Annotated in this window: 49 protein-coding genes, 2 tRNA genes and 1 pseudogene (1 of these 52 only partly in view); 42 read left to right on the forward strand and 10 right to left on the reverse strand. The window is 49.1% G+C overall.

What is annotated here, in order from left to right; all coding sequences use genetic code 11:
* From GILYN3_RS04270 to GILYN3_RS04310, 9 genes are all read left to right on the forward strand, one after another.
* Positions 1-15: the final stretch of a metallophosphoesterase gene (locus tag GILYN3_RS04270; RefSeq protein WP_198147278.1), read on the forward strand. 942 nt of this gene lie to the left of the window's left edge; only the last 15 of its 957 coding nucleotides appear in the window; the start codon falls outside the window, past its left edge; its stop codon occupies positions 13-15.
* Positions 16-123: 108 nt separating this feature from the next.
* Positions 124-999: a rhomboid family intramembrane serine protease gene (locus GILYN3_RS04275; protein WP_198147279.1), complete on the forward strand. Its 876-nt coding sequence runs from the start codon at positions 124-126 to the stop codon at positions 997-999.
* 64 nt (positions 1000-1063) lie between these two features.
* A complete protein-coding gene (locus tag GILYN3_RS04280; RefSeq protein WP_049721701.1) occupies positions 1064-1342 on the forward strand; it encodes a YeaC family protein in 279 nt (92 codons plus the stop codon).
* Between the two features lie 11 nt (positions 1343-1353).
* Positions 1354-2208, forward strand: coding sequence for a DUF2797 domain-containing protein (locus GILYN3_RS04285; protein WP_049721702.1), 855 nt, complete (start codon positions 1354-1356; stop codon positions 2206-2208).
* A 49-nt stretch (positions 2209-2257) separates the two neighbouring features.
* A complete protein-coding gene (gene pepN, locus GILYN3_RS04290) occupies positions 2258-4975 on the forward strand; it encodes an aminopeptidase N (RefSeq protein WP_084005092.1) in 2718 nt (905 codons plus the stop codon).
* Between the two features lie 89 nt (positions 4976-5064).
* Complete coding sequence (locus GILYN3_RS04295) at positions 5065-5994, forward strand: 5'-nucleotidase (RefSeq protein WP_049721703.1); 930 nt, start codon at positions 5065-5067, stop codon at positions 5992-5994.
* A gap of 133 nt (positions 5995-6127) precedes the next feature.
* On the forward strand, positions 6128-7102 hold the full coding sequence (gene cysB, locus GILYN3_RS04300; RefSeq protein ID WP_049721704.1) for an HTH-type transcriptional regulator CysB: 975 nt from the start codon (positions 6128-6130) through the stop codon (positions 7100-7102).
* A gap of 59 nt (positions 7103-7161) precedes the next feature.
* The gene (locus tag GILYN3_RS04305) at positions 7162-8118 is read left to right on the forward strand and encodes a YbgA family protein (RefSeq protein WP_049721705.1); all 957 of its coding nucleotides are present in this window, start codon (positions 7162-7164) and stop codon (positions 8116-8118) included.
* 66 nt (positions 8119-8184) lie between these two features.
* Positions 8185-9609 (forward strand): cryptochrome/photolyase family protein, encoded by a 1425-nt coding sequence (locus GILYN3_RS04310; protein WP_232305504.1) that lies wholly within the window; start codon positions 8185-8187, stop codon positions 9607-9609.
* Positions 9610-9676: 67 nt separating this feature from the next.
* Here the strand turns inward: GILYN3_RS04310 and GILYN3_RS04315 are convergent, their stop codons facing one another.
* The 3 genes from GILYN3_RS04315 to fliK all read right to left on the reverse strand — a co-directional run bounded on the left by GILYN3_RS04315 (position 9677) and on the right by fliK (position 11944).
* Positions 9677-10036 carry a hypothetical protein gene (locus tag GILYN3_RS04315; RefSeq protein ID WP_049721707.1) on the reverse strand — a complete coding sequence of 120 codons (360 nt, stop codon included), beginning with the start codon at positions 10034-10036 and terminating at the stop codon, positions 9677-9679.
* Between the two features lie 99 nt (positions 10037-10135).
* On the reverse strand, positions 10136-10438 hold the full coding sequence (locus GILYN3_RS04320) for an EscU/YscU/HrcU family type III secretion system export apparatus switch protein (protein ID WP_049721708.1): 303 nt from the start codon (positions 10436-10438) through the stop codon (positions 10136-10138).
* 24 nt (positions 10439-10462) lie between these two features.
* Positions 10463-11944: a flagellar hook-length control protein FliK gene (gene fliK, locus GILYN3_RS04325; RefSeq protein ID WP_049721709.1), complete on the reverse strand. Its 1482-nt coding sequence runs from the start codon at positions 11942-11944 to the stop codon at positions 10463-10465.
* Positions 11945-12120: 176 nt separating this feature from the next.
* Between fliK and ccmA the strand changes: the two genes are divergently transcribed.
* Genes ccmA through GILYN3_RS04360 form a run of 7 tightly spaced genes read left to right on the forward strand, consistent with a single transcriptional unit; the run spans position 12121 to position 17465 of the window.
* Positions 12121-12777 (forward strand): cytochrome c biogenesis heme-transporting ATPase CcmA, encoded by a 657-nt coding sequence (gene ccmA, locus GILYN3_RS04330; RefSeq protein WP_049721710.1) that lies wholly within the window; start codon positions 12121-12123, stop codon positions 12775-12777.
* Positions 12777-13475 (forward strand): heme exporter protein CcmB, encoded by a 699-nt coding sequence (gene ccmB / locus GILYN3_RS04335; RefSeq protein WP_049721711.1) that lies wholly within the window; start codon positions 12777-12779, stop codon positions 13473-13475. The genes ccmA and ccmB overlap by 1 nt, the downstream gene beginning before the upstream one ends.
* 22 nt (positions 13476-13497) lie before the next feature.
* Positions 13498-14268, forward strand: coding sequence for a heme ABC transporter permease CcmC (gene ccmC, locus GILYN3_RS04340; protein WP_049721712.1), 771 nt, complete (start codon positions 13498-13500; stop codon positions 14266-14268).
* Positions 14265-14486, forward strand: coding sequence for a heme exporter protein CcmD (gene ccmD, locus GILYN3_RS04345; protein ID WP_049721713.1), 222 nt, complete (start codon positions 14265-14267; stop codon positions 14484-14486). Before ccmC ends, ccmD begins: the two co-directional genes overlap by 4 nt.
* Positions 14487-14498: 12 nt before the next feature.
* Complete coding sequence (locus GILYN3_RS04350; protein WP_049721714.1) at positions 14499-14963, forward strand: cytochrome c maturation protein CcmE; 465 nt, start codon at positions 14499-14501, stop codon at positions 14961-14963.
* Complete coding sequence (locus GILYN3_RS04355) at positions 14953-16932, forward strand: heme lyase CcmF/NrfE family subunit (protein WP_049721715.1); 1980 nt, start codon at positions 14953-14955, stop codon at positions 16930-16932. The genes GILYN3_RS04350 and GILYN3_RS04355 overlap by 11 nt, the downstream gene beginning before the upstream one ends.
* Positions 16932-17465, forward strand: a complete 534-nt coding sequence (locus GILYN3_RS04360; RefSeq protein WP_049721716.1) for a DsbE family thiol:disulfide interchange protein — start codon at positions 16932-16934, stop codon at positions 17463-17465. Before GILYN3_RS04355 ends, GILYN3_RS04360 begins: the two co-directional genes overlap by 1 nt.
* Before the next feature lie 314 nt (positions 17466-17779).
* Here GILYN3_RS04360 and GILYN3_RS04365 read toward each other — a convergent pair.
* Both GILYN3_RS04365 and GILYN3_RS04370 read right to left on the reverse strand, forming a co-directional pair.
* A tRNA-Asp gene (locus tag GILYN3_RS04365) sits at positions 17780-17856 on the reverse strand.
* A gap of 30 nt (positions 17857-17886) precedes the next feature.
* Positions 17887-17962 (reverse strand) — tRNA-Val (locus tag GILYN3_RS04370).
* Positions 17963-18134: 172 nt separating this feature from the next.
* On the opposite strand from GILYN3_RS04370, the gene GILYN3_RS04375 reads away from it, so the two are divergent.
* The 18 genes from GILYN3_RS04375 (at position 18135) to GILYN3_RS04470 (ending at position 40765) form a co-directional block, all read left to right on the forward strand.
* Positions 18135-18626: a cytochrome c-type biogenesis protein gene (locus tag GILYN3_RS04375; protein WP_049721717.1), complete on the forward strand. Its 492-nt coding sequence runs from the start codon at positions 18135-18137 to the stop codon at positions 18624-18626.
* Positions 18619-19905: a c-type cytochrome biogenesis protein CcmI gene (gene ccmI, locus GILYN3_RS04380; protein WP_049721718.1), complete on the forward strand. Its 1287-nt coding sequence runs from the start codon at positions 18619-18621 to the stop codon at positions 19903-19905. The genes GILYN3_RS04375 and ccmI overlap by 8 nt, the downstream gene beginning before the upstream one ends.
* A gap of 267 nt (positions 19906-20172) precedes the next feature.
* Positions 20173-23682, forward strand: coding sequence for a chromosome segregation protein SMC (gene smc, locus GILYN3_RS04385; RefSeq protein WP_049721719.1), 3510 nt, complete (start codon positions 20173-20175; stop codon positions 23680-23682).
* A gap of 44 nt (positions 23683-23726) precedes the next feature.
* A complete protein-coding gene (zipA, locus tag GILYN3_RS04390) occupies positions 23727-24674 on the forward strand; it encodes a cell division protein ZipA (RefSeq protein ID WP_049721720.1) in 948 nt (315 codons plus the stop codon).
* A 70-nt stretch (positions 24675-24744) separates the two neighbouring features.
* Entirely contained in the window at positions 24745-26799 is a 2055-nt protein-coding gene (ligA, locus tag GILYN3_RS04395) for an NAD-dependent DNA ligase LigA (RefSeq protein ID WP_049721721.1), read from the forward strand.
* Positions 26800-26873: 74 nt separating this feature from the next.
* Entirely contained in the window at positions 26874-27299 is a 426-nt protein-coding gene (locus tag GILYN3_RS04400) for a hypothetical protein (RefSeq protein ID WP_049721722.1), read from the forward strand.
* A 77-nt stretch (positions 27300-27376) separates the two neighbouring features.
* Entirely contained in the window at positions 27377-28360 is a 984-nt protein-coding gene (gene hemB / locus GILYN3_RS04405) for a porphobilinogen synthase (protein WP_198147280.1), read from the forward strand.
* Positions 28353-28655: a DUF3012 domain-containing protein gene (locus GILYN3_RS04410; protein ID WP_049721723.1), complete on the forward strand. Its 303-nt coding sequence runs from the start codon at positions 28353-28355 to the stop codon at positions 28653-28655. Before hemB ends, GILYN3_RS04410 begins: the two co-directional genes overlap by 8 nt.
* Positions 28630-30114 (forward strand): Wadjet anti-phage system protein JetA family protein, encoded by a 1485-nt coding sequence (locus GILYN3_RS04415; RefSeq protein ID WP_157484853.1) that lies wholly within the window; start codon positions 28630-28632, stop codon positions 30112-30114. Before GILYN3_RS04410 ends, GILYN3_RS04415 begins: the two co-directional genes overlap by 26 nt.
* Positions 30111-30830 (forward strand): DUF4194 domain-containing protein, encoded by a 720-nt coding sequence (locus GILYN3_RS04420; RefSeq protein WP_049721725.1) that lies wholly within the window; start codon positions 30111-30113, stop codon positions 30828-30830. Before GILYN3_RS04415 ends, GILYN3_RS04420 begins: the two co-directional genes overlap by 4 nt.
* A 2-nt stretch (positions 30831-30832) precedes the next feature.
* Positions 30833-34447, forward strand: a complete 3615-nt coding sequence (locus GILYN3_RS04425; RefSeq protein ID WP_049721726.1) for an ATP-binding protein — start codon at positions 30833-30835, stop codon at positions 34445-34447.
* A 29-nt stretch (positions 34448-34476) separates the two neighbouring features.
* Positions 34477-35343 carry an ion transporter gene (locus GILYN3_RS04430; RefSeq protein ID WP_049721727.1) on the forward strand — a complete coding sequence of 289 codons (867 nt, stop codon included), beginning with the start codon at positions 34477-34479 and terminating at the stop codon, positions 35341-35343.
* A gap of 24 nt (positions 35344-35367) precedes the next feature.
* A complete protein-coding gene (locus tag GILYN3_RS04435) occupies positions 35368-36219 on the forward strand; it encodes an ATP-binding protein (protein ID WP_049721728.1) in 852 nt (283 codons plus the stop codon).
* 657 nt (positions 36220-36876) lie between these two features.
* Positions 36877-37119 carry a hypothetical protein gene (locus GILYN3_RS04445; RefSeq protein ID WP_049721729.1) on the forward strand — a complete coding sequence of 81 codons (243 nt, stop codon included), beginning with the start codon at positions 36877-36879 and terminating at the stop codon, positions 37117-37119.
* 109 nt (positions 37120-37228) lie between these two features.
* Positions 37229-37876 (forward strand): hypothetical protein, encoded by a 648-nt coding sequence (locus GILYN3_RS04450; protein ID WP_049722560.1) that lies wholly within the window; start codon positions 37229-37231, stop codon positions 37874-37876.
* Positions 37877-38774: 898 nt separating this feature from the next.
* Complete coding sequence (locus GILYN3_RS04460; protein ID WP_049721731.1) at positions 38775-39290, forward strand: hypothetical protein; 516 nt, start codon at positions 38775-38777, stop codon at positions 39288-39290.
* The gene (locus GILYN3_RS04465; RefSeq protein ID WP_049721732.1) at positions 39291-40043 is read left to right on the forward strand and encodes a hypothetical protein; all 753 of its coding nucleotides are present in this window, start codon (positions 39291-39293) and stop codon (positions 40041-40043) included.
* Positions 40044-40087: 44 nt separating this feature from the next.
* Complete coding sequence (locus tag GILYN3_RS04470) at positions 40088-40765, forward strand: hypothetical protein (RefSeq protein WP_049721733.1); 678 nt, start codon at positions 40088-40090, stop codon at positions 40763-40765.
* A gap of 418 nt (positions 40766-41183) precedes the next feature.
* On the opposite strand, the gene tnpC is transcribed toward GILYN3_RS04470, so the two are convergent.
* The 3 genes from tnpC to tnpA are packed head-to-tail and all read right to left on the reverse strand — an operon-like array spanning position 41184 to position 43400.
* Complete coding sequence (gene tnpC, locus GILYN3_RS04480; RefSeq protein ID WP_049721473.1) at positions 41184-42734, reverse strand: IS66 family transposase; 1551 nt, start codon at positions 42732-42734, stop codon at positions 41184-41186.
* A 22-nt stretch (positions 42735-42756) separates the two neighbouring features.
* On the reverse strand, positions 42757-43113 hold the full coding sequence (tnpB, locus tag GILYN3_RS04485; protein WP_049721474.1) for an IS66 family insertion sequence element accessory protein TnpB: 357 nt from the start codon (positions 43111-43113) through the stop codon (positions 42757-42759).
* Positions 43110-43400 (reverse strand): IS66 family insertion sequence element accessory protein TnpA, encoded by a 291-nt coding sequence (tnpA, locus tag GILYN3_RS04490; RefSeq protein ID WP_049721475.1) that lies wholly within the window; start codon positions 43398-43400, stop codon positions 43110-43112. Before tnpA ends, tnpB begins: the two co-directional genes overlap by 4 nt.
* Before the next feature lie 356 nt (positions 43401-43756).
* On the opposite strand from tnpA, the gene GILYN3_RS04495 reads away from it, so the two are divergent.
* The 4 genes from GILYN3_RS04495 (at position 43757) to GILYN3_RS04510 (ending at position 47818) form a co-directional block, all read left to right on the forward strand.
* Positions 43757-44245, forward strand: a complete 489-nt coding sequence (locus tag GILYN3_RS04495) for a YcxB family protein (protein WP_198147282.1) — start codon at positions 43757-43759, stop codon at positions 44243-44245.
* A gap of 111 nt (positions 44246-44356) precedes the next feature.
* Positions 44357-45025 carry a penicillin-insensitive murein endopeptidase gene (locus tag GILYN3_RS04500; RefSeq protein ID WP_049721736.1) on the forward strand — a complete coding sequence of 223 codons (669 nt, stop codon included), beginning with the start codon at positions 44357-44359 and terminating at the stop codon, positions 45023-45025.
* A gap of 99 nt (positions 45026-45124) precedes the next feature.
* Complete coding sequence (locus GILYN3_RS04505) at positions 45125-45487, forward strand: hypothetical protein (protein WP_049721737.1); 363 nt, start codon at positions 45125-45127, stop codon at positions 45485-45487.
* A gap of 537 nt (positions 45488-46024) precedes the next feature.
* Positions 46025-47818, forward strand: coding sequence for a S8 family serine peptidase (locus tag GILYN3_RS04510; RefSeq protein ID WP_049721738.1), 1794 nt, complete (start codon positions 46025-46027; stop codon positions 47816-47818).
* A gap of 188 nt (positions 47819-48006) precedes the next feature.
* Here the strand turns inward: GILYN3_RS04510 and GILYN3_RS17030 are convergent, their stop codons facing one another.
* Complete coding sequence (locus GILYN3_RS17030; RefSeq protein ID WP_157484854.1) at positions 48007-48126, reverse strand: ExbD/TolR family protein; 120 nt, start codon at positions 48124-48126, stop codon at positions 48007-48009.
* Between the two features lie 670 nt (positions 48127-48796).
* Here GILYN3_RS17030 and GILYN3_RS17045 point away from each other — a divergent pair.
* The 4 genes and pseudogenes from GILYN3_RS17045 to GILYN3_RS04525 all read left to right on the forward strand — a co-directional run.
* Positions 48797-49148 (forward strand): annotated as a pseudogene (locus tag GILYN3_RS17045) (ATP-binding cassette domain-containing protein); the annotation flags it as partial.
* Between the two features lie 101 nt (positions 49149-49249).
* Complete coding sequence (gene uvrA, locus GILYN3_RS04515) at positions 49250-54451, forward strand: excinuclease ABC subunit UvrA (RefSeq protein WP_408606306.1); 5202 nt, start codon at positions 49250-49252, stop codon at positions 54449-54451.
* 260 nt (positions 54452-54711) lie between these two features.
* Complete coding sequence (locus GILYN3_RS04520) at positions 54712-55179, forward strand: hypothetical protein (protein WP_157484855.1); 468 nt, start codon at positions 54712-54714, stop codon at positions 55177-55179.
* Positions 55180-55283: 104 nt separating this feature from the next.
* Positions 55284-55670, forward strand: coding sequence for a hypothetical protein (locus GILYN3_RS04525; RefSeq protein ID WP_049721741.1), 387 nt, complete (start codon positions 55284-55286; stop codon positions 55668-55670).
* 260 nt (positions 55671-55930) lie between these two features.
* Here GILYN3_RS04525 and GILYN3_RS04530 read toward each other — a convergent pair whose 3' ends face one another.
* Entirely contained in the window at positions 55931-57541 is a 1611-nt protein-coding gene (locus tag GILYN3_RS04530) for a glycoside hydrolase family 43 protein (RefSeq protein ID WP_198147283.1), read from the reverse strand.
* Positions 57542-57671: the final 130 nt, after the last annotated feature.

Raw genomic sequence — 57671 nt, forward strand, 5'->3', positions numbered from 1 at the left:
TATGTTGATCCGTAGCGTCCCCACAAGGTTTATAACGTATGATTTTTAGACGATGAACAATCATCGTAAAAGTTAAAATTACCACCATATGCCAGTGTTAAGCTGGCCCAACGGATGTCGTTTGTGTCTTGGAATAATGTCAGTGTGTTTCCCCTTAGTGATGACTTAACCTTGCTGGTGCGTGAATTACGCGCCAGAGGTGTGCCGCATCGGGTTGTTGAAATTAACGGCCAGCAAAACTTGCAGGTGCCAGACGGCCAATTAGTTGAGCCAGTATCGCAGTTAGTGCAGCAATGGCGAGATGACGAGCTGGCTCCAGTCACAGATGAGGCATTTGTAAGCACGCCAGTGCAATCGCCCAAGATGCTCTCGCCATGGCGTACGCCCATTACTTTATTGCTGGTGGCTTTAAGTGCACTAGGCTTTGCTGTGGTCGAGACCAAGTTACTACAACCGTGGCTCGGTTATTTAACATTTTTCCCTCTCGAACCAGTTGCTGGGGGGTATCGCTGGCAACCATTCTCCGAGGCCTTAGCTCGTGCCGAGTACTGGCGTTTAATTACCCCTGCATTTTTACACTTTGGTGTTTTTCATATTGTATTTAACAGTTTGTGGATGTGGGATTTAGGCCGACGACTCGAGTTTGTGGTCGGTAAGTTCAGCTACCTTTTGTTTTTTCTGCTGACGGCTACTGCTAGCAATGTCGCGCAATATTTCTGGGCCGACCAAGTCAGTCTTTTTGGCGGCATGTCGGGCGTTGTCTATGCACTCGTCGGTTACATTTGGATTCGCCAATGGCTTGATCCACACCCCGTTTTGGCGGTGCCGCGGGGCATTATTGTTTTTATGTTAGCTTGGCAGGTGTTGTGTCTAAGCGGAGCTGTTGATTACTTCTTGGCCGGTGGCATCGCCAACGGCGCACATGTAGGCGGTTTACTGGCGGGAATGTTTATCGCCGGAGCTTTTGCGCTGGCAAAGCGCGCCGGTTTTGTGCGTTAGTGGCCACCATTAGCATTTGTTAGCACCATTGAATTTATTGATTGTAGAGTCGTTAGGCCTTTTTATGGATAATTTACAACAATTGTTACAGAGTATTACCCCTGATATTTACCAGCGTTTAAAGCTGGCTATCGAACTTGGCAAATGGCCCGACGGCCAACGCTTAACGCAAGAACAGCGCGAGCTGTGTATGCAAGCGGCCATCTCCTACGAGCACCAGCACTTACCACCAGAGTCGCGCTCTGGCTATATCCCGCCTAAACCCCACCAGCATTGTGGTAGTAAGGGCGACGATTTAGAAACGCTCGACATCAACGCGGAAACGCCGTTAAAGTGGAACTAGGGTAAAAGTGCATGAGTTTATTGTCCGTCAGTGGCCCGTTAAAAAAAATGCATACTAAGCTCGATGATGCTGGGCGAGCCCATTACGAGCTAGAGTTAGGCGATACCCGAGTAGCGTTAAGTGAATTACTGAATCACCAGGTGACGCTAGTGGCCAGTGGTGAAATATTTTGCGTGCTATGCAGCCGTAAAACCAACAAAAGTTTTTCTCAGGGACACTGTTATCCCTGTTTTACACGCTCCGCCTCGTGCGATATTTGTATGGTTAGCCCAGAAAAATGCCACTTTGAGCAGGGCACCTGCCGCGATCCTGAGTGGGCGTTATCGTTTTGTTTTAACGAGCACGTCGTGTATCTTGCCAACTCCTCTGATCCTAAGGTTGGCATTACCCGGGCCACCCAAATACCCACCCGCTGGATAGATCAAGGCGCGAGTTGGGCGCTACCAATATTCCGAGTGGCCACACGGCAATTGGCAGGGTTGGTCGAGACCGAGCTTAAGCCTCATATTAGCGATAAAACCCGCTGGCAGGCGATGCTAAAAGGGGCTCCAGAAGAGGTTGACTTAACCGCGCTGGCCGCCGAATTAACCCCGACGGTTATGCCGTATATCAATACGCTTAACGATAAGTATGGCGAAAATTCGGTACGCTTGGTGGCGGATGCCACCCCCCCAGAGCCGGTTAAAATTATTAGTTATCCGGTGGCGCAATACCCCAGTAAAATCAAATCCCTTAATTTAGATAAACAGCCTATTTTATCGGGCCGGTTAACCGGTATAAAAGGGCAATACCTGATGTTTGGCGATCAAGTGTTTAATGTAAGAAAATTTTCCGGCTATCAGGTTCAGCTTGATATCAGCGAATAGCCTAACCTGAGCAAGCCCACAAGAGCGTACAGAAGGTACTGAGGTTTTTATGAATGATTCAGTAAGCACACAAAAAGACGCAGGTGCTGCCGAGCAGGCAAGTGCCGCGCCCCACACTATTTATTTAAAAGATTACCAGCCGCCGGCGTATCGTATTGATGCCACCGAGTTGCGAGTTGATATTGGTGAGCAATCGGCCCGTGTAAGTGCCAGTTTAACGTTTGAGCGCCAAGCCAAAAACTGTGATAGCTTGTTTTTACACGGCGAATCACTTGAGTTGATCAGCGTTGCGATTAACGATCGAACTCTAGCCGCCGATCAATATAAAGTAGACACTAAAGGTTTAACGCTTTTTAATCCGCCCGAGTCTTTTACGTTACAAACTGAGGTGGTGATTTACCCTAAACAAAATACATCGCTCGATGGGCTATATAAATCACGCAGTATTTACTGCACTCAGTGCGAGGCCGAAGGCTTTCGGAAAATCACCTATTTTCTCGATCGCCCCGACGTGATGAGTGATTTCACCACCACGATTATTGCCGATCGTGCTAGCTGTCCGATTTTATTATCTAACGGTAATCGGATTGATAGCGGTATGCTAGAAGATGGTCGTCATTTTGCGACCTGGCACGATCCGTTTAAAAAACCCGCCTATTTGTTTGCACTAGTAGCGGGTGATCTAGCGTCTATAAAAGATGAGTTTATTACCCAGTCTGGGCGTAAAGTGGCGCTTGAGATATTTGTCGAATCAAAAGATCTCGATAAGTGTGATCACGCAATGAGCTCGCTTAAAAATTCTATGAGCTGGGACGAAAAAATCTATGGTCGTGAATACGACTTGGATATTTTTATGATCGTCGCGGTAGACGACTTTAATATGGGGGCGATGGAAAACAAAGGGCTGAATATTTTTAATACATCGTGCGTACTGGCCAAGCCCGAAACCACAACGGATATTGGTTTTCAGCGGGTCGAAGCAGTGGTGGCGCACGAGTACTTTCACAACTGGTCGGGCAACCGCGTAACCTGTCGCGATTGGTTTCAGTTGAGCTTAAAAGAAGGCTTTACGGTTTATCGCGACTCGTGTTTCTCGGCCGATATGGGCTCGAGTACGGTTAAACGGGTAGAAGATGTTAGCCTGTTGCGCGCTCATCAGTTTCCCGAAGATGCAGGCCCCATGGCGCATCCGATTCGGCCCGCCAGCTTTATCGAAATCTCTAATTTCTACACCGTCACCATTTACGAAAAAGGCGCCGAAGTTGTGCGGATGTTGGCCAACTTACTGGGGCCGATAGAGTTTCGCAAAGCAACCGATTTATATTTTGATCGCCACGACGGCCAAGCTGTCACCACCGAAGAGTTTGTCCAAGCGATGGCCGACGTGTCGGGCCGCGACTTAACGCAATTTAAGCGTTGGTATGATCAAGCCGGTACGCCGCAACTTAAAGTGACCGACCATTATCACGAGCCGTCACGCCAATACAGCTTAACGTTTAGCCAATCAACTCCCGCAACCCCTGAGTGTAGCGATAAAAAACCGTTTCATATTCCGGTTGCTATAGGTTTGCTTGGCAGTGCAGGGGAGCTGGCTCTTAAGCTTGATGGAGAAGAGTTGACTGACTTGCCTGAAGACAACACTCACCGCGTACTGGAGCTTACCCAGGCAGAGCAAACGTTTGTCTTTAACGACATACCCGAGCACCCAGTGCCGTCGTTGCTGCGTGGTTTTTCTGCTCCGGTTAAGCTCAGCTTTGCTTATAGCCGTCAAGATTTGGCCGAACTGATGCAGCGCGACAGCGATGGTTTTAACCGCTGGGAGGCATCGCAAAATTTAGCTCTGGGTGTTTTGGACGATGCCATACTTGCGTACCGTCAGGGTGATTTGACAGAGTTCAAGGTTGATCCGCTGTTGCTTGATAGTTACCGAAAATTGCTGAACGATGATCAGCTAGATCGCGCCATGGTAGCGCTTATGCTAACGCTGCCCTCACAAGATTATATTGCCGAGCAATATCAAGTGGTCGAGGTCGAGGCGATTTACAATGCACGCCGCTTGCTCGCTAAAACTATTGCAAAAGAGCTTAACGCCGAATTACGCAAGTGCTTGATGAGCTACGATAACAGTCAGCCTTATCGCGCCGATGCCGACTCTATCGCCGCGCGCAGTCTAAAAAATACCGCGCTGGCGTATCTGATGCTAGAGCCGAGCCAGGCAGACATAGAATATTGTGTTGCGCAGTTTAACAATGCCAACAACATGACCGATGAAATGGCGGCGCTGAGCGCGCTGGTGTATTCCGAGTCAGCGTTGGTTGGCGATCACGGCAAAACCGCGCTCGCGAATTTTTACGTTAAATGGCAGGGCGAAGCGCTGGTAGTGAACCAGTGGCTCTCTTTACAAGCGCGTGACCCACGTCCTAATGCTTTACTGCGGGTAGAAGACTTACTGCAACATCCTGCCTTTGATGCGGCCAACCCCAACAAGATTCGGTCGGTTATTGGGGCATTTTGCATGGCCAACCCGATTAACTTCCATACCGGGTTGCCCGATGATTCATCGGCGGGCTATCGCTTTTTGGCCGATCAAGTAATCGCATTGGATGCCAAAAATCCGCAGATGGCGGCGCGCCTGATAACGCCTTTAACGCGCTGGCGCCGTTATAGCAGCAAGCGTGGCCAAGCCATGCGCGCCCAGCTGGAGCGTATTCAGGCCTCTGCGGGGCTGTCGGGTGACAGCTACGAGATCGTCAGTAAAAGCCTGTAATAACCTAAACGGAGCCTGCCTTGCTTTTGCTGGAGGGCAGCGCCACAATCATCACTTAGATTGGCAATAACCGGTAGCGAGAGAACAGTATGGCAAGTGGATTTGGCAACAAACTGGTTATTGCGATTTCGTCGCGAGCGCTGTTTAACTTAGATGCAAGCCATCAAGTCTTTGTCAAAGACGGTCTTGAGGCTTATTCGCGCTATCAAATAGAACACGAAGACGAGCTTCTGGAGCCGGGTGATGCCTTTCCTGTGGTGCAGAAGCTGTTACGGCTTAATGAAAATTTGCCGGGCGACCCTAAAGTAGAGGTTATTTTACTGTCGCGCAACAGCGCCGATACCGGCCTTAGAGTGTTTAACTCTATCGAGCACTATCAATTGAACATTACCCGCGCGGCCTTTTGCAGTGGTTTAAGCCCTTATCGCTATGCCGCAGCATTTGGTTGCCACCTGTTTTTGTCGACCGAAGCCGAGGACGTACGTAGCGCACTTGAGCATGGCATTGCGGCGGCGACCTTGATGGCCCCTAAACATCGCACCGAACACAATAATCAGCTGCGCTTTGCCTTTGATGGCGATGCGGTGCTGTTTTCGGATGAAGCCGAGCAAATTTTTAAACGCCAGGGGCTAAGTGCGTTTACCGAAAGCGAAAAAGCCGCGGCTAAAACCCCACTCAGCGGCGGGCCGTTTAAGTCGTTTTTAGATGCTTTGCATAAATTACAGGCTGAATATGCCGATGCCGATAATTGCCCGATTCGCACCGCGCTGGTTACCGCTCGCTCGGCACCGGCCCACGAGCGGGTGATTCGCACGCTACGAGCCTGGAAGGTCCGTATCGATGAATCGTTGTTTTTAGGCGGTTTACCCAAAGGCGAGTTTCTTAAAGCCTACGATGCAGACGTGTTTTTTGACGATCAGCTGGCCCATATTGATTCGGCCAGTGAGCACGTGGCTACCGGTCATGTGCCTCACGGCATTGCTAATTCACCCGAATATAACCAAGCCGGAAAGTCGTAAATTTAGCCCAAGTTAACCATAAAGAGTCGTTTTGAAAGGGTTGTTTGGTGCTCTTAGAAAAATCAGCTATTCTTAACATGAATAATCAACTATATTTTTATAACACTAAGTAGGTTGGCCACTTGGAGGGCTTATGAAGCTGCAACAACTCCGGTACATTTGGGAAGTAGCCCATCACGATCTCAATGTGTCCGCGACCGCACAAAGCCTGTACACCTCACAGCCGGGCATTAGTAAACAAGTGCGTTTGTTAGAAGATGAGCTCGGGGTCGAGGTATTTTCTCGTAGCGGTAAACACCTAACCCGTATCACGCCTGCCGGCGAAGCAATTCTTAAGACAGCGGGCGAGATCCTGCGCAAAGTAGAGAGCATTAAGCAGGTAGCGCAAGAGTTCAGCAATGAGCGCAAAGGAAGTTTATCCATTGCCACTACCCACACTCAGGCGCGCTACGCCTTACCCCGTGTTATTAAAGAGTTTATCGGCCAATATCCCGATGTCTCTTTGCATATGCACCAAGGCACACCGATGCAGATCTCCGAGATGGCCGCCGACGGCACTGTCGATTTTGCGATTGCCACGGAGGCCCTAGAGCTATTTAGCGACTTGGTGATGATGCCCTGTTACCGCTGGAACCGCTGCATTGTCGTGCCGCGCAATCACCCGCTGACGCAGCTGTCTGAGTTAACCCTTGAAGATATCGCACAGCACCCGATTGTCACCTATGTATTTGGCTTTACCGGCCGCTCTAAGCTGGATGAAGCCTTTATTAATAAAGGCCTTGCACCTAGGGTTGTGTTTACCGCAGCGGATGCCGATGTCATTAAAACCTACGTTCGGCTTGGGCTTGGTATTGGCATTATTGCTAAAATGGCCTTTGATGAAACCGTCGATAATGACCTTGTAGCCCTTGATGTAGATCATTTGTTTGCCGCCAGCATTACTAAAATCGGCTTCAGACGCGGCACGTTTATTCGTGGCTTTATGTTCGACTTCATCCAGCAGTTTGCCCCGCACCTTACTCGCGAGGTGGTCAATCAAGCTTACAGCTGTCATTCCCGTGCCGAGCTTGATGAGTTGTTTGCCAATATGCATCTGCCTTCTTACTAAATAGTAAATAACGTATCGGTGTTGGTGATCTAAGCGGCGCGCCGGTACGTATATTTAGTATGAACTCTAAAATCCCAGTTGGTGTAAGTCAGTGCTTGTTAGGTGAACGTGTCCGCTTTGATGGCGGGCATAAACGCTCACGTTATATTACCGACGAGCTAAGTCAGTATTTTGAATTCTTAGGCTTATGCCCAGAAGTGGCGATTGGGCTTGGCACCCCCCGTCAACCGATTCGGTTAGTGGCCAGCGAGCAGGGCACACAAGTGCGCGGCACCCGCGATGTATCGCTAGATGTCACCCAGCCTCTGGCCGATTATGCCAAGCAAGTCACGGCAGATATCAGCCCATTGTGTGGCTATATTTTTATGCAAAAGTCTCCTAGTTGTGGTGTGTTCTCGGTTAAACGCTACAACAACGAGGGGCAGTTGGTCGATAACGATGGGCGCGGCGCCTTTGCCGAGGTTATTACTCGACAATTCCCACTGCTGCCGGTCGAGGAGGCGGGCCGCCTTAATGATGCACGCCTGCGGGAGAACTTCATTACCCGCGTCTATGCTTACCACGACTGGCGTACCCACGTGGAAAGTGACCCCAGCGCTAAACGGTTGTTAGATTTTTACTCGCGCTACAAATACCAAGTAATGGCCCATGATCTTGCGTCTTATCGCAAAATAGGGCCGGTATTGGCCAACTTAAAAACCACCCCTATCGTTGACGCCTGCAATACATTTATTACGCTCTTTATGGCGGCCTTAAGTCACAAGGTAACCCGCAAAGGCAACACCAATACGTTAATGCACCTGCGTGGCTACCTAAAAACCACGACTAGCCGTGACGAAAAAGCCGAACTGGGTGAACTAATAGAACAGTACCGAGAGGGCCTAGTGCCTTTGGTGGTGCCGCTAACGCTACTTAAACATCATTTGCGTAAAATTGACGATCCATACCTACAGCAACAAACCTTTTGGTCGCCACATCCCGAAGTGTTGGGGTTGCGCAATACTAATGAAGAATAGCAGTAAGCGTATTCGCGGTTCGCTAACAAGCTTTAGAGTGCGTAATCAACAGCTATGAAAACCTTAATGTGGTTTCGATCTGACCTGCGTTTAACCGATAATCCAGCGCTGCATCACGGTTGGCAAGCCGCCGAGGGAGAGCTGTTCGGTTGCTACGTATTGTGCGAGCAATTTATTACCCAGCACCCAATCAACTCGCGTCAGCTGTGGTTTATTTATCAGCATTTGTGCTTATTACAGCAAGCGTTTGAGCAGGCAGGGCTAGCCTTTCATGTTTTGCGGGTGCAGCGCGCCGCCGATATTCCCGCCGCAATTAAAAAGTTATGCGCAGCGCAAAATGTCACCAAATTGGTGTTTAACGCCGAATACCCCGTTAACGAACTCTTGCGTGACAAAGCGGTGATCGCCGCGTTAGATGCTATTGGGGTTGTCAGCAAACGTTATCACGATCGGGCGTTGGTGCCGCCGGGCATGTTGACCACCCAGCAAGGCACACCTTATAAAGTTTATTCGCCGTTTGCCCGCGCGTGGCGCTCGCAGGTGATGAACTTCGAATTTAACCTTTACGATTCGCCAATAGCTCTCAGCAATAAACCAAACAACTCGCTCGCGCCTCAATCACCTGGTCAAGCAATGCTGCAGGGCGCATTCGCCCAGTGCGGAATCGAAGCTGCGGCATTATCTATGTCAGAGCTATGGCCGGTGGGAGAGCAGGCGGCGGCCAAAACATTGGCTGAATTTTGTCGTAATAGTATGAGTAATTATCGTCACGCTCGAGATTACCCGGCATTGATTGGCACCTCTGGATTATCGCCGTACCTTGCTATCGGCGTGCTCTCGCCCAAACAATGTGTCATAGCGGGCCGCGATGCAAGCCAGGGGTTGTGGAGCGAGGATGAGGGAGCTGCATGCTGGATAGGTGAATTAATTTGGCGTGATTTTTATATGCACATCATTGCCGCCTTTCCTGCACTAAGCCGCCACAGGCCGATGCAAGTGTACACAGAAGGTTTTGCTTGGAGCCGTAACCAAGATGATTTTAAGCGTTGGTGCGAAGGTCAGACCGGGATTCCCATTGTCGATGCCGCCATGCGTCAGCTCAACCAAACCGGCTGGATGCACAACCGTCTGCGCATGGTGAGCGCCATGTTTTTAACCAAAAACTTACGCATAGATTGGCGTATGGGCGAGCGTTATTTTATGGAGCAACTAATTGATGCCGATTTTTGCTCTAACAATGGCGGTTGGCAGTGGAGTGCCTCGACCGGCACCGATGCCGCGCCTTATTTTCGGATCATGAACCCCCAATCCCAATCCGAACGCTTTGATGCTGATGGAGATTTTATTCGTCGTTTTGTCCCTGAATTAAAGAGCGTAATCGGAAAGAAAATCCACAACCCCGCTGGCAGCGTAGAAAATTACCCCGCACCCATGGTGGATTTAAAAGAATCTCGCGCAACTACCATTGCCATGTTTAAAGCACTTAAATAATTTTTATATAAATGCCGGGCTTGCCATTTAGAGCCAAGACGGTCGTGTTGTTACAAATCAAACCGACTCACTGCAGCTTGCTGCTTTGTTTGTCTTGAATCTCGTCAGAAAAATAATCTTGCATCCAGTTAAACAGTGTTTCGGTGCTTACTTCTGGTAGTGCCTTGCGCTGGAAATCATCGCCTGGACTCTCGTCAAGACCTATAAACTGATAGAGAAGTGTGCCGGATTCACCATCATGCAAAACCAACATGATGCGCCGGCGAGTGCGCAGGCAATCAATCGTCATAACATCTGCCGGAATACCGCTGTCGCGCAGTCCGCGACGTATTGCGATTACTGGGTTGATATGTTGATGTGCCAGCTGAATTTTTGCGTGGGCTTCGCTGGCTTGGTCGGACAGCGTTTTTAGCGGGTCTTCGGACATCGGTAGCTCCTTGAACAATGATGCGGCTAGAATAACAGAATTGGCCGTTAGCGGGGCTTTGCTTTATACGGGCATTGGATAATTGTTGCCAGCAAGAATTTAAATAGAGGGTTTTTGTACCACATCGTCGGGGGTCAGACCGCGCAAGTCGTAAGCAAAGGCAATAATATGGGCGATGGCTAAATAGAGTTTCTCAGGAATTGCATCGCCTAACTCCAGCGTGACTAAAAAATCTACCAAGGTGGCGTTATCACACAGGGGGACATCGTTTTGTTCGGCAATATCAATAATTTGTCGCGCAACGTCACCCGTGCCGGTGGCGCTAATAATGGGCGCGCTGTTGCCGTCGTAATAAAGCGCTACGGCTTTTTGCAGCTCGGCATCGGTAAATTCATCACTCATTAGTGGCTCCCGCCTCGTTGTGCATCAAGTTTTTACGTCGACTAAGTGGTAGCTTAGCTTGTTGCCTTTGTGCGGTGGCACACCCTGATGGTACTGTACATCGCGCACTTCGATATCATGGCGGGCTAAGGTGTTGCGTATGCCGGTAAATGCTTGCTGTGCTTTGCTTAAAGTCTGTGCCTGCTCTGACCAAAAAGCTAAACTTAATTGCTCGTTGCGTAGGCGCAGACGCACAAAAAACTCGCCGATTCCCGGTGGATCTAGAGTTAAATTAACTTGCCAAAGCTTGCTGCGCTCGGTGTTCTCGTCAGAGGTTTGTTCGGTCTCGGTTTGCTCTTCTATTTCTATATGGGCGGGATACAAATGGCTATCGAGTCTTACCGGAATATCAAACGTTAAATGTACCGGTGCTGTGCTGGCTTCGGCGCTGCGGGTCGACTTGCTCTCTGGTTGCAGTTGGTTCAGTCGCACCCGAGCTAGAGTGTTAAGGCTTAGCTGGTGCATCAGCAGCACTAATTGGGTTTGCAGCATGCGCAGAGATTCACCACCGTTGCTGACGCTATGATTACTCAGCATTTGCATCAGCGAGGGCAGGGCCATTTCACCCGCCAGTGGCGGGCTTGCCGTTTGAGCGTTAGCGCTTGCGCTAGTTTGCGGGTTTGCTGCGCCCGCCGCAGATTTCGTGGGGGCTAAATATTGTAGTAATGCGGCTTTTAGGTCTCGCGCCAACACGTCTCTAACTGCGGTATCTGGAGTGGTGCTCTGCACGGCACGGGCAAGCCTAGGTTCAAGTAATGTGCCGCTTTGCTCAAGTGCTTCACGAACAGCTTTTCCAGAGGGCGGGGCATTTAAGTTGAGCGCCAGCTGGTCTATCTGGCTTAACAGCTTTGTCAGGCTTTTATCGGCCCCGGCTTGGGTCACACTGGTGGGGGCGGTGGGCAGACGTCGCAGTTGCGAGAGTAAGTCTTGCTGGCCTTGGCGCGGCATTAGTTCGCGCAGTACGGGTTTTAATGCTGCAAGTAAAGCGGCAGTTTTGGGGGAGATGCTGTCGCCAACATTGGGGATATTAAATTTTGTATTTAATGCCGTCAAACGACGATCCGGTGTGAGGTAAACCTCTATCAATTGGCCTTTGACTAACGGTTTATCAATAACGGTGGTGACACTTTTACCTTTAATTAACAGCGCCGCTAGGTGCATTTCGTTGCGGGCCACGGCGCCGCGATAGGTGTTTAACAAGGCTGTGCGGGCGCTTTCGGCGTTAGCGGGCGCGCTCGTGTTGGAGGCCGGTGCTGCTATTGGAGTATTACTGGCGGCGTTATTGTTGCCTCCGGTTAACAATTTGGCGCTTAGTGCAGCATTTAACGGGGTGCTTTTTAATACTTGTGCCTGTGCTCGCTCGCCCAACGCTAGCGGCAATGCATTGCTATTGCTGGCTGGCGCGCCTGCGGCGGGGCGCTTTAGGCCACCGGCAGCGGTATAAAGGCTCGATATATCAACAGGCATATAGAGGTTCCATAGCTAATAAAGGACAGCTTAGCGACTATTCCGTGGCTTTGGGTAAACATTTGCCGCCAACGCCTATATAATCGGCGCCACTGTATACAGACTGTGTCGGCCGCGGGCTTAAAAGTTTGAGCGTCAGCCATACTGGTCGTTGTACTCGGACATTGGATTGAAATGTGAGTGAGCCACTATTAACACTGAATAACCTGAGTTGCGAGCGCGATAGTCGCACGTTATTTAGTGGCGTTCACTATAGCTGTCCGCCAGGCACTTTACTGCAAATTGTTGGTTTTAATGGTGCCGGTAAAACCACATTGCTGCACACCGTTGCCGGGTTGCTGCCTGCTGCCTGTGGCGATGTACGATGGCGCGGGCGTCCCATTGCCCAGCAGCGTCAAGCTTTTTACCAAGATCTACTGTATTTGGGGCATCAAGTACCTGTTAAACCACAGCTGAGTGTGCGCGAAAACCTGCTATGGTTGGGAGCCCTTAATACCCCGGCAACCGAGGCGGCTATTGCAGCGGCGCTTGTCGAAGTCGATTTAGCCGGTTTTGAAGACTCTCCCTGTTACGCACTATCGGCGGGACAAAAACGCCGCGTGTTGCTGGCACAGCTGTACCTAAGCCGCGCCGCCTTGTGGATACTGGACGAGCCATTTACCGCAATTGATAAATCGGGGGTGTTAAAGCTAGAAGCCGCTATGGCGCGCCATGCTACTAATGGCGGGGTAGTATTGTTTACCTCTCATCAGCCTTTGGCGATGGCCGAATTTACAACTTTAGATTTGTCCGCCTTTCAGCTCTCAGAGCAGCCGTCAGAGGAGGCCATTTAATGCCTATCGGTCATGACGGTTATCAAGTTGGCACAGGCTTTAAAGCCATATTGCGTCGTGATTTAACCTCTGTGTGGCGCAATCGCAGTGATATTGCCAGCCCCTTAGTGTTTTTCTTAATCAGTATCACCTTGTTACCGCTGGGGGTCGACCCGTCTGACAAGCTATTGGCGGTTATTGCCCCAGGGATGATATGGATAATGGCGCTATTGGCCACGCTGTTATCGCTGGATAGTCTTTTTAGGCAAGATTACGACGATGGCAGCTTAACTCAATTTATCTTGTCTCCTCAGCCGTTATATCTTACGGTGCTGGCCAAAGTTATCGTTCACTGGTTGACCACCGGCTTGCCTTTGGCGCTAATTGCCCCGGTATTGGGGGTAATGTTGTCACTGCCAGCTGGGGGTTATTGGCCGCTGGTGTTGTCATTGATCATTGGCACCGCGATTATGAGCTTAATCGGAGCCATGGGCGCGGCACTGACTGTTTGTTTGCGCAGCAGTGCCTTAGTGTTAACGCTGATTGTTATGCCGCTGTATTTACCGGTGCTGATTATTGGCTCTAATACGGTCAGCTCATCAGTGGCCGGGTTTGGCGCTGCACAAGGTCTTGCACTGCTGGGCGCGGCGCTAGCAATGGCGTTACTGGTAATGCCCGTGGCGGCAGCCGGTGCGCTAAGAATATCGTCCAACCACTAATTATAAATAATGAGGTAGACACTTGGCTTGGCAATGGTTTCATCGACTTGGTTCGCCCCGCTGGTTTTACGAAAAATCCAGTCGCTGGCTGGTGTGGTTTGCGCCGTTAAGTATCGCATTAATGCTTGTGGGTATCGGTTGGGGGCTTGGCTTTGCCCCCATAGACAGCAAGCAGGGCGATAGCTACCGTATTATTTTTATTCATATGCCTGCAGCGGCGTTGGCTTTGGCCGGTTATTACATTATGGCTATCGCCGGTGCGGTTGGGCTAATTTGGAAGATGAAGCTGCCGTTTATGGTAATGAAGTCCGCCGCCCCCATTGGCGCCGCGCTCACCATCTTAACGCTCGCCACCGGTTCGCTTTGGGGACACCCCACCTGGGGAACCTTTTGGGAGTGGGATGCACGCAATATTTTTATGTTGGTGCTGCTGTTCTTATACGCGGGAATCGTCGTGCTGGCCGAGGTTTACCCAAGCCGCGACGCCGCCGATAAAGCCTGCGCAATTTTGGCTTTAGTCGGCACTATCAATGTTCCCATTATTTATAAATCCGTCGATTGGTGGTACAGCTTACATCAGCCTGCCAGCATCAAGTTGACAGGCGGCTCGACGATTCACTCCAGTATGTTGTACCCACTTTTAGTGTGTATCTTGGCTTATTATTGTTTTTACACGTTGGCACTTATTTTATATACACGCCGAGAAATTTTAGTGCGAGAGGCCCGCACCAGCTGGGTGCTAGAGTTGGCGCAAGGGCAGGGTAAATCTAATAAAGCAGGTGATGGATTATGATCGAGTTTAGATTTTCATCGCTGGCCGATTTTATGTATATGGGTGGGCACGGGGTTTACGTTTGGTCATGCGCGGCCATTGCATTGCTTATTTTAGCGCTGCTATTGGTTTACCCCATTGTTACCGCTAAAGCACAGTTAAGCCGAATTAAACACCAACAAGCCATGCAAAAAATGCAACAACAACGGCATCAACAAGCTCGCGCCAGCAGTCACTAACCGGAATATATTATGCATCCAGCTAGAAAACAGCGACTGATTGTGGTCATCGCTATCGTGATTTTATCCAGCGTTGCCATTGGCTTGCTGGTGTATGCTCTGCGCCAAAACATTAACTTGTTTTACCCGCCCAAAGCTTTTAGTGCTAACGAGGTGCCACGCAATGTGCGCCTGCGTGCCGGCGGCTGTGTTAGTCCGGGTACGGTTGTGCGTAGTGAGGATTCCCTGCAAGTGGTTTTTACGCTGGTTGACCCCGAGGGATCATTGGAGGTGAATTACGATGGTATTTTGCCCGACCTATTTGCCGAAGGCGAAGCTGCCGTGGTCAACGGCCAGTGGCACGATGACAATATTTTTTACGCAGACCAAGTATTGGCGAAGCACGATGAAACCTATATGCCACCCGAGGTTGCCGAAGCCATGAATAACGGCGAAAAACACGAAGCAACATGCGCGGAGATGTCTTATGGTTCCTGAGCTTGGTCACCTAGTCTTGATCTTGGCGTTACTCGTTAGCGCCGCGTTATTTGTCTTGCCGTTATTGGGGGCGCAGCTTCGTTCATTGCCGTTAATGCTCTCGGCTCGCTCACTGGCGAGCGGGCAGTTTGTTCTAATTGCTGTGGCATTTGGCTGTTTAAGCTGGGCTTTTATCCACGATGACTTTTCGGTCGCTTACGTTGCCAATCACTCCAATAGTTTAATGCCGGTTTACTACAAGGTAAGTGCGGTATGGGGTGGTCACGAAGGCTCGTTGTTGTTGTGGATATTGATGCTGTCTGGCTGGACCTTTGCAATCACTCTTTTTAGTAAAGCGCTGCCCATTGATTTGCAGTCTAGAGTGCTGGCCGTAATGGGGTTTATCGCGACCGGCTTCTTGATGTTTATTTTGTTCACATCAAACCCGTTTGATCGCATTTTGCCTTTAGCGGCGTTGGAGGGCAGTGACTTAAACCCGCTCTTGCAAGACCCCGGACTTATTTTTCATCCGCCGTTGCTGTACATGGGCTATGTAGGTTTTAGTGTGGTGTTTGCTTTTGCCATTGCCGCACTGCTAACCGGTAAGCTCGATAGCGCTTGGGCTCGTTGGTCACGCCCTTGGGCGACAACCGCGTGGGCTTTTTTAACGATTGGTCTGGCGCTGGGTAGCTGGTGGGCATATTACGAGCTTGGCTGGGGCGGCTGGTGGTTTTGGGATCCGGTAGAAAACGCCGCTTTTATGCCGTGGCTTGTGGGTACCGCATTAATCCATTCGCTAGCCGTTACCGAAAAGCGCGGGCTATTTAAAAGCTGGACTATTCTGCTGGCCATATTTACCTTCTCTTTAAGTTTGCTGGGGACTTTTCTGGTGCGCTCTGGTGTACTGACATCCGTACACGCCTTCGCCAATGATCCAGAGCGAGGCCTGTTTATACTGGTCTTTTTGGCCGTGGTTGTCGGCGGCTCATTGTTGTTGTTTGCAGTGCGAGCACCAGTGGTTAAAAGTGCGCCAGGCTTTACGCTTTTATCCCGTGAAACCTTGTTGCTGGCCAACAACGCACTGTTAGTGGTTAGCATGCTTACGGTGCTGTTTGGCACCTTGTTTCCCTTGGTGGCCGACGCTCTTAAGTTGGGAAAATATTCGGTCGGTGCCCCTTATTTTAATTTAACTTTTTTACCTTTTATGGTTCTTATTTGCCTGCTAATGGGCATCGCACCTTCGAGCCGCTGGAAGCGTACGGAGGTGGGGCCCGTTCGTCGTACGGTGATGGCGCCATTGACGCTATCACTGGTATTGGCTTTAGTGGTGCCGTGGTTGCTAGGTGACTTGACGCTTGGCATGGCGCTGGCCACTTTTTTAGGTAGTTGGGTAACATTAACCACACTAAAAGATCTTTGGTTAAAAAGTGCCAATAAAAATGGCCGAGCCAAAGGTCTAAAGCAACTTAGCCTTAGTTACTACGGTATGGTGATTGCGCACTTAGGTATCGCACTTGCGGTGTTTGGGGTTTGTTTTACCAGCCATTACAGTGATGAACAAAAACTAAGAATGGATGTGGGCAAGCCGGTTGAGGTTGCAGGTTATCAATTTACTTTAGAGCGGCTCGATGAAATTCGAGGCCCCAACTATTTGGCCGATCAAGCGACCGTTACCATGAAAAAAGAGGATCGGGTGTTGCGCGTTTTACAGCCGCAAAAACGGCGCTATCTGGCAGGTGGCCAGATTATGACAGAGGTTGCTATTGATCCCGGTTTTACTCGCGATGTGTATATCGCTATGGGCGATAAAATTGATGCCGACAGTTGGGCGATGCGCGTGCATTACAAAGCATTTGTACGTTGGATTTGGTTGGCCGCTTTAATGATGGCCGCGGGTGGCTTTCTGGCCATTATCGATAAGCGTTACCGCAAACGTGCGGCCGCCCCTCAGGTGGGTGTGTCATCCATGACTCAGAAGGGGGCCGTGTAATGGGACGGCTTAAATTATTTGTGCCATTGATTGCACTGCTTATTTTGTTGCCACTGTTTTATGTCGGTTTATCTCTCGATCCAAACTCAATGCCGTCTGCACTTGTTGGCAATCCGGTGCCCGAGTTTGAGTTGCCGATGCTTGAAGATGACACAAAAATAATACGCAGCGATGATCTAAAAGGCGAAGTGGCATTGCTGAATATATGGGCGACTTGGTGTTTTGCCTGTAAAGCCGAGCATCCATATCTTGTGCGGCTCGCCAAGCAAGAGGGCGTGAAAATAATTGGTATTAATTATCGCGATGAAAGAGCGCCCGCACAAAAATGGTTAAAAGAATTACATAACCCTTACCAGTACAGCTTGTTCGATAAAGAGGGCCGGTTGGGGTTGGATCTGGGCGTTACTGGGGCACCCGAAACCTATGTCATCGATCGCCAAGGCATTGTGCGTTATCGCCATATCGGAGTGGTCGATGAGCGAGTATGGCAAGAGACTCTCAAACCTTTATATCAGTCGCTCAGTGCAAATTAAACGGTAGGGGTGATTAGCTCATTTATGTGTAAGCATTACTGCAGCTTTGCGTCTTGCCGGTTATTAGTTTTACTTATGTTTCGGACATAAAAAAGGCCCCTCAGTGAGGAGCCTTTTAAAATAGTGGCGGACCGGACGGGAAATACTCAGGCCATCCTTGGCCTTCGCCCTTCGGGCAGCTCTGCGAGCTGTACCAATTCGCTCCGGGCGAATTGGTCGAACACCGCTTCGCGGGTTCATCGTCCCGTCCGCGAACATAGGCCTATTTAACAGGCATAAAAAAAGACCCCTCAGTGAGGAGCCTTTTAAAATAGTGGCGGACCGGACGGGACTCGAACCCGCGACCTCCGGCGTGACAGGCCGGCATTCTAACCAACTGAACTACCGGTCCGCAAAACTAAACCCGGTGTAAACGTGTAAATGGTGGGTGGTACAGGGATCGAACCTGTGACCCTCGCCTTGTAAGGGCGATGCTCTCCCAGCTGAGCTAACCACCCCCGCGTTCAGAAGCTGCGCATTCTACTGGATTCCCGATAAGTGTCAAACTCTTTTTTTAAATTGTTCTAATTTTTTCTTCAGTATGAAAAGTGCGCGCTATACAGGGGCGCTAACTCGCATCCAATGCGGCGGGTGGGTATACTTGCCAAAACTTAAATAAGGGCGTTAAAGATGCACAAATTGTTGATTCTCTTACTGATATTTTTTACTTCTGTATGCTCTGCAGAAGCTATATACCAGTTTGATAATAAGGTCGATGAGGCGCGTTTTAAGGCTTTTACAGAAGAGTTGCGCTGCCCGACCTGCCAGAGCCAAAACCTTGCCGGCTCAGATGCAATGATTGCGCAAGATTTACGCCGTGATATTTACGAGCAAATTCAAGATGGTCGCAGCGATAAAGAGATTACCGATAACATGGTTGCTCGCTACGGTGATTATATTTTGTACCGGCCGCCTCTTACTGGCGCCACCTTTGCTTTGTGGGTGACGCCGTTTGTACTGCTGATTATTGCCATTATCAGTATTATTTTACTGGTGCGCCGCCGTCGTGCAGAGCAGCTAGAGCAACCGCTGGACCCGCTCGAACAAGCGCAGCTGCAGCGCTTGATAGATAGCAAAGCAACCAATGCCGGCAGCAGCCCCCAGGAGCAACCCAATGAGTGAATTTATGCTAGCCACGGCCGTGTTATTGCTGTTTGTCGTGGGTGTCTTTATTTGGCCGGTTTGGCGGGCCAAACGTATTACCGGTATAGATGGGGCTGCGGTTCAAGCGGGAGACCAGCGCAACGATGAAAATTTGGCTCTGTATCGTGAGCATGCGGCAGAGTTGGATAACGAATTACAGCTACAGCGTATCGACCAAGCTCAGCACGATCGGTTAGTTGCCGAGTTACAGCGCAATTTTTTAGCTGACCAGAGTGTGGATGCCGAGCGCGCGCTAAACCGTCGCGGCGGCAGCATTTTATTGGTGGGCTTGCTGGCATTGGTTATCGCCTCGGGTTGGCTGTATATCGCTCGCGGCTCTAGTGCCGATGTTTTGTTCTCCCAGATGCAGCAGCAAGTTGAGCGCGACAATATACAAGCGTTGCGCTCGGGTGATACACCCGATGCCGCCCCCACCCGTGAGCTTATTAAAGCGATCGAGACGCGTCTGCTAAACCAGCCGGAGAATACCCAATACTGGTATTTGCTTGGTCGTTACGGCAGTCAAGTGGGTGATTTTAATGCCGCCGAGCGAGGTTTCCGTGAAGTGTTTAATCGCGCACCGGTCGATTCTGGCAATGCTTCGGCTCTGGCGCAGGCGATCTTTTTAAATAATGGCAATCAGATAAACGATGAAATCGAGTTTCTTGTTGGTCGCGCCTTAGAGGTCGATGCAAAAGATACCACAGCACTGGGTCTTGCCGGCATTATCGCCTTTGAGCAACAAAATTTTGCCGATGCCGCACGCTTCTGGGGCACCGCTGTTAATGCCACCCCCGAAGGGACGCCTGGACGCCAAGCGCTATTGGCTGGAGTGGCTCGCGCCCACGCCCAAGCGCAGCAGCGCGGTCAGTTGCCCAAGGTTACGAAAGCCGAACAGACATCGAGCTCTGCCGTAGAATGGTCCGTTCCAATCACACTGTCTCTTGCTCCCGAGCTTGAGCTGCCAGCAGGTGCCACGCTGTTTTTGTACGCGCGCGAATACCAAGGCAGCCCCATGCCCCTTGTGGTTAAACGCCTGCCAGCCCCTCAATTTCCAGCGACTATTATCTTGGATGAAACAATGGCCATGACAAGCGTTGACCGTTTGTTTGCGACAAAACAAATCGAGATAGTCGCAAGGGTGTCGCTAGGGGGGCAGGTGAGTGCCGCGCCCGGAGATTTACAGGGCTTGCTCGGACCGTTGCAAATTGATGCGCTGCCCGAGCCGCTAAATATTCAAATTGATACTCAGCTATAAATGCGTTTAGCTAGAGTGATAACTGCGCCAACTGACTAAACTTTAGTCAGTGGTGTGCTGCTGCGAGCTTGGAGCTTTTGCAAAGCTTAAAAACTTTACGGTTTTGCTAGCGCGAAAGGTGTAAAGACTGGGGCAAATGTGTAGAATTCTCCGTTAAAATTCGGCTCGCTATGGGTCCGAGCGCCAGTGGGCGGGCTTGCCCATTCAATAAGTTTTGCAACGCTGCCAATACTCGCCCCGAGCGAAGATAACGAGTGATAAGGACCTATGCGGTTAAAATGTATTAAATTGGCGGGTTTTAAATCATTCGTCGACCCGACAACCGTCAACTTCCCGAGTAACCTTGGCGCCGTTGTAGGCCCCAATGGCTGCGGAAAATCCAACATTATCGATGCCGTGCGCTGGGTGATGGGGGAGTCATCTGCTAAAAACCTGCGCGGCGAGTCGATGACCGACGTTATTTTTAACGGCTCCGGTGGGCGTAAACCCGTAGGGCAGGCCTCTATCGAGTTGGTGTTTGACAACAGTGATGGCACATTGCTGGGTGAGTACGCGGCTTTTAGCGAAATCTCGATCAAACGTAAAGTCAGCCGTGATGCGCAAAACAATTACTACCTAAATGGCACCAAATGCCGCCGTCGTGATATTACCGATATCTTTCTAGGCACCGGTCTTGGGCCGCGCAGCTACGCAATTATTGAGCAAGGCATGATCTCGCGCCTGATCGAAGCGAAACCCGAAGAGCTGCGAGTCTACATAGAAGAAGCGGCCGGCATCTCTAAGTACAAAGAGCGTCGTCGCGATACCGAAAACCGTATGCGCCGCACCACCGAGAACCTTGAGCGTTTAACCGATATCCGCGACGAGCTAGAGCGCCAACTGTCGCGCCTAGAGCGCCAGGCGCAGGCCGCCGAGAAATATACCGAGTATAAAAAGCTAGAGCGTGAGCTTAAAGCCCAAGTGCAAGCCATTAAATACCGTGATTTAGATCGGCAGGCCGGCGGTAAACAGCAGGCGATTCGCGAGCTAGAGCTGCGCATGGAATCGTTTGTGACCGAGCAGGTCAACAAAGACACCACCATCGAGAAATGCCGTACCCAGCAGGCCGAGTTAAGCGATACATTTAACGAAGTGCAGGGGCGTTTCTACGCTATTGGCGCCGATATCGCGCGCATCGAACAAAGCATTAAGCACGCCGAAGAGCGCAACCGACAGCTGCAAACCGATATTGAGCGCACCGAGCGGGAAAATAGCGAAGCTCAGGATCGTTTGCGTACCGACACCGAAAAAGCCGAGCAGTGGCAAGAAGAGCTACTGGAGATTGAGCCTGAGCTAGAGCTGGTGCAAGCCGCCGAAGAGTCATCGGGTGACATCCTGGCCGAAGCCGAAGAACAAATGCAAGCCTGGCAGAGTGAGTGGGACGACTTTAACCTACGCGCCGCCGCCCCGCGTCAACGAGCCGAAGTTCAGCAATCTCGTATTCAGCATCTAGAGCAAGTGCAGCAGCGCTTGTTAATGCGTGTTGAAAAGCTCAACGAAGAAAAACGTGGCCTAGCCGATAACAGTGTCGATGACAGTGAGATCGAGCAGTTGCGCGAACAACTGGCCGAGCTTGAAATGCTGATGGACGAGCAACGCGAGCGAGTAGAGGGCTATGCCGATAAGCTCGAACTGTTGCGCAGTGATGGCCAACGCTTTAGTGAAGAGCTAGACGCTAAGCGTAGCGAACTGCAAAGCATGCGCGGCCGGCACGCCTCGCTGGATGCCTTGCAACAAGCCGCGCTGGGCGAAAAAAATAAAGCCGTTACCGGTTGGCTTGAAGCGCGTGGCCTAAGTTCTGCACCGCGCTTGGCCGAAGACGTTCAGGTAAGTGACGGCTGGGATACCGCCCTTGAGACCGTGTTGGGTAATACCCTGCAAGCTGTTTGTGTCGATGGTATTGATGGCACCGCCGAATTTATTGCCGAGCTTGCCCAGGGCGAGCTGGTACTGCTTGACCGCAAAGCAAAAACCGCCGCCAGCGGTGATACCCATACCACCTTAGCAAGCCATGTATCGGCCAGCTGGGATGTCGCCGGTTTGCTAAGCGGCATTTATGTGGCTGATGATCTTAGCGCGGCACTCGCAATGCGCGACTCACTAGGCGCGGCCGAGTCGGTGGTAACTCGTGATGGCGTCTGGCTCAGCCCGCACTGGCTAAAAGTTGCGCGCGACACCGATGCCAGCGCAGGGGTTATTGCCCGTCGCCAAGAGATCGAAGATCTTGATGCTGCGATTATCGAAGCCGAAGCTGCGGCTGAGCAATTGGCCAGCTCAGCGGCGGAAAATCGCGAGCAAATTAAAAACCTTGAAGGCGAACGCGAAAACAATCGACGTGAACTTGATAGCCATAATGCCAAGCACGGCGAGCTGCGCTCGAACGTTAGCGCCAAGCAGGTGCAAATTGAACAGCTTGGGATGCGCAAAACTCGGCTTGAGGCCGAAGTGCGCGAAGCTCGCGAGCAAATGGATCAAGAGGTTGAGCAATTAGCCGAGGCTCGCGTTATTTTAAGTGACGCCATTGGCGCCATGGAGCAAGACACCGATGAGCGCGAAGCGCTGCTGGCACGACGCGATGCGATTCGGGCAAAACTCGATGGCGCGCGGCAAAAAGCGCGGCACGATAAAGACAAAGCGCACGAATTACAAATGCGCGCCGCATCGCTTAATACTCAAATTGACAGCATTAAACTGAGTATTGCCCGTTTACATGAGCAAGCCGAAACGCTTAACGAGCGGCGCGAATTGCTGGCCGAGTCACTGAGTGAAAATCGCGACCCGGCCGAAGAAAATAAAATGGAGTTAGAGTCTGCGCTGGCCAAGCGTATTACTGTCGAGCAAGAGCTTACAGAGTCTCGTCGCTCGTTAGAAGCTGTTGAACACGAGCTGCGCGAAGCCGAACAGTCACGCAACAAAGCCGATCAAGAAGTTCAAGCTGTACGCAGCCACTTAGAGCAAGAGCGTTTAGCCGCGCAAACGTTTGAGGTGCAACGCAAAGGTTTGGCCGAGCAATTGGCCGAAGACAGTTTTGACTTACAAACACTGCTGGACAACTTGGCTGACGATGCAGAGCGAGGGCCGCTGGAGGCCGAGCTTGAACAGTTAGCGGCCCGTATTAGTCGCTTAGGAGCCATTAACCTTGCGGCAATCGACGAATATAAAACCGAGTCCGAGCGTAAAAATTATTTAGACACGCAACACGAAGATTTAATGGAAGCACTTGAAACATTAGAAAATGCCATTAAAAAAATCGATCGCGAAACCCGCACTCGTTTTAAAGAAACATTTGATAAAGTTAACACAAGCCTACAAGAGCTTTTCCCTAAAGTGTTTGGCGGCGGCCATGCCTATCTAGAATTAACCGGTGAAGATATGCTCGACACCGGTATTGCTATTATGGCGCGGCCACCGGGCAAACGTAACAGCACCATTCACCTGCTTAGCGGTGGCGAAAAAGCACTGACGGCTATCGCCTTAGTGTTCTCGATTTTCCGACTTAATCCGGCCCCGTTTTGTATGTTGGATGAAGTTGATGCGCCGCTGGATGATGCCAACGTGGGTCGTTATGCCCGCATGGTTGAAGAAATGTCAGAGCACGTACAGTTTATCTACATCACCCACAACAAAATCGCCATGGAAATGGCGCATCAGTTGCTTGGTGTCACTATGCACGAGCCTGGCGTTTCACGTTTGGTTACCGTCGATGTAGAAGAAGCTGCCGAGCTTGCCGCCATTTAGGGCAGGGCGAATGTCACTGAGTCGAATTTAAGTGGATAGATAATATGGAAACCTGGTTAACGATTATTGTCGTTTTATTGATCGTCGGCATCTTACTGGATGGCTGGCGCCGTATGCGTACATCGCGGCGTGATGCTATTCGAGTATCAAAGCGAGTAAAACGTTTTGATACTGCAAATACGGCGGAATCATTTGATGAACCTTTTACCAGCGAATTGCCCAATGGCGGCGCACGTATCGCCCCACGAGGTGAACGCGATACAGATGGGGATGATGCAAGGCCTTCATCGGTTCGAGTAAAACACAGTATTCCTCAGCAAGTGACTTTAAATTTAGATGAGTCGGTACCGATGCTAATGGAATCGGTAGATGATGATTCTAGCAGTGCATCTCAACCGGCTGGGGACGAGCTGCAAGACACCCGAGTTGAACCTAACTTTGGTGAGCTGGATGGCTCAAGCCACCAAGATAACTATCAAGATGAAGATGTACACGCTGATATTGGCGACGAGCCGAGCTTAAGTGATCATGACGATTCTGATCTTGGCTCAGAGCAGCCCGACGAAGTTATTATTATTAATGTTATGGCCCCAGAAGGGCATAATTTTTCAGGGGCCGCATTACTTGATGTATTGCTGCAAAGCGGTATGCGTTTTGGGGACATGAATATATTTCATCGCCATGCCCACGAAACAGGCGAGGGCCCAGTGCTGTTTAGCTTGGCTAATATGGTAAAACCCGGTGTGTTCGACTTAGAGAATATGGCCAGTTTTTACACCCCTGGGGTAAGCTTGTTTATGACGCTGCCAATGCGCCCTGACAGTTTAAAATCATTTGATCTGATGCGTGATGTAGCCCAGGCACTTACCGCTGAGCTGGGCGGCGAGCTGAAAGACGAAAACCGCAGTGTCATGACCCGCCAAACTATGGAGCATTGCCGTCAGCGTATTGCCGATTACGAGCGCAAACGTTTATCTCGGGCTGGTAGTTAGTTCGGATTACACAGCCTAACGGCAACTTCGAATCACCCCCCGATAACCATTTTAATCAGGTGAGTTAACTTTGGCCCCAAAAAGCTCCGACTCGGTCATTGCCGATATTAATTGGTTGCGTGACGAGATCAATCGGTTTAATTACCAGTATTATGTACTCGATGATCCGAGCGTTCCGGATGCCGAGTACGATCGCTTATTTAATCAGCTTAAAGCGATTGAATCTGAGCAGCCCAGTTTAATTACCCCAGACTCACCCACTCAGCGTGTCGGCGCTATGCCGCTTGCCGCTTTTAAAACGGTCGCCCATGAAAAACCCATGCTGTCGCTCGATAACGCCTTTGCCGATGACGATTTAATCGCCTTTGATAAACGTTTAAAAGATCGTCTAGAGCACGCCGGTGACATTGAGTATGCCTGCGAGCCAAAGCTTGATGGTATAGCGATTAGTTTATTGTATGAAGATGGCTTGTTGGTGAGGGCATTAACCCGCGGTGATGGCCTAAATGGCGAAGATATCACGGCCAATGTGCGTACCATTAAAACCGTACCACTAAAACTATATGGCGATGATTATCCGCAGCGGCTTGAAGTGCGCGGCGAGATATTTATGCCTAAAGCCGGTTTTGCCGCACTGAACGATGCAGCGCGCGCCGCCGATGAAAAGATATTTGTAAATCCGCGCAACGCGGCCGCCGGCAGCCTGCGGCAATTGGACTCGCGTATCACCGCCAAGCGTCCATTACAGCTGTGTGCTTATAGCGTAGGTATACACGAAGGGCAGGCGTTGCCGGCAAAACATACCGATATTTTGTTGAGCTTAAAGCGTTGGGGCTTTGCTCCTAACGATCAACTCCAAGTGGCCAGCTCTATAGCGCAGTGCATTGCCTACCACCAGCGCCTGGGAGATGCGCGCGACAGCCTAGATTACGATATCGATGGGGTTGTGTTTAAAGTTAATAATATTAACCAGCAGGAAGAGCTGGGGTTTGTCTCGCGCGCACCGCGTTGGGCCATCGCGTATAAGTTTCCAGCACAAGAAGAGCTCACCACACTCGAGGCGGTCGAGTTTCAGGTTGGACGCACCGGCTCAATAACCCCGGTGGCGCGCTTAGCTCCCGTTTTTGTCGGCGGGGTAACTGTATCCAATGCAACGCTGCACAATCGTGACGAGATCGCGCGACTGGATGTGCGTGTTGGCGATACCGTTATTGTGCGCCGCGCTGGAGATGTGATTCCACAAATCGTCGCCGTGGTAAAAGATCGTCGGCCAGTCGATGCTGCCGAAATTATTTTCCCAGCGCAATGTCCCGCCTGCGGCTCGCCCGCCACCGAGGTGCCGGGCGAAGCTGCTATTCGCTGTGAGGGTGGGTTAATTTGTCCCGCGCAACGCAAAGAGGCTATCTGTCATTTTGTCTCGCGCAAAGCATTAGATGTCGATGGCTTAGGCGACAAACTAGTTGAACAGTTAGTCGATAAATCGCTGATTACCACCGTGGCCGATTTATTCACGTTAACTCGCGAGCAGCTGGCAGAGCTCCCTCGCATGGGTGAAAAATCGGCCGACAATGTCTTGGCCGCCTTAAATGCCAGCAAACAAACCAGCTTGGCGCGTTTTATTTATGCGTTGGGTATTCGTGAAGTAGGCGAAGCTACTGCCCGTAATTTAGCGGGCCACTTTGGCCAGCTAGATGCATTGGCGCAGGCTGATGAGGAAGTTTTGCAGCAAGTTGACGATGTCGGCCCGGTTGTGGCGCATTTTATTCGCGACTTTTTTATTGCACAGGAAAATATAGATATTGTTAATCGCTTGCGCGAGCTGGGTGTACACTGGCCCGAGCAAGAAATCAGCGCAAGCGATAAGCCGCAACCGCTCGCAGAGCAAACCGTGGTAATTACGGGTACTCTGGAAAGTATGAGCCGCGATCAAGCCGGCGAAAAACTGCGGGCGTTAGGCGCAAAAGTTGCCGGTAGTGTGTCTAAAAAAACCAGTTTTATTGTCGCAGGCCCTGGGGCCGGCTCTAAGCTTACTAAAGCCGAGGCGCTGGGTGTAAAAGTGCTCAACGAGGCGGACATGCAAGCCTTGTTGGCAGAGCACGCTGCCACTAACAATAACTCAGACTAAGTGCTGATAATACTTGGTCAAGTAAACATACCGGCACCAAATAGCGTGCATTCGCGCATCATTGGATAGACATTATGGATCAAGAATCGATTGTCTACGGTTGTATTAAAGACAGCATCCAAGGTGTTGGCTATGCTGATCGGCTACGTGCTAATCGCGATGCGATGCTGACGTTACCGCGTGCCGATAGCTGGCCTTTTTTGTGTCAGGAAATGTTTGCCATTCCGGAACTGGGTGGGTTAACCCGTAACTACCAAACCGAGGTTATGCACTTTGGTGCCTCATACAAAGCCGTAGAGTACGAGTGGAGCCAATGGATCGAACAGTTTGAGGCCTTGCTGAGCAAAATGTACTGGGTATCGGCCACCGTTCACCTAGAGACCGAGTTGTGTGGTTCGCACACTTTTACTTGGGAAAGTAACCGTAATTATCACACTCCAGGCTCGGGCGATATGAATGTACAGTGCCAGTGGAGTCGCGAAAGTTCGCTTGGTAATTAACACTAGCAGGCAGTAATTACCCAACCGACACAGACCCTCGATACCATCATCGATCATATTTTTAAGGTTAGCTGAACATGATGCAAGCACCAAATTTCCGTTTTCGTCGTTTACGTCGCACCAATAATTTACGCCGTATGGTGCGCGAGACTGAGCTCAGCTGTGCTGATTTTATCTTGCCAATATTTGTCGAAGAAGGCATAACCGAGCCGGTTACCATTGCCAGCATGCCCGGCGTGGTGCGTTACCCTGAGTCGCAATTGGCCGGCGTCGTACAGCGCGCTGCCAGTGCAGGTATTCCAGCGGTTTTATTGTTTGGTGTATCGCAACACAAAGATGCGCTAGGCAGCGACACGTTTGCCGACGATGGCTTGTTGGCGCGCATGATTAAAGTCGCTAAAGCCGCCGCCCCCGAGATAACCGTTATTAGTGATAATTGTTTTTGCGAATACACCGATCACGGTCACTGCGGTGTGGTTTGTGGAGACGATGTTGATAACGATGCAACCTTAGTCAACCTGCAACGCCAAGCTCTGGTTTGTGCCCGAGCCGGGGTCGACATGTTGGCTCCGTCGGGCATGCAAGATGGCATGATAGCCGCCTTGCGCGAAGCACTCGATGCTGCGGGTTTTACCCATATACCCATCATGTCTTACTCCACCAAATTTGCCTCGGCTTTTTATGGCCCGTTTCGCGATGCGGTAGACAGTACTTTTAAAGGCACCCGTAATACCTATCAAATGGATCCTGCCAATGCCCGCGAAGCATTGGCCGAATCGCTGCAAGATGAGGCCGAAGGCGCCGATATATTAATGGTCAAACCTGCCTTGGCTTACTTGGATATTGTTAATCAAATTGCCAATCACAGTGAGCGGCCGCTCGCGGTTTACCATGTCAGTGGTGAATACGCCATGATAAAAGCCGGTGCTGCCGCCGGCGTGATTGATGAAAAAGCTATTGTGCTAGAGACCATGCTGTCTTTTAAACGCGCAGGCGCCAACTTAATTATTACTTATTACGCCGAGCAAATTGCCCAATGGCTGGATGAAGCGCATGTCTAAATCGTTAATTATTTCACTGCTTTCTATCATGATAGGCCTTGTTACTATTGCGGTTGGGCTTTATGTTTTAAGTACCACGCCGGCACCAGCGCCAGCCCCAGAAACCGGTGCGTCAAACGACCCTTTTTTGATGGTTCCCCAGCGGCAAACTACCGATGCGACGGGCCAAGATGTTCCTAGTCTTGAGGCTACCCCAGGCTCAGAGCCTTGGTGCGAACAATTAATGTTGCTGCCAGATGATCGCTGGACCGACCAAGACGCACGCCTGTTTGCTCAGCACTGCGTGTATCAATAACGCTATGTTCTTCCGCGACTCTCAAACACACTTTTTTAACCCGCTAACCGGTAAGTATCGCGAGGTTGTGGTTGAGTGTCTGCGATTACTGTATCAAAAGCTTTATACCGACTTACACGATTACCAAAGTTTGCTTGATCGCCACAATATTGTGGCCGTATTTATGGAGGCGATTGCCCGTAATCCGGTGGTGTTTGATGATGACGATCGTGACGGCGAAGGACGCTTTAAAAATCAGCGAGAATTGGCCGGTTTTATTCTTAATAAATTATTAGAGTTTGGCTGGCTAGAGTGTCAGGTCGACAGTGCCACGCTAACCAGTCATTACGCGTTTACCCGTACTGGTCGCTTATTTACTCAGCCATTGTTAGATGCCGGAAAACTGCGTCTGCATACTCGGCATCGCAATACCCGCAATGCGCGCAACAGCTTACAAGCTTTTGCCGACCGGGGGGAGTACAGTGATTTGCTCGACGCTTACGATTACTCAGAGCGTATTATTAGCGATTTTTCTGACATTATTGCCGAACTGGCCGACCAGCGCCGCGAGCTGGTGCGCGAGATGGAAAACGAGCAGTTGATTCATCGCGCATCCGATCAGTTTTTTGATTTTATGGAAAAGCGCTTTATGCCCGACTTGGCCATTAGACTGTCGGCCGATAGCGTAGAAAAACACCGCGATGCCATTGCCGGGTTAATTCACAGCATTAAAACCAAAAAATCAAAAACCTTTTTGGCCGATGCCGAGCGCGAGCTGCGCCAAGTATTGCCCCAGCTGGTGGCCGAAAACACTCAGCGCTCGGTACTTTATTATTTGCTAGAAGCTATTGAGCGACGCCTAAGAGAAGCCTGCGATACCATGTTGCCACAATTGCGCGGGGCGCTTAATAGTTTTACCCGGCGCGCCGAAACTATTATGCGGCAACTCAGCTATCTTAATAATGGCCAATCCGATGCGTTAATCAATGTCTGCCGAGATTTACGCACACACCCCAAGCTGCAAAACAATGCGCTAAATGCTCTGCAGCCGGCCTTGCAAAACTGTCAGTTGCGCTGTGTCGACCCTGGGCAAAATCAGCTGCGCCAAAGACGCCCCAACCAAACTGTATTAAGCCGCGTTGCTAAGCCGCCAAGCTTAGATCAAGCCGCCCGTAAAGAGCACTATGTTCAGCAGGTGCTTGACCAGGCGTTTGCTTTTCAGGGCGGGCAGTTACGCGATTACGTGCATAAAGCACTGTTGGATACTGGAGTGGTTAACTCCCGCTTTTTGCCGGTAAACAGCGCCCACGATTTACTTAAGTTGTGTCACGTTATTGAAGTAGCATCGGCCGACAACCTTGATAGTGATTACCATTTTAGCGTCACTGAATTAGGCCGGTTAGAGCAACAAGACGACGATTATTTAATCGAGCGAGATATCTTTGAAATTAAATTGCATCACACTACGGAGTCCGCGTGAGCGATAACCTATTTTTGGGCGAACTCAGTAAAGCACTCGAAAGTGCCAACGTTAGCTTCGAGGCATGGCGCGAACTTGTTATGCGCCTGCTCGATTACGGAGTACTGTGCCGCAACGAGAGCCAAATAGAGCAAGAGCTGTACGACCGTTTTGTCCGGCTTGAGGTTGCATTGCATGATTATTTAGCTTTGTCGGGCATTCGCTTGCAACACGATTCACGTCACGAGTTTGTCCGCGTACTGCCGCCGGGTGCCGATTTTCCCGGAATCGAGGGCGACGATCTACCTTACACCGGTATGCGCAGCAAGCTTAGTCAACACGAGATCGCATTAGCGCTGGTGTTGCGTATTGAATATGACAAAGCGTTAAGAGAAGGGCAGGTAGAAGACGGTGGCTCGGTGCTGGTACCTATGGAATCGGTAGTGCTAAGCCTTAAAAATTTATTAGGTCGCGACTTACCAGAACCCGTAGTAGAAAGACGCAAGTTACTGCGCGGTCTTAAACAATTGCGTTTAATCGATTACAACAGTGATGACGAACAAGCCGAGCCTTGGCTGCGTGTTCGCCCGCTGATTATTAACTATGTGTCAGACAGCGTGATTGATCAATTGCTGCAAGTGACATCTGACTCGATAGAATCCAAAGTGCCAACCGAGCCTGACTCTGACGTGTTAACCCCAGATGCGTCAGCCGACGCTAGCCCGAGTGAGGATTAACGGTGTTTTTACGAGAATTTTTTTACGTTAATTGGGGCAATATTCCCAACCGCCGCCTTAGCTTTGACAAAATTAATTTGTTCTCTGGCGGCAATGGCTCGGGTAAAACTACCGCCGCCGATGCGATTCAAACCTTAATGACCGCCGCTCACGACGGCTTGTTTCATTTTAACCCAGGCCAAGACGAGAGTACTCAGCGCGGGCGCGGCGGCAAAACCGTGCGCACTCTGGCCTCGTATGTGTTGGGCTGTGATGATGGCAGTTATGCTCGCCCCGAAGGCGCTGATGGTTATTTAGCTGGCTTGTTTCATCCAACCCCCGGCGAGAGCGGTACACCTTTTGTCGCGCTAATCGGTGTGCGAGCACTGCTTGATCGCGCCGGTAATCAAGCGGTTGCACGACAGCGAGATATTGAATTTTTTATTATCAACACTGCCAGCTTTAGTTTGTCTGAGCTGGAAAAAGCCGATGGCGATGAATTGCGTGTACTGCCGTTGGATGTTGCCTACACTCGTTTGCGACAAAGTTTTGGCGCCGACAAAGTCGAGCGCTATGAGCGCAAGGGCGCTTACTTGGCTCGGCTGTACGGTGCTTTACGGGGCAAGCCCGATGCGGTGTCCGACCGTGAGGCGCGCCGTGCCGCTCAGGCCTTCTCGCGTTTTATGGCGTATAAGCCGGTATCCAGTATCGATCAATTTGTCTCGAGTGAAATTCTTGAGGCGCGCGATCTTGGTCGCGCCATTGGCGACGTGTCCAGCATGCTAAAACGCATTCACGCCATGGAAGCCGATGCCAAATCGTTGCGTGAGCGCATCGGTTTAATTGGCACGGCACGGCAGTCGGCCGATTTGTTTGTCGATACGTGGCTACAGCAACAGCAGCTTGCTTATCAAGCGGCGCGTGCCAGTTATCTTTACGCGCAGCGCGATTACGTTAAAGCAAAAGATGAGCAACAGCTGCAGCGCACAGAGCTTGGCCAGTGTGAGACGAAACGAATCCAGTTACAAACCCGGCGCGAAGAAGTCAGGCAGCACAGCATTGAGCTGGAAGGTCGCCGGCAGGGCGTAGCGGCGCTGCGCGATAAAGACACGCTGGAGCGCGAGATAACTACCGGTCAGCGGCAATTAGCCGAGCTTGCAGGGCATCTCGGCGAGGCCGATCAACAATTAAAACGTAACGCTCGCGGGCTGGATACCTTAGTGCGCCTTACGCAACGCAGTTCACTGGTGCTAGAGATTCCACAATTAGGCGAGAAAGATCGCATCGCCGACATACGCACGATTATTGAACTGACGGACAATTTGATAGAGCTGCCAAGGCTGCTAAATCACGACTGGATAGACAGCGCACCATTAGAGCAGCAAGTTAAAGCGGCGCAAACACTGCAAACACTTAGCGACAAAGTATTAGAGCCGTTGGGACGCGAAGGTGTATTGGCCGAGCGCATTAGCGAGTTGCTGTTTAACCGCACCCGTGAGGCGCAGCGCAACAAACAAAAGTTAGAGCAGCTACAGGCCGAGGTAGATGCGTTACAAAGTGCGCAAGTGCGTTACCCGCGCTATGTATCGAGCGCGTTAAAAGCGATTAACCAACAATACCCCGATGCCGACGCTCGTGTCTTGTGCGATCACGTAGAGATATTAGAGCCCGCGTGGCAAAGCGCCATAGAAGGTTACATAGGCGGCGCTCGGTTTGGTATTTTGGTCAACCCTGATTACGAAGCCCGCGCGATCAAGCTGGTGCGTCAATTACCTAAAAGCGAAGGCCGCGCCCGAGTGATTCAAGGCAACAAAGCGCGCGAAGATGTCAACAAAACCGAGCCTAATACCGACTCTATTGTTGCCTTAATGAGCTTTAGTCACGCAACCGCCGAAGCCTACCTGCGGGCCAGCTATGAGTCGGTACGTTGCGTAGACGACGCCGAGCAGTTGCGCAACACTCGCCGAGGCCTTACTGCCGATGGCATGGCGTCGGGTAATTACGCGATGTTTCGCTGCGATATGGCCGACGCCGATTTGGTTTTTGGTCAAAGTGCACGGGAGCGGGCGCTACTGGCAAAACGTGAGGCGCTGGTTAATTTAAACGCCGAGTGGCGCGCTACATCAGATCAGCTGGCCGAATTAAAACAGTTGGCCGATGCGGTTAAACAGCTGGCACCTACGCCCTACGGCAACGCGCTTACCGAGCTTGCGGCGCAACAACAACGTATTGCCGAGCTGGAACAAACGCTCGCCGAGCTGGATTTAACCGAGTTTTCCGACTTAGAAGACAAGCTGCAACAGTTGCGTGCCGATGAGCTTAAATTGCACAGCGAGGTGGCCGATCTGGATCGTACCCAAGGTGGTATCGAGCAGCGTTTAAAACAACTGTCGGGCGATATAAAAACACGCTCCGAGCGCCAAGAACAACTGCAAGAAGTTGCCGAACAGTGCGAGCACAACCTGCGTCAGCACGCGGGAAAGTGGCCCAGCTTTGATGTTGAACTGACGCTTGAACGGATTGACAGTGAGCTGTCTATCGATGCGGCGGCGCGCTATCGTAATGAGCACGAAGCGCTGGATAGTGAGTTGTTGGCATTACTTAACCGCTTGCAGCGCTTGGTGCTCGAGTACAACCGCGATGCCGGTAGTGATGCCATTGCCTTTGAGCCCGACTTTAATCAAGACGTTGCCAACTTTAACTTGGTGTGTGCCACGCGCGGCCAGCTAGACAGCTTACACAATAAGTTAAATAACAATATTCTGGCCAACAAAAGTGATGAGTTGTCGCGTTTGCGAGCCAGTTTTAACCATACCTTTGTCAGCCATTTGTGCCATTCCATCTATCAGGCAGTAGAGGAGGGCGGCCGCAGCCTGGAGGTGCTAAATAAAGAGTTAGAGCAACATCGCTTTGGTGCCGATCGCGAGCGCTTTTACTTTGGCTGGGATTGGGTGGCCGAGTATCACGATTACTGGCAGTTTTTTAAAGCGGTTATGCACAACCCCGGTATGGAAGAGAGCGAGGGATTGTTTTCAGACCAGCTGAGCGCTAAACACCGTAAAGTACGCGACCATTTGATGGCCATGCTATTAGATGACGATCGCGAGCGTGCCGAACGAGAGCTTGCCCGTATTACCGATTACCGCCACTACCGGCGCTATGAAATTTACAAGCAGCCCGAAGGCAAAGAGCCTATTGCCTTATCCCGTTATGGTACCGGCTCTGGCGGGCAGCTAGAAACACCGGCTTATATTATCCGCGCTGCGGCCATTACCTCGGCGTTTAGATTTACCGAAGGAGACACGCACTTGCGCATGGTGCTGGTCGACGAGGCTTTCTCTAAAATGGACGAGCATCGCTCGCGCGAGGTTATTCGCTATTTAACCGAAGCGCTGGGCTTGCAGTTACTGTTTATTATGCCCACCAGTAAGTCTGGGCCGTTTATGGATATTATTACCCACCAAACCGTATTCACTAAATGTGCTACCACCGATTATATTGGCGAGCTTAAAAGCCGAGTATTGGTAGATAGCCAAAAGTTTAATAGCGAAAAGGTCGGTAAATTATGGGCCGAGCACCGCGCTGAGGTAAGCCATCAGGCGACCTTGGATTTTATGGCCGAGTTTGTTGAGCAATAACCTAATCACATTAAATTGAATATATTATTATGAGCGAACTGATTCCTGTAGGTGTACCCGCCGCTGGCGACTCTTGGCAGGCGCGTTTTAATCGTTTGCGCAGCAACAAAGCCTTTGAGTTGTTTGTTGTGGCGATTATTGTTTTTTCGGCACTGGTGATTGGCGCTAAAACTTACGATATACCACCGTTGGCGAGCAAGATTATAGTCGCACTAGATTGGGCGATTACGCTGTTCTTTTTGTTAGAGGTAAGCGTTAGGTTTTGGGGCGAGCCACGCAAGCGAGACTTTTTTAAATCCGGCTGGAATATCTTTGATACTGTAATTGTTGTGGTTAGCTTAATACCCATCGATAACAGCGATATGGCGTTAGTGGGCCGTTTGATTCGAGTGTTCCGGGTACTGCGGATGGTGTCTATTATCCCAGAGTTACGCATCTTACTAAGCTCGTTGCTTAAAGCCTTGCCACAGTTGGGTTATGTCGCTTTGCTAATGTTTATTATTTTTTATATTTATGGCGCCGTTGGCAGCTTGTTCTTTTCTGCCATAAATGAGGTGCTATGGGGCGATATCGCCATTAGCATGCTTACCTTGTTTCGGGTGATGACATTCGAAGATTGGACCGATGTTATGTACGAGACCATGGAGGTCTACCCGTTAAGTTGGATGTTTTATGTAAGTTTTATATTTCTTACTGCGTTTGCCTTTTTAAATATGATTATCGGTATCGTAGTCAATGTTATCGAAAAAGAAAATCAAGCGCGCTTAATAGAAGAGGAGGGCGTTCAGCCCGCCCGCTCCGATCTGGAGTCACAGTTAACGCAACTGCAAAAGTCGGTAGATTTATTGCTTAAACAGCAAAATACCGAGCAGAAAAACACCAACCATCAAAATTAATTATCTTTAAGCTGGAGTCAGTAAATGACTGATTGGAGCCACCTATTAACACGAGTCGATTCTCTTATCGACCGTTTAGAGCAATTTCTACCCGCCGCACGGCCTAACACTGACTGGAGCGCCCCGGCTTTTTATTGGCGCAATGGTGCCAGTGGCGGTTACTTAGAAAGCGTTAACAATCCGCACCATATTGCCTTAGATGCACTGCAAAATATCGATCAACAAAAAAATGCGGTACTGCGTAATACCGCCCAGTTTGCAGCCGGTAAGCCGGCCAATAACGTCTTGCTAACCGGCTCCCGTGGCACAGGTAAATCCACCTTAATTAAGGCCTGTTGGTATCAGTTTAAAGACAGCGTCAAGCTAATTGAAATTGACAAGCCAGACTTGTCCAGCTTAGGGGAGCTGCTGCAACAAATATCTGATCGGCCAGAACGTTTTATTATTTACTGTGACGACTTATCGTTTGAAGAGGGTGATCATCACTACAAAGCGCTTAAGTCGGCGCTGGATGGCTCGATTCGAGCCCCAGGTGAGAACATCTTATTTTACGCCACCAGTAATCGGCGTCATTTGCTGCCGCAAAAAATGAGTGAAAACCTTGAAACGACTCAAACTAACGGTGAGATCCGCCCCGGTGACAGTATCGAAGAAAAAATCTCCCTCGCCGAACGCTTTGGCTTATGGTTAAGTTTTTACCCTTTTAGCCAAGATGAGTATCTGGCGGCAGCGCGTTTTTGGGTTGAAGATATGGGCGGCAGCTGGGATGACGATATGCGTACCGCCGCACTCCGTTGGAATATGAGCCGTGGCTCGCGCAGTGGGCGGGTTGCATGGCAGTTTGCGAGGGATACGATTGGGGCGATGGGTTTATAAGCCTGTATCGTCGGGCGTGGCGAGTTACTTCTTGTGATGCGGCAAGAGGGCTGGCGATACAGGAGCAGTAGCCGCAATATGACTAACTATTAGCCCGTACACCGTTGTTCAGGGGAAACCCTTGAACAACGCGGCCTTAAAACCCGCAAGCAACAATATATTAAATAACAATTTCAATGGGTTAGCCGATACTTGCGCTTACTTCTGAAAAAGCTTACATTGCCTTTCTAATAAAATTCTGTCGCACTTTCCCCAGACAAGGAGTTGTCAAAATATGTCTATTTCTCTTTTGTTTTCAACGCCTTCCATGTCTATCCGCATCCAATCTCTACCGGGGATAGGGTGCCGGGGCAAAGTGCGACTGAGTCGCATGAATTAGCTGTTAGGTACCACAACCATGTTCACACCAGAATTCGTGAGTGAAGACCGAGGCGAGTACATTCTTATAGCTAATCACAGCCTCGAAAATTCCGAAGCAATCGAGATGAGTATTGCTTACAACCGTGGTCGGATAGCTTTTGGGGCTTCACAATTACCTTCGCATTTACAAAGCTGTCGCCTCATCTATGACATACGTGGGCAAGTGGTATCCGACAATGTGATTGACCAAATTCGTCAAGCTCTTGGTCAAGACTGTATTTTGGAGTTTAAAAGCTGATGGGGATTCAAGCAGTAGTAAAAACGGAAAACCCCAAGAGAGTTGAGTCAGTTTTTGACGAGTTTTTTGGGGGAATTGAGTTTTTTCCCCTTGAAAATGGTTTCTTCGGACTCTCCATCCCAACAAAAGTCGTTGATACTCTTGGTGAGAGAGCTGTTTTCGGAAAGCTCGCTACTCTGGATCACTATGAGCTTTGGTCGGGCTCTTGGCGTAAACCAAAATCAAAATGGAGGCTATGGTAAAGGTGGCACCTAACAATCGCAGGCACAGCGACGGCTTTTCCGTTGCGGCCTCGCCTTCACTACAAAGCCGCGCGTGCTGCGGGCGTTAGCTGTAATCGAGAGTGTGTACATGGAAGATAGTATTAATCCTTTTAGAAAGGCGGGAATTGCCCTCCTAATCATTGGCATAATTGATGTTGGTGTTATGGCATATTGCATAGCCAATAAAATCAGTTATTCCTCAAGCTTTAATATATTTGCGGTTGTCGCGGGAATATTCCTGATTAGAGGAGGCATCAAAACAGCTCGTGCTGTGCGCTGGTTTAGCGTTTTTCTGGCTGTGGCATTTATTGGGCTGCTTCTAGTAACACCCTTTACCACCCCGTTTGGCTTACTGCTAATCCAACTAAAACTTAATGCTCTATCAATTGTTGGCTCATTTGGCTTTGGGTTTGTACTCATTGCAGTGCTTATTTGGGTCCATCTTCAGCTATCCACCCCAGAATCTTTAAGCCTTTTGGCGCAATCGGGTTATAAAACCGGCAAGCCTAAGTCAGCCTATATTGCCGGTGGTGTGTTATTGGTTCTTGCTGTTGGGTTATCTGCAGGCCTCCTGAATGGAGAGTCAGCGCAAAAGGCGAAAGAACTTGCCCAAGAACAACTTGGTCCCGGCTTTCAGTACCATGTTTCTAACATGTCTACATCTGGCAATTCTGGTCGTGCATCTGTCACGGCGTACACAGATAAGGAAATACATAGTGTCCAAGTTCAGTGGTAAATCACAGCTAACAAGTGCAGGCATTGGACGCGCAAAAGTCGCGCGCCCATGCTGCAAGCGTTAAGTGTATGGCGAGATTGTGAGAAGGAGATTCAATTTTATTTACTTACCGGCCGTAATAAGCGCCACCCTACTAATTGGGCATTTGGTTGGGTACTTTTTGTTTTACAAAGCGAGGATCGGACTGTTTTCCTTACTCGCTTTACCCCCGATTTATTGGTTTTTCGTAGCGTGGGCTATTGGTTTGGTTCAAGTGGTATACGGAATTTGGCTTGCTGTCAAATCCAGAGCGTCATCGAAGCCACACGCGATATCCGGTGCATCTACGCTGACCCTATTTTTGGCATACTTAGCTCTAGGTCAGTATGGAATTTACTTTACTGTGTAGCCACTTTGTATATGAATCCGGGCCACTTAACAAGGCGCTTCTGCCGGACGAATTTTCCGCTGCGCTCCAAATTTGCCGTAGAGCGCGGCGTTATTTGCCAGATAAAACGCGGTTGGTAAACTAAGCTTAGCACAAGATTTTAATAGTGCTGTATATAAAAACAGCATAAGTGTGCTAATCAACATTAGGAAAAAATATTGGAAATTGAATTGACAGCCTATTACTCTGTTTTAGACCTTAAGACTAAGTGCCTGCCGCTGTGCAAGTCCGTGGTTTGCATCAGAGGACAGGCACTTAGTCTTAAGGTAAAGAAAGAGTCATCAATACTCCTTTCATTCCGCGTTTTCTCCAGTTCCGTTCACGGATTAATGCAGCTTCTTCGTGACCTCAGAAGCGCTTTATTTTCCGTGCCCGCAAATAACAAGGCCAAGCATTGCGACAACTTTTTCGCTACGGCTTCGCCTTCACAAAAAAGCTGCGCATGTTGGCAGCGTTATGCAATGAGAGATCATGACTGAGAGATCTTTAAAAGATAATTTGATAGTTAACTTATCCAAAGACTTTGAGGTGTTGGAAGAGGTTTGGGGTTATCACCCCATCTACGAAACTCGTCTTCGCATAGATATTTTACTTAGAGCAAAGCCGCATTTGATTGCCGAAGGGTTTACAAACGAATGGTTTGGCGTTGAATGCAAGTGGGTCGAGGGTGCTAATGGTCAAACATCTAAAACTAATAGGCTCGTATGGCAAAGTATCACATACGCGCAATCGACCTTCGAGGTTCAGGGGGAGAGTGTTAGACCTAGATTTGTTGCAGTCTTTACCCCAGATAGACTAGAACCATCTATTGAGCGACATTTAGCCGCTCTACTAGGGGTAGGTTTATACGGTTGTGTAGGAAAGCTCTATTTTTATAGAGATGGTTCGTGGGGTATAAAATTCGCTAGTATTTATGGGCGCAGTAGCCCAGAAGGCTATTATATTAAACAAAATCAACTGCCTAAACTCAGAGCTGGTAGCGTGTAAGTGCATAACAAAGCCAAGCACAATCGTGTAATGCAAAAAGCGCATTACACTGGACCTCGCTTCGCTCGGCCTGTTTTGGTGGCGTTAGATCTCTCAGGAAAATTAGGAAGTGCTATGAGCCAGAAAGCAGATGAATCAGAAGAGATAGAAGAGATAGATGAACAGATATTTCTTTCCGATATATTGGAAAATTTTATAGATAATATTGAGAGTTTAGATACATCTCTCCCGCTCATCATGATAATAATGTCATCCGTCTCTGAACAAAAAAATAAAGAACATCTCGAATTTCTTGAAGAAAATGGAAAACTAATAGAAGAAAAAGGAAGCAAGAAAAGATTTGATTTGGATCCGAAGCATTTTCAAGGGGCAAGGAAAATAAGAAAAAAGCATGAGCGAATGCGGAAATCGCTAGATCTTATACCTAGAAATTTTGTTGTCTCACTGATTAGTGAATTTGATTCATTTCTAGGAAATGTAATTAAGCATTTCTATGCTAAGAAGCCTGAATTACTAAACGCAGTAGAAAGGCAATTAACTTATGCAGATCTTATTAAATTCGATGAGCTATCTGACGCTACTGAATACATCCTGGAAAAAGAGATAGAATCAATACTCAGAAAAAGCCATGTAGAGCACTTTTCTATTCTAGAAAAAAGTTTGGTATTGATTTGCGAAAAGGGCTGCAATCATGGCCTAAATTCGTTGAAATTACAGAAAGAAGAAATCTATTTGTGCACTGTGATGGCATAATTTCATCTCAATATATCAAAGTTTGCTCAGAAAATGGAGTTAACGTGTCTAATCTTCAAGTTGGAGAAAAGCTTGATGTTGACCCCGAATATGTACGGCAAGCATTTGAAATAATCACCGAAATTGCTGTTAAGCTTACACATGTTCTTTGGCGTAAAGTTCTACCAAATGAAAGAAAAACTGCAGATACAAAAATAATAAGTTTGTCTTTTGAAATGCTGCAAGAAGAAGAATACCTGTTGGCTGCAAACATTCTAGATCTATTTGTAAATACAGTTAAAAAATTCCATAACAACGAATATAGAAGAATCGCAGTTGTTAACCTATCTATAGCTTACAAAATGTCAGGATCAATAGATAAATGCCATCGTGAACTAGCTAAACTTGATTGGGCGGATGTAGGTTATGAATTTAAGCTTGCGCATGCAGTTCTTAAAGAAGAGTTTGTAGCTGCAGCCGGATTAATGCCTAAAGTCGTAGCTACTGAAGAATTATCAGAGTTAGAATTTTTACAATGGCCATTATTTAAAGAATTCAGGGAGTCTGAGCATTTCGCCCCGACATTTCAGCAATGTTTCGATAAGGAACCTTTTGAAACGGAATCCATTAGTGTTGATACTGACGAAACTAATGCCAGTCAACCTGATAACATCAAAAATGAAGACAAGACTGATTGCTTTAATAGCGACACCGAGACGAAAGCATTGGAACTCAAAGCTTAAAGATCTAATCGGGTAGCCGGAGGTGTCTAGCCTCCAGCCCCCACAACACCCTGCATGCGGATCCGCACAGGGTGTTTCATTTGGAATAGTGAAGCTTAATCCATCCATCGCGCAACGTGTAAAGCCCCTGAGATGTTAAGTAATCATTCGATAAAGCTTGATTAATCCCCGGAGTTTTCGAGCTACGCCATGGTCCTTTGCTGGTGATCCCACAGGCAACCGCCGCTTGTACGTTAACGCCTCGACTCATCAGGTTTCTTACTTTGGTGCGTGGCTTTCGCCACTGTCGCCAGTAGGCCATGCGAACTCTTCGCCTAATCCAGTGATCTAGATCACCGCATGTCCACTGTTGAGCCTGTGTTCGGCAATATAGGCACTAATAAACGGTTAAACAGTAAGCGCCAAACCAACCACCCGGTTATGATTGGTTTAACTTGATGCTAGCGTTCCATGGCAGTAGCGCCTCGATCGACTCAACACTTTGCGCATTGGGCAGCTCTTTAAAAACCACTTTCAAGTAATCATACGGATTCAGGCCGTTGGCCTTGGCCGTTTCGATTAAGCTATAAAGATTGGCGCTGGCATTGGCACCGGCCTGGCTATTAGAGAACAACCAGTTCTTCCGCCCCACGGTAAACGGACGTATGGCATTCTCTGCCCGGTTGTTATCGATCGGGTAAGCACCGCCGTCCAGATAGCGGACAAGCCTATCCCACTGATTATGCAGGTAGAGTAATGCCTTGCCGATCGCGCTTTGCGGCGGCACATTAGGCAGGCTTTTTTCCAGCCAGGCTCGCAGTTTGTTGATGACGGGTTTCGCCTCTTGTTGCCGCCTTCGGTAGCGCTCATCTGGCGGCTGATCCTTTATGGATTTTTCTAAGGCGTACAGTTTTTGGATGAGCGCCAAGCCCTGATCGGCTTTGCCAGCTTTGCCTTTTTTCTGGACGGTTTTGGCGTCCATGAATTTGCGCCGGGCGTGAGCCCAGCACCCTAAGCGGGTGATGCGGTAGTCTGTACACGCTTTTCCATAGCCTTCGTAACCATCGACCATGATGGCACCCACACTCGCATCGAGTAAATCCAGCGGCACCGACTGACGCCGGGAGTCGGCGTAGTGGAACAGCACGGTGGGACTGGCAGCGAAGCTGCCCATCACCCACATGTAGCTTTGGCTCTCAGCGGTTTTCCCTGGCTCGTTGAGAACCTGTACGGTGGTTTCGTCCAAGTGGATGACAGGCTGCGCTAACAGCTTGTCATGCAAGAGATTAATCAGCGGCTGCACCAGCTGCCCCGAACGGATCATCCAGTTGGCAAGGTTGGTTCGGTCCAGGGCTAACCCGGCGCGTTTAAAGATCTCACTCTGGCGGTACAGTGGCAGTGCATCGCAGTATTTCTGGGTAGCCACATAAGCGAGCAGCCCTGCACTGGCGATACTTTTTTCAATGGGCTGTTTGGGTTTGGTGGCGGTGACGTGGTGCTTTTCGCAGCAAGGGCACACGTACTTCTGGCGCCGATGGACGATCACCTTGGCCTGGGCGGGGATGATATCCAGTTGCTCGTGGTCTTCAGTGCCGATAGCCTTTAGCTCGGCGCCATCGTGCGGGCACACCCGCTCGGATTCAGGCAACTCATACAACACCTCTTCACGCGGAAGGTTCGCCGGTAGGCTGACCCGTGGTTGCTTACGGCGAGTATGAGACGGGACATCAATGGTGTCTTCTTGTGTGGCTTCAGCGGGTTCGCTCGCCTCGCCTTTCTCTGCCGATTCGGCTTCATTGAACAGCCCTAGATCGAGCTGATCCTTAGAGAGCTTTTCACTGCTGGCAGAGAACTGCTTGCGTTGAAATTGTTTAATGAGTTCTTCGAGGGTGCTGATGCGACTCGCACGGCTTTTTAAAAGCGTTTCTTGTTCTTCAAGTTGCGCTTCAAGCTCTTTGATTTTGTGTTCAAGCGGTGCGATTTCTGACATGCCGCTATTTTACCAAAACTCATCAACGAACGTCTCGGTAAAACAGCGTTTCATGCGGTTTTAATTGAGCGATATCAAACCCGCGCAAGAGCCATTGCCACTGTTCGTGATCCAGTACCACAGGATCTTCCGGCAAGCGCTTGGGCCACTTAAACTTATCGCGCTCTAAGCGCTTTTGCCACAGAGCAAAACCCGTCTCATCCCAGTACAACACCTTAAGTTGACTGCGCTTTTTGTTGCAGAAGACAAACAGCGCAGGATCAAAAGGCGAAATCGCCATCTCATCCTGAACGATAACGCTTAATCCGTTAATCGCTTTGCGAAAGTCTACCGGCTCGCGGTGTAGGTAGACCTTAATATCTGCCGGCCACTGGATCATGCAGCCAAAGCCTTGACCAGTTGTGCGATAGTGTCCACATCGCCGGCGGGAAGCTTCACCGCGACAGAGCCGTAGTGTATCGTTGCCTCACCGGACGGCTTAGGCTCGGCCAGTACGGTTCGGGAAAACCTACTTGGTTCAGGACGAGCTTTAAGCTTTGTCCGTCGCAGGCTGAAGTATTTAGCGTTGAGCCCACGTTCGGCACAGAACTTGGCTTGAGTTAATCCGCTTTGCTCGAACTCCTCGATCAGAGTCAGCCAGTCGGATTGGCTGCGATGCTTTTTCATGTGAACCTCCTATTGATGAAAGCTGGGAGGTTACTGGCCTAGGATTGATTCGTATAGTGGGTGGTTGGTTTGGCGCTTACGTTAAACAGTTTCTCTCTACGTGGAAAAACGAAAGTACAGGGCCAGTGGCGTTTGTTTTTCTTGGTGCATAACATTGAAAAGCTAATGAATTATGGAGCGATTGCTTAACCACAGCCTTATCCACAATTACCTCTGCGTTACCGCGCAGAATAAGTGATTGTGTTAAGCGAATGTGGTTGAATGGCGATCAATATAAAATTAAAGGGCAGGCTGGTGGGCACGTTTGTTGTAAAACGTTTTTCTACAGTCTCGTTACACAACCTTACAGAGTGCGCATGGAAACGATTAAACTCGAATATTCTAAACCATTAATAAAAAGATCCATAAAAGATTACTGGTGGCGTCAAGTGGGGCCATTATTTTTGGCAGTCGCTATTTTTATGATTGGTTTTCTAATTTATCGGATAGTGCAAGGTGATAGGTCTTGGTTAGTTGGCTTGGTGGGAGCCATTGTGATTATGGCAGTAGTTATAATGGTGGCTTCGTATGTAGTTCATTTAAAAAGATCTCTGTCAAAGCTGGGGAGCATGGGTAAGCCTGAAGCCACTTTGGAACTAGAGGATAATCGATTTCGGATATCTTCAGGTGCTGGTAGCTCAGAAGTGGAATGGTCACTTATAACTAAAGTGTGGTGCTTTAACGAGACTTGGCTTCTCTTCTTTAGCGCTGGGGAGTTTATGACACTACCAATAAAAAATATTAGTAATGAAAATAAAAAATATATTTTGTCTAAATTTGAAAAGGCAGGTGCCAAAGTTGCGTAACAAGTGTATTTACACGACAAAAAATCGTCGCTCCGTTTGTGTATGGGCTTCGCCCATTTTACACAAACTACACACCACAGTTTTTGCGTGTGATACAAGCGTTAGAGATATATGAAATATATTTGTATCCTCTTAGTTTTACTTTCTTTCTCTTCTCATGCCGTTGAGAGTATTTGTTATGGAACAACATCTGATGGTTCTTTAAAAAATGGTACTCAACTGCCAAGTTCAGGTGAAAACTTCGTAGGTTACAGTTCAATCGCTAGGGTTGCAGGCAGAACTTATGTTCACTCTTTAGTTCGAGATATTGTTATTAATGCTTACAAGCAGTTAGAAACTCTAGAGCCTAATAAAGTCTATAAGTATGCTGAAACTGGATTTAAGGACGGCGGCCAATTTAAACCGCATAAAACTCACCGTAATGGTTTGTCTGTTGACTTTATGACACCAGTTATTAATAAAGAGGGGGTGTCGGTACATTTACCAACACACCCTTTAAATAAGTTCGGCTACAATATCGAATTTGATGCCAACGATAAATACGAAGATTATTCAATCGATTACGTTGCATTGGCTGCGCATATAGTTGCTCTACATAAAGAGTCGAAAAGATTAGGCTTTGATCTTTGGCGCGTTATATTTTATCCGAAATTACAGCCTAAATTATTTAAAACTAAATATGGCAATTATTTAAAAGCTAATATTCAGTTTTCAAAAAAGCGTTCATGGGTGAGGCATGACGAGCATTATCATGTGGACTTTTTAGTTCAGTGTAAATGAATGCTAACAAGCCATTTTATCGGGGCAAGATCATCCTCTGTTGGCCCTTCGCTCAGCAAGGGCCACTGGGCGCTTTGCGTTATGCACTAAGGAATTACAATGGATAGCAAAATCGCAGGAACGCTAAGCCTTTTAAGTGCAGCAGCACTCATCGCAATATGGTGGGTGTTCTTATTTTCTGCTAGGCCGGATTGCCTAGATTCCATACCGCTCGCTATAGATTCAGCTAAATATGCGTTATCTCCAACTGAGTCAGGTAGCTGGCTATTTGTCTTTACCCTTGGATCGATAGTCACTTGTATAGTAACTAGTCTAGCTCTCCTCTTTGGTAAGAAAAAACGTATTGCTATGTATGTAATAGCTACGCACTCTGTAATGGCGTTGTTTATTTATACATGGTCATTGGTCTTGGTTATTGCATTACCATTAGTTTACTTTGCTAAGGTATACAAAAATACATAACAAAAACAGGCATGGTGATGCTTTTTTGTTGCGGCTACGCCTTCACTACAAAGCCCCGCGTGTTGCAGGTATTAGAAGGGTAAATTTTATGAGGGTAGGTCGAATATATACTCTTTTATGGTGGGAATTGTTGGGTTATTTCAAGCTGGAAATTGAAAATTATAGCAGCCCCTAATACTTTAAACCTACATAAAAGTGCCCAAATAAAGCCTGGAAGGCTTTCCTCTGCTAAAACGCACTTTGCCCTCAACCAGCCGGACACTTCTGGCAAGCCTTTTAAGTAATGTTAAATAATAATACGGCCGAAGCTTGCGCAGTCCACAAAAAGGGACTAGATTGGATGCCAAGTTAAAACTGGTTGTATATTCCCCAGACAAGGAGCTGTCAAAAATTCTAAACCATTCTGTTTTCAATGGCTTGTATATCATACTTAATTAAAATTCTACTAAAGATAGAGTGTCGAAAAAATTTCGATTTGGTCATGCAAGTTAATTTTTGGAAGTAAAAAACTACATCTACATCAAGGAAAGATAAAGTATGGCTAATGTTAATCAAGAAGTTACTATCGTTAAACCACAACCTGGCGTTGATCCGGATCTACGCGCTCTAAAAATTGAAATGGATGATGCCAAACTTGGTGCCGATCCATTGGAGCACTTACAAGAAAAGCTTGGAAACAGTCTTTATAGTCAGTTTTTGTGGTCTTCATCTTTCGATGGCAGTTCAACTCACATATTATCAACGGCGCGAGACGCTCTGCCTGAAGTCGAATTCAATAAGATACTTTCTGTGATGCAAAATGACCCGGCGGTGACATCGGTGCATCTGCTACACAAACACCCTGATATCGTGCAAGAACTGGTCGCAGCGAAAATTGAAGCCGCTGAATATGATTCTAGTTGGTACTGGCCGGTTGCCGAACGACTTCCTAAATCTGACTACAAAGCGCCAAAGCCGATCAAAATAGCTCAAGCCGATAGCGGTGTATCCTTGCAGCCATGCCTAGTTGGCGGCTTTAATCCGGCGGACAGCATGAGCTTTTTTTTTCCAGCCAATAAGCGTAAGGGCAAAGGTGTTATCTGTTGGGGGCAGGGTGCTCCTTTCTTTATTAGTCATGGCACCAGCACCGGGGGTTTGATGGTTGGACAGCCGACTGACGGGATGAATCTTCATGGTATGACTCTCCGTGATGTAGTGGAGCTGGTTCCCTGTCGTATCGCCGACAGCGTTGTGTTAAATCCCCCCGACCTTGAGCGTCTCGCAGAATGCATTAACTGGGCTGTGAGTGAAGGAATCAAGGTAATTAATGTCAGCTTAGGCGCAATCGCGTTCCAGGGCGACCCAGCGCTTACGGCATTAACCCGAGCGGTTGAAAATGCTTACAAAAAAGGCGTCATAATCTGTGCCGCAGCCGGACAAATCGCGCCCGGTATGATCTGGCCTGGAGTTTACTCCCTTAAGGGGTGGTTGGTGGCTTGCGGCCCCAGTAACGCCAGCAATGCGCCCTCGGCTCAAAGTATTTGGGTGGCTTTTCCGAATGGGTATGTCACGATTGGCGCACCAGGCGAAAACATGCCACAAGCTGGCTGGAAAGGCGGTATCTGTGCCAGTGATGAACCTCAGTTGGCACGCGGCGATGGGTCTTCTTACTCTGCTGCGTTTACCTCTTCTATCGCAGCACTTTGGTGGGCACGAAATTATGACGCCCTAAGTAAGATGAATCCACGGGATATTGTTCCGCTGTTTCGCCACACGATCCAAAACACCTGTACACCGTGGAATGGAAACTACTATAAGGCCAAATTTAGTCCGGGCATACTGAACCCCAATAAAGCCATCAATGCTATGGTTCCGCCCAAAGACCTCAATATAAATTCCAGTGGTATGTTTCATGTCGAACGTGTGCCCGGCGGCACCTATCGCAACGTTACCCTGCATGCACATGGGTCAGGCTCTATCCATGTACTCGATCCAGTGCTCGTTGAAGGCAAGCTGACGCTTATCAGCGAGTCCTCGGCGACAATATCCATGTCTGGAACGATCATTTGTCGCGAACTGGAGATCAAAATAAAATCCTCCGCACTGATCGAGGCTGACGATCTCGAATACTATGATAAATGCACAGTGAATATCTCTCACGCTGGTACTTTGCGGGCTTATATTGCGGCCGAAGGTCCAATGACGGGCAGTGTGAAAGGTCCCGATTTTTGGAATGGATCGACGTTGCGGGCTTGGATATTTTGGCGAAATGGGAGAAAGAGCGTCTCGATCTCTAAGGATTGGATGTCAACGATAGATATCTCTAATAACTGGGGCGGGCGCTGGGCTTGATTGCAAAAGTAAGATCACGGCTTTGATTTTGGTTTCAATGCTGGCTCAAATGAGTGATGGGTCAGCAACAGCATCCTCTTGCTCGGAGGCCTCTTAGTTACTAAAAAATTGAAGGTTTAATAGCAATAATTACCCCTAGAAATTTCTTGGGGATAATTATTACACGGACTCCCTTTAGCCTAAATATATTACCGAGACGGTTCGGTAACAAAGCCTAGTTTAGTGATGCCGGCTTGTTGTATGGCCGTCATTGTTTTTACTACGTCTTCATAGGCTACCGATTTGTCACCGAACAAAATAAAGAACATCCAAATCCTAGTATCAAGCTTAAAGTGCGACAATAACCATTAACTTCTATGGTACATTTCCTCTGATGTTTTATAGTTGAACCGCTTTCTCGGTCGACTGTTAATTTGAACTTCGATCTGATCGCAGCGTTGCTGAGTTATATTGGCTGCTCTCTGTTTTTGGTAGGCACTGGTGAATTAGATCATTCAGGTTTTCATTGCTCCTCGCTCCCAGGAAGGAATGTAGGAGGCTCGGGTCTTTGATTTTTGGTTTCTGTTTTTTTCAAAAATCGAGCTGTAAACCAACTACAACGCCCCTCTTTTTAATCCCCCGTATCCAGCCGAACGAGACCTATTTTAGGGGGTAAGGAAGCAGGGCAGGTGAATACCGCGCAGCGGCAGACAGCGACACGAGCATATAACACAAAACCTGCTTGCGGAGTCCAAACTTTCTCGACATCAAGCTCTACAGCAGGTGACACTTGCCCAGCCACTGCGATGCCCTTGTTTATAATGGCGTAGCTTAAAGCCTCTACATGCTTAGCGTAAATGGGGTGATCTAATTTTGGCGCTGTTGCGTTTATAATCAATCGGTGTGGTATCTAGCTCTAACTCCGGGCTATATGCTCTTGGACACACCCGCCAACTCCTGTATATTTAGCCAGTCTTTTTACCCTTAGGTGCAGTCTTTATGTCCTTCGATGCCATTAAAATCCGCGGCGCTCGGCAAAATAACCTTAAAAATCTTGATCTTGATATCCCGCTGGGGGAGATGGTCGTTGTGACTGGGGTGAGTGGTTCGGGTAAGTCCACCTTAGCCTTTGATACTATTTATGCCGAGGGGCAGCGGCGCTATGTCGAGACTTTCTCGGCCTACGCTCGGCAGTTTCTCGACCGTATGGATAAACCTGCGGTAGACAGCATTGAGGGTATTCCGCCGGCGATTGCGATTGAGCAGAGCAACACGGTGCGCACATCGCGCTCGACCGTGGGCACGATGACTGAGCTTAATGACTACTTTAAACTGCTGTTTGCCCGATTAGCGCATTTATATTGCGCCGGTTGTGGTCAAGCGGTAACCACCGATTCGCCACAAAGTATTCTTGCCGCACTGTATCAGCAGCTGCCAAACGATCAGCGCCTAATGATATGTCTGCCCATTAGCGTACCCGAGCAACTTAGCGATGATGATGTTTTGCAGCTGCTTAACCAACAAGGTTATGCCCGCATCCATACTCGCGCAGGCAGCCGGGTAGAGGTGGTGCAAGATCGCTTGCGTTTAAACGAGGACAACCGTTCGCGCCTAACCGAGGCCTTAGAGGCCGCACTGCATTATGGCAAAGGCCATGTACTGGTTTACCCTTTAAACGAGGCTAAAACCGCCGGACGTGCTTTGCGGTTTTCTAGCCATCACCATTGCCCCAGTTGCGATATTAGCTACCCCGAGCCTACACCTGCGCAGTTTTCATTCAACTCGCCCATTGGTGCCTGCACCAGCTGTAAAGGCTTTGGCCGTATTATCGGTGTCGATTGGGGATTGGTGGTGCCCGATGAGCGCAAAAGCTTAAAAGATGGTGCCATCAAACCTATCCAAACCCCAAGCTACGATGAAGTGCAGCGCGACCTTCTTAAATACGCTAAAAAGCGGGGCATTCCGACAACCACAGCGTGGGCCGATTTAACCGCCGAGCAGCGCCAATGGGTGTTAGACGGTGAGGGTGACTGGAGCCAAGGGGTTTGGTATGGCATTCGCGAATTTTTTACTTGGCTTGAGAGCAAAGCCTACAAAATGCACATACGGGTCTTGTTGTCTAAGTATCGCGCTTACACACCGTGCCAAACTTGTGGTGGCGCTCGCTTAAAGCCAGATTCACTTTGGTGGCGCATTGGTAACTTTGATGACGCAGAGCAGGCCCTGGCAGGGCGCCCGCGCTTTAAACCGGTGGGCGCTACACTGCCCGATAAAACCTTTAACCAGCTGCCGGGTTTAAATATTGCCGATGCGATGCGCTTGCCGTTGGCGAAGGCATTGGAGTTTTTTAATGATTTAAGCGGTAAAGACAAAAGCCAAAAAAATGGGTCGGTGATTGATGACGCCGCAGAATTATTGCTGACAGAAATCCGTTCGCGCTTAGGTTACTTATGCGAAGTCGGGCTGGATTATTTAACGCTAGATCGTCAGTCGCGCACCTTAAGCGGCGGCGAGGTACAGCGTATTAACCTTACTACTGCGCTTGGCACGTCGTTGGTAAACACTTTATTTGTATTAGATGAACCCAGTACCGGGTTACACCCACGGGACATTACTCGTTTAGTTAATGTGCTTACGCGCCTGCGCGATGCAGGCAACTCGCTGTTGGTTGTCGAGCACGACCCACAAGTTATTCTGGCGGCCGACCGTATTTTAGATGTCGGCCCAGGCCCTGCTAAACGTGGCGGTAATATCGAATTTTTTGGCACGCCAGCGGCATTATTAAAATGCAAAAATAATATTACCGCGCGCTTTTTAAGTGGTTTAGATCAAGTGGCAGCCAAAGCGTTACCCTTTGGCGCAGAGCCGGGTGTTGCAGAAGCCTCGGCGCAGTACCTAAGCAAGCAAAAAACCAGCAACACTAGTTTACCGGCGTTTAAAAAAGCATTGGGCTCGGTGACTATTCGGGGTGCCTGTGAGCACAACCTTAAAAATATTGATGTAGAGATTCCGCTCGGGCAGTTGGTGTGCTTAACCGGCGTTAGTGGCTCGGGTAAATCCACCTTGATGCGAAAAATTTTGTATCCCGCGTTGCTTAAACACCACGGCGAACAAACCGAGGCCCCCGGCGCCCATAAAGCGATTGTTGGATTAGAGAAAATTGACCGCGCGGTTATGGTCGATCAAAGCCCTATAGGAAAAACCACCCGTAGCACACCGGCCACTTATGTGGGTGCGTTTGAGACTATCCGTAAATTATTTGTCGCCGCACCGCTGGCTAAAGAGCGCGGTTACAAGCCTGGCACTTTTAGCTTTAACTCCGGTAATGGTCGTTGTCCTAGTTGTCAGGGCAACGGGTTTGAGCATGTTGAGATGCAATTTTTAAGCGATGTTTATCTGCGCTGCCCCGAGTGCGATGGCAAACGTTTTAGGGCCGAGGTGCTAGAGGTAAAGCTGCTGCGCGATAATTATGCGATATCCATTGCCGATGCGCTGGATATGACCGTTGCTGAAGCGTTAGTGTTTTTTGCAGATCGCCCCGATGTATTGCGCAGCCTACAACCACTGGCCGATGTCGGGCTCGATTATGTACAGCTAGGGCAAGCGGTACCCACCTTAAGTGGCGGTGAGGCGCAGCGCTTAAAATTAGCCGGACACTTAGCTGCGACCCGAGCTAAAAACCACGAACATATTCTGTTTATGTTTGACGAGCCTACCACCGGCTTACATTTTGCCGATATTGCCACCTTGATGAGTGCATTTAGGCAGTTACAAAACGCCGGTCATTCGCTGTTAATTATCGAGCACAATCTTGATGTTATCCGCAGTGCCGATTGGCTGATAGACATTGGCCCCGAAGGTGGCGATGCCGGTGGACAACTAATAGGCGAGGGTACACCGGCGCAGTTTATCCACTTAGCAGCAACCAATAGCAGTAGTGGTTTTACCGCCCAGGCATTACACGAGTACGAGCAGTCATTAAGTACTGGTGCTAATTTAGCGGCTATAACTAAATCCTCGAAACAAAAGCGCAAGGCCAATGCTGCGCGTGAAATTAGTGTGCACCACGCGCGCGAAAACAACCTTAAAAATATTAACGTCAGTATTCCACGGGATAAACTCACTGTTATTTCTGGCGTAAGTGGTAGCGGAAAAAGTACCTTGGCGTTCGACCTTATTTTTGGTGAAGGCCAGCGGCGTTATTTAGAATCGCTTAACGCTTATGCTAGGCAGTTTGTGCAACCCGCATCGCGCCCAGATGTAGATGCCATTTACGGTATTCCACCGGCTGTTGCTATCGAGCAACGCACCAGTCGCGGGGGCCGTAAAAGTACTGTGGCAACTCTGACCGAAATTTATCATTACTTGCGCTTATTGTACGTCAAGCTCGGTACGCAATATTGCCCCAGTTGCGACGTTGCCATTCAGCCACAAAATCTCGATGCAATCGCCGCGCGGTTACAAAAAGACTATCGCGATAAAGAGGTCACGTTACTGGCGCCGATGGTGGTTGCCCGTAAAGGCATTTACCGCGAGCTTGCCCTGTGGGCATCCGAGCGAGGTTACCAACAACTGCGGGTCGATGGCGAATATCAACCTACCGCCGACTGGCCTGCACTTGATCGCTACAAAGAGCACGATATAGAGCTTCCGCTGGCAACGGTTAAGGTCGCTCCTAAAAATCATGAGGCGCTGCTTGATGCGTTGCAGCAAACCTTAAACCTTGGCAATGGTGTGGTTATAGTTGCCGCCGCGACTAAAGCCAGCAGCAAGGCCCGAACCAAAGACCGGTTGTTCTCGACCCAGCGGGCTTGCCCTAGTTGTGGTTGTGGCTTTCCCGAACTAGATCCTCGGCTGTTTTCGTATAACTCTAAGCACGGCTGGTGTACTGGCTGTTTTGGCACCGGTAAAGTTATTGTCGGTTTTGATGAAGAGCAAACCGGAGAAGAGCGCAACTGGCAGGCCGGTGAGGACGAGGTAGAAAAAACCTGTCGTCAATGCGATGGCCAGCGCTTAAACCCCACGGCGTTAGCGGTGCGTTTTCGCGACCGGTCTATTGCCCAACTGGCTGCGTTAGCGGTAGACGATGCCGAAAATTGGTTTGGTAAACTTAAGCTCAAAAGTCACGAGCAAGCCATTGCCCGCGACTTGCTTAGCGAAATGCACAGCCGACTGCATTTTTTGCAAAAAGTTGGGCTTAATTATTTATCCCTCGATCGCGCAGCGCCCACCTTAAGTGGCGGCGAAGCGCAACGTATTCGCCTAGCGGCACAACTGGGTTCAAGCCTGCGCGGCGTATGTTACGTACTAGACGAACCGACCATTGGCCTACACACGCGAGACAACCGCAAACTGATCGAGACTTTGCGTGAATTACAACAACAGGGTAATACCGTTATCGTCGTCGAACACGATGAAGACACCATGCGCGAGGCTGACCATTTAATTGATATGGGGCCTCGGGCTGGGATTAATGGCGGTGAGGTAGTGGCTTTTGGCAGCGTTGCTAAAATCATGAAAGCAAAAGCATCACTTACCGGCCAAATGCTCGCCAATCCATTGCGTCACCCCATGCCCGGTTTACGCAACCTCGCTATGCGTAAACTATGGTCGCCCGAAAAGCTCAGCCTTATAGGCGCCAGCCAAAATAATCTCGCTAATGTCAGTGTCGATATACCCCTGCGGCAACTGGTCGCGATAACCGGCGTAAGCGGCAGTGGTAAAAGTACTTTGGTACGCGGTGTACTGTACCCCAATGTTAAAACCGCCATTGCCAATGCGCGTAAAAAACAACACAGCTGGCAAGGCGTTAAAAGTATTAGCGGTTGGCAGGGTATCGACCGAGTTTTGGAGGTAGATCAAACTCCTATTGGCAAAACACCACGCTCATGCCCGGCTACTTACATAGGTATTTGGGATGCGATCCGTAAATTATTTGCCGGCACTGTTGATGCACGTTTGCGTGGCTACACTCCTGCGCGTTTTTCGTTTAACGCCGGCGATGGCCGCTGTGATGGTTGCGGCGGGCAGGGCATGCAAAAAATCGAGATGAATTTTTTACCCGATGTTCGCGTGCCTTGCGATGTCTGTCACGGCTGGCGCTTTAACGATGAAACCCTAAGCGTAAGATACAAAGGCAAACATATTGGTGATGTGCTCGCCATGAACATCGATGAGGCCGCTGAATTTTTTCAAGCGATCAGCAAAGTTCACCACGCTTTATGTCTGCTGCAAGATGTCGGCCTTGGCTATTTAACCTTAGGCCAACAAAGCCCCACCTTAAGTGGCGGCGAGGCGCAGCGCATCAAACTGGTGGCCGAGCTCGCCAAGGCGAATATGACCTTTGAGGACGCCAAAGGCCGTGTAAACCAACACAACTTATATGTGCTGGATGAACCCACCGTAGGTTTGCATATGGCCGACGTAGACAAGCTTTTACATGTACTGCACCGGCTGGTGGATGCGGGCAACTCGGTATTGGTGATTGAGCATAACTTGGATGTAGTCGCCGAAGCCGATTGGATTATCGATATGGGGCCAGAAGGCGGCTCTGGCGGGGGTAGGGTTGTGGCGCAGGGTACGCCGAGTACCGTTATTAAGCGCAAACGGTCGTTTACAGGGCATTATTTGGCAGAGGTTTTGAAGGGGGTGTAGGGTCGAGAGTGTTTTTCAGGCCCGGTCTTGATCCACTGTCCTGAAATGCTTGAGTACTACTTGCACCTATTTACGTACCACTAAAATACGTCTCCAGCTGGCCGCAGGGGCTCCAAAGCGGTGCTTCGTAAATTATTGAGTGAAGGGCCATATCTACATAGGGGGCCAGTAGGTCGACTATAACCTGAAAGAATGCCACTATTAGAAATAGTGGCATAACGACAGAAGGTATTTAATTAAATATCAGAAAGGGAGCTTTAATGATTAAATCATGGAGATATACGAGTATCGCCTCTGTTTTTATGATCTTAACTGCGTGTGGAGGTGGTACTGACGTAGATGATGAAATTAATTGTCCTACGGTAGTCGATTATGCGGACCCTCTGCTGACTATTACCTCTGTGATTGATAGCTCAAGCGGTGAGCTGCTGACTCAGGTGACGCTAAGCAAATTGTCTATCAATGGCAACGACGAGCGGTTTGATTACTTGGACGATAGCGTTTTTTCAAGGATCGACGTGATTGATGAGGGGGCGTCGGCGATTTGTACTCTGCCGTGCGCGTTGTTTACGAGTCAGGCAGAGTATTCGTTTGTTTTAAGCTCACCGGCTTACCAGCCCAAGGTGGTCGAGATTAGTCCGCGTTATAAAAGTTTTGGCGCACCAATCTGTATGAGCATCTATTCTGACGGGGAGGAAACGTCTTTTAATCTCGATCCTGTTTTTTAGTTTGTGGCGTAAGTGATGTATTTTAAAGTGGATGCGCCTACTGACTACCCTGCGGGTAGAACAACCAGATTTATGAATTCAATCGATATTTACGGGAGCTGCATATGAAAAGTACACTGCTATTATTGTTTTTTAGTCTGACGGCATCTATGGCAATGGCGGCCGAGGAATTCACTCTGCCGCTAGAAATACCCATTGTGCCTGATGCGCGACTGGCCATTAGCGATGCTTATGATGTGCCAGGTGGGGGCAGGGAGGAGGCGATAGCGAGATTTGGCACTAAGGTGCCACGGCAAGATGTAATGGCTTTTTATCGGGCGGCTCTGGAAGAGGCTGGATTTCAAATTTATTCATCATCAGATAAAGCCAAGTATGCCATGATCGCCGCAAAGCGCGATGATGATCGAGTTACCGTTTATTTTAGAGATCAAAGTGATTGGGTCGAGGCGGATGAAAGTGAATTTTCCGTCAAGGCCGTGTACAACAAGTAATAGCATCGCTGCACTTGCACTTGTTAACCACAGCATCTTTTGGTCATTGTAATACGCAGCTGCGCATGGACTTTGCCTCAGCTTAGGGCACTATTGTTGGAACAGCTCTGGGTAAATGCTATGAAAAAAGGCCGGCATCTTTTTAAAGATGTCGGCCTTTTCTCGTTTTCACGTAATGCTAAAGCTTTGCTAAAAAGTCTAACGCCTTTTAAATTACGGAGTTTTGTGAGGCGCCTTTAGTCGGCACGTGTACAGCATGCTTACTCATGTTCTATGTAACTAAAAGATGAAAAATCCGCTGGTGCAAAACGTCCCGAGAGATCGTGACACGCTAACCCCACAAACGCACCAGTAAAGTGCTCGGCATCAACTTCGTCAGCCAGGCCGCTGTAATCAATATAGCCTCCTAGAGGTTGCCAGTCACCTGATTGGCTGGCCCATGAGCCTCGCCATTGATCGTATTCGACTTCTATGCGCAGTTTAATGTCTCCTGCGGGTAGGGGGATGCGCTTGCCTAACGGGTAGCGCATACTGCCGCTCATGGTAGCCATAACAACTTCAAGTGCACGGCCTATTAATGGATCGTGAGTGATGCACAAATAGATAAACTTTTGGGTGTTATAAAAGCTGATTAACCCCGCCATTTGTTGAAAGCTTTCTGGCTGAAAATTGATGCTTGTTTCGGCCGTAAAGCAAAAGGCTTGTTGGCGCCGGGCGATGAGGCTTTGTTGATATAAACTGCTGGGGGCTTCTTGCCCCAACAAACGTAAATAACCAGGCTTTGCATCGTAAGACAATACCGGCTCGGTTAACGCTATTCGGGGGGTCTGATAATGCAGCGTAAGTTTATCTTTGCAAAAATCAAAATGCTCAGTTTGCAATTTGTTATCTGATGCAACACCCAGACTGTTGGGTACATTTTGCTCTGGCCCCTTGTGATTATGGGCGAGCCTGGGCCAGCCGTCTGAGCTCATAACAACTTTTTGAATAGCAGTCTCCCGGCCCAGAACACAGCGTCCCCGATACGGTAACGGGCGACCGGTTAAGTGTACAAAGTAATGATCACCATTGGGCAGAGTAACTAAATCACCATGACCGCTGCGCCGTAATGAGCTTGAAGGATGACTAGCGCTATTAAGAAAGTGTGCTTGTGGGTCTATTTCATAAGGTCCTAGTAAATTTTTACTGCGCGCAAAAAGTGCAGCGTGATCTACAAAGGTTCCGCCCTCTGCGGTAAGTAAATAATAGTAGCCGTGCATTTTATACAGGTGTGAGCCCTCCACCAGCCCTAAGTCGGAGCCTTTAAATATATTATCAATAGGGCCCACTAGCTTTTTCTGATTAGGGTCATACTCTTGAATCACAATGCCGGCAAAATTTTTCGCATGACTGTGATGATGAATGCTAACCGCGGGCCGATGATCCCACAGTACATTTAACAGCCATTTGCGGCCGTCATCATCGTGAAATAGTGATGGGTCAAAACCGCTGGCATTCAGATAAATTGGCTCGGACCAAGGCCCCATAATATTAGCGCTAGTAACTAGGTAGTTTTTTCGTACCTGATAATCGGTTTGGTACTCTCGCACATCTGTGTATATCAAATAAAATAGGCCGTCGTGATGCGTCAGGCAGGGGGCCCATACCCCGCAAGAATTAGGGTGGCCTTGCATATTTAATTGCGATAAACGATCTAATGGATGGGTTAATAACGTCCAGTTTGCAAGATCGGTAGAGTGATGGATTTGCACCCCAGGAAACCACTCAAAGGTAGAGGTGGCGATATAGTAATCATCTTCTACTCGGCAAATAGAAGGGTCTGGGTTAAACCCCTTTAAAATCGGATTGTTTATCATGTTTGCGTCAGTCATTTGTTACCCCTACCAAAACACCTACCCGCCGTCATCGCGGAGTTGACTGTTGATTCTAACGCCTTGTAGTCATTGCGACAACGTGAGCGCTTAATCTTGAGTATCTAACGACGGATTGTTGCGCTAACGC

The sequence above is a fragment of the Gilvimarinus polysaccharolyticus genome, from assembly GCF_001187555.1.
Lineage (GTDB): Bacteria > Pseudomonadota > Gammaproteobacteria > Pseudomonadales > Cellvibrionaceae > Gilvimarinus > Gilvimarinus polysaccharolyticus.

What these genes read in the sequence shown, in the direction of transcription:
- GILYN3_RS04280 (WP_049721701.1), top strand. Translation starts at nt 1,064, where the DNA reads ATGGATAATTTACAACAATTGTTACAGAGTATTACCCCTGATATTTAC.
- GILYN3_RS04285 (WP_049721702.1), top strand. Translation starts at nt 1,354, where the DNA reads ATGAGTTTATTGTCCGTCAGTGGCCCGTTAAAAAAAATGCATACTAAG.
- pepN (WP_084005092.1), top strand. Translation starts at nt 2,258, where the DNA reads ATGAATGATTCAGTAAGCACACAAAAAGACGCAGGTGCTGCCGAGCAG.
- GILYN3_RS04295 (WP_049721703.1), top strand. Translation starts at nt 5,065, where the DNA reads ATGGCAAGTGGATTTGGCAACAAACTGGTTATTGCGATTTCGTCGCGA.
- cysB (WP_049721704.1), top strand. Translation starts at nt 6,128, where the DNA reads ATGAAGCTGCAACAACTCCGGTACATTTGGGAAGTAGCCCATCACGAT.
- GILYN3_RS04305 (WP_049721705.1), top strand. Translation starts at nt 7,162, where the DNA reads ATGAACTCTAAAATCCCAGTTGGTGTAAGTCAGTGCTTGTTAGGTGAA.
- GILYN3_RS04310 (WP_232305504.1), top strand. Translation starts at nt 8,185, where the DNA reads ATGTGGTTTCGATCTGACCTGCGTTTAACCGATAATCCAGCGCTGCAT.
- GILYN3_RS04315 (WP_049721707.1), bottom strand. Translation starts at nt 10,036, where the DNA reads ATGTCCGAAGACCCGCTAAAAACGCTGTCCGACCAAGCCAGCGAAGCC.
- GILYN3_RS04320 (WP_049721708.1), bottom strand. Translation starts at nt 10,438, where the DNA reads ATGAGTGATGAATTTACCGATGCCGAGCTGCAAAAAGCCGTAGCGCTT.
- fliK (WP_049721709.1), bottom strand. Translation starts at nt 11,944, where the DNA reads ATGCCTGTTGATATATCGAGCCTTTATACCGCTGCCGGTGGCCTAAAG.
- ccmB (WP_049721711.1), top strand. Translation starts at nt 12,777, where the DNA reads ATGCCTATCGGTCATGACGGTTATCAAGTTGGCACAGGCTTTAAAGCC.
- ccmD (WP_049721713.1), top strand. Translation starts at nt 14,265, where the DNA reads ATGATCGAGTTTAGATTTTCATCGCTGGCCGATTTTATGTATATGGGT.
- GILYN3_RS04350 (WP_049721714.1), top strand. Translation starts at nt 14,499, where the DNA reads ATGCATCCAGCTAGAAAACAGCGACTGATTGTGGTCATCGCTATCGTG.
- GILYN3_RS04355 (WP_049721715.1), top strand. Translation starts at nt 14,953, where the DNA reads ATGGTTCCTGAGCTTGGTCACCTAGTCTTGATCTTGGCGTTACTCGTT.
- GILYN3_RS04360 (WP_049721716.1), top strand. Translation starts at nt 16,932, where the DNA reads ATGGGACGGCTTAAATTATTTGTGCCATTGATTGCACTGCTTATTTTG.
- GILYN3_RS04375 (WP_049721717.1), top strand. Translation starts at nt 18,135, where the DNA reads ATGCACAAATTGTTGATTCTCTTACTGATATTTTTTACTTCTGTATGC.
- ccmI (WP_049721718.1), top strand. Translation starts at nt 18,619, where the DNA reads ATGAGTGAATTTATGCTAGCCACGGCCGTGTTATTGCTGTTTGTCGTG.
- smc (WP_049721719.1), top strand. Translation starts at nt 20,173, where the DNA reads ATGCGGTTAAAATGTATTAAATTGGCGGGTTTTAAATCATTCGTCGAC.
- zipA (WP_049721720.1), top strand. Translation starts at nt 23,727, where the DNA reads ATGGAAACCTGGTTAACGATTATTGTCGTTTTATTGATCGTCGGCATC.
- GILYN3_RS04400 (WP_049721722.1), top strand. Translation starts at nt 26,874, where the DNA reads ATGGATCAAGAATCGATTGTCTACGGTTGTATTAAAGACAGCATCCAA.
- hemB (WP_198147280.1), top strand. Translation starts at nt 27,377, where the DNA reads ATGATGCAAGCACCAAATTTCCGTTTTCGTCGTTTACGTCGCACCAAT.
- GILYN3_RS04410 (WP_049721723.1), top strand. Translation starts at nt 28,353, where the DNA reads ATGTCTAAATCGTTAATTATTTCACTGCTTTCTATCATGATAGGCCTT.
- GILYN3_RS04430 (WP_049721727.1), top strand. Translation starts at nt 34,477, where the DNA reads ATGAGCGAACTGATTCCTGTAGGTGTACCCGCCGCTGGCGACTCTTGG.
- GILYN3_RS04435 (WP_049721728.1), top strand. Translation starts at nt 35,368, where the DNA reads ATGACTGATTGGAGCCACCTATTAACACGAGTCGATTCTCTTATCGAC.
- GILYN3_RS04445 (WP_049721729.1), top strand. Translation starts at nt 36,877, where the DNA reads ATGGGGATTCAAGCAGTAGTAAAAACGGAAAACCCCAAGAGAGTTGAG.
- GILYN3_RS04450 (WP_049722560.1), top strand. Translation starts at nt 37,229, where the DNA reads ATGGAAGATAGTATTAATCCTTTTAGAAAGGCGGGAATTGCCCTCCTA.
- GILYN3_RS04460 (WP_049721731.1), top strand. Translation starts at nt 38,775, where the DNA reads ATGACTGAGAGATCTTTAAAAGATAATTTGATAGTTAACTTATCCAAA.
- tnpC (WP_049721473.1), bottom strand. Translation starts at nt 42,734, where the DNA reads ATGTCAGAAATCGCACCGCTTGAACACAAAATCAAAGAGCTTGAAGCG.
- tnpB (WP_049721474.1), bottom strand. Translation starts at nt 43,113, where the DNA reads ATGATCCAGTGGCCGGCAGATATTAAGGTCTACCTACACCGCGAGCCG.
- tnpA (WP_049721475.1), bottom strand. Translation starts at nt 43,400, where the DNA reads ATGAAAAAGCATCGCAGCCAATCCGACTGGCTGACTCTGATCGAGGAG.
- GILYN3_RS04495 (WP_198147282.1), top strand. Translation starts at nt 43,757, where the DNA reads ATGGAAACGATTAAACTCGAATATTCTAAACCATTAATAAAAAGATCC.
- GILYN3_RS04500 (WP_049721736.1), top strand. Translation starts at nt 44,357, where the DNA reads ATGAAATATATTTGTATCCTCTTAGTTTTACTTTCTTTCTCTTCTCAT.
- GILYN3_RS04505 (WP_049721737.1), top strand. Translation starts at nt 45,125, where the DNA reads ATGGATAGCAAAATCGCAGGAACGCTAAGCCTTTTAAGTGCAGCAGCA.
- GILYN3_RS04510 (WP_049721738.1), top strand. Translation starts at nt 46,025, where the DNA reads ATGGCTAATGTTAATCAAGAAGTTACTATCGTTAAACCACAACCTGGC.
- GILYN3_RS17030 (WP_157484854.1), bottom strand. Translation starts at nt 48,126, where the DNA reads ATGTTCTTTATTTTGTTCGGTGACAAATCGGTAGCCTATGAAGACGTA.
- uvrA (WP_408606306.1), top strand. Translation starts at nt 49,250, where the DNA reads ATGATATGTCTGCCCATTAGCGTACCCGAGCAACTTAGCGATGATGAT.
- GILYN3_RS04520 (WP_157484855.1), top strand. Translation starts at nt 54,712, where the DNA reads ATGATTAAATCATGGAGATATACGAGTATCGCCTCTGTTTTTATGATC.
- GILYN3_RS04525 (WP_049721741.1), top strand. Translation starts at nt 55,284, where the DNA reads ATGAAAAGTACACTGCTATTATTGTTTTTTAGTCTGACGGCATCTATG.
- GILYN3_RS04530 (WP_198147283.1), bottom strand. Translation starts at nt 57,541, where the DNA reads ATGACTGACGCAAACATGATAAACAATCCGATTTTAAAGGGGTTTAAC.